General features: G+C 70.8%; 47 protein-coding genes, 5 tRNA genes and 1 CRISPR repeat array. Of the genes, 27 read left to right on the plus strand and 25 right to left on the minus strand.

All coding sequences use genetic code 11. The features are described from left to right. Nucleotides 1-702: 702 nt before the first annotated feature. On the minus strand, nt 703-1,590 hold the full coding sequence (locus ABIA38_RS24980) for an aminoglycoside phosphotransferase family protein (protein WP_424641049.1): 888 nt from the start codon (nt 1,588-1,590) through the stop codon (nt 703-705). On the opposite strand from ABIA38_RS24980, the gene ABIA38_RS24985 reads away from it, so the two are divergent. Next, nucleotides 1,589-1,810 carry a hypothetical protein gene (locus ABIA38_RS24985; RefSeq protein WP_424641050.1) on the plus strand — a complete coding sequence of 74 codons (222 nt, stop codon included), beginning with the start codon at nt 1,589-1,591 and terminating at the stop codon, nt 1,808-1,810. The two genes, ABIA38_RS24980 and ABIA38_RS24985, sit on opposite strands and share 2 nt — an antisense overlap. A gap of 241 nt (nt 1,811-2,051) precedes the next feature. Next, complete coding sequence (locus ABIA38_RS24990; RefSeq protein ID WP_424641051.1) at nt 2,052-3,578, plus strand: hypothetical protein; 1,527 nt, start codon at nt 2,052-2,054, stop codon at nt 3,576-3,578. An 86-nt stretch (nt 3,579-3,664) separates the two neighbouring features. On the opposite strand, the gene ABIA38_RS24995 is transcribed toward ABIA38_RS24990, so the two are convergent. From ABIA38_RS24995 to ABIA38_RS25010, 4 genes are all read right to left on the minus strand, one after another. Beyond that, the gene (locus ABIA38_RS24995; RefSeq protein WP_424641052.1) at nt 3,665-5,431 is read right to left on the minus strand and encodes a PP2C family protein-serine/threonine phosphatase; all 1,767 of its coding nucleotides are present in this window, start codon (nt 5,429-5,431) and stop codon (nt 3,665-3,667) included. A gap of 317 nt (nt 5,432-5,748) precedes the next feature. Continuing rightward, on the minus strand, nt 5,749-6,942 hold the full coding sequence (locus tag ABIA38_RS25000) for an acetyl-CoA acetyltransferase (protein ID WP_424641053.1): 1,194 nt from the start codon (nt 6,940-6,942) through the stop codon (nt 5,749-5,751). 2 nt (nt 6,943-6,944) lie between these two features. Beyond that, a complete protein-coding gene (locus ABIA38_RS25005; protein ID WP_424641054.1) occupies nt 6,945-8,402 on the minus strand; it encodes an OB-fold domain-containing protein in 1,458 nt (485 codons plus the stop codon). A 91-nt stretch (nt 8,403-8,493) separates the two neighbouring features. Then, the gene (locus ABIA38_RS25010; RefSeq protein WP_424641055.1) at nt 8,494-9,750 is read right to left on the minus strand and encodes a CaiB/BaiF CoA transferase family protein; all 1,257 of its coding nucleotides are present in this window, start codon (nt 9,748-9,750) and stop codon (nt 8,494-8,496) included. Nucleotides 9,751-10,224: 474 nt separating this feature from the next. On the opposite strand from ABIA38_RS25010, the gene ABIA38_RS25015 reads away from it, so the two are divergent. Next, on the plus strand, nt 10,225-10,614 hold the full coding sequence (locus tag ABIA38_RS25015) for a MarR family winged helix-turn-helix transcriptional regulator (protein WP_424641056.1): 390 nt from the start codon (nt 10,225-10,227) through the stop codon (nt 10,612-10,614). Then, nucleotides 10,611-12,485 carry an MDR family MFS transporter gene (locus ABIA38_RS25020; protein ID WP_424641057.1) on the plus strand — a complete coding sequence of 625 codons (1,875 nt, stop codon included), beginning with the start codon at nt 10,611-10,613 and terminating at the stop codon, nt 12,483-12,485. The genes ABIA38_RS25015 and ABIA38_RS25020 overlap by 4 nt, the downstream gene beginning before the upstream one ends. Nucleotides 12,486-12,590: 105 nt before the next feature. On the opposite strand, the gene ABIA38_RS25025 is transcribed toward ABIA38_RS25020, so the two are convergent. Next, complete coding sequence (locus tag ABIA38_RS25025) at nt 12,591-14,105, minus strand: MFS transporter (protein WP_424641058.1); 1,515 nt, start codon at nt 14,103-14,105, stop codon at nt 12,591-12,593. A gap of 104 nt (nt 14,106-14,209) precedes the next feature. Here ABIA38_RS25025 and ABIA38_RS25030 point away from each other — a divergent pair, with 104 nt between their 5' ends. Next, nucleotides 14,210-15,238 carry a helix-turn-helix transcriptional regulator gene (locus tag ABIA38_RS25030; protein ID WP_424641059.1) on the plus strand — a complete coding sequence of 343 codons (1,029 nt, stop codon included), beginning with the start codon at nt 14,210-14,212 and terminating at the stop codon, nt 15,236-15,238. A 78-nt stretch (nt 15,239-15,316) separates the two neighbouring features. On the opposite strand, the gene ABIA38_RS25035 is transcribed toward ABIA38_RS25030, so the two are convergent. From ABIA38_RS25035 to ABIA38_RS25055, 5 genes are all read right to left on the minus strand, one after another. Further along, nucleotides 15,317-15,388: transfer RNA gene (locus tag ABIA38_RS25035), tRNA-Val, on the minus strand. Between the two features lie 44 nt (nt 15,389-15,432). After that, nucleotides 15,433-15,504 (minus strand) — tRNA-Val (locus tag ABIA38_RS25040). 37 nt (nt 15,505-15,541) lie between these two features. Further along, a tRNA-Cys gene (locus ABIA38_RS25045) sits at nt 15,542-15,615 on the minus strand. Nucleotides 15,616-15,664: 49 nt separating this feature from the next. Next, nucleotides 15,665-15,737, minus strand: a tRNA-Gly gene (locus ABIA38_RS25050). A gap of 254 nt (nt 15,738-15,991) precedes the next feature. After that, complete coding sequence (locus ABIA38_RS25055; protein WP_424641060.1) at nt 15,992-17,893, minus strand: DUF4328 domain-containing protein; 1,902 nt, start codon at nt 17,891-17,893, stop codon at nt 15,992-15,994. A 318-nt stretch (nt 17,894-18,211) separates the two neighbouring features. On the opposite strand from ABIA38_RS25055, the gene ABIA38_RS25060 reads away from it, so the two are divergent. The 4 genes from ABIA38_RS25060 to ABIA38_RS25075 all read left to right on the plus strand — a co-directional run bounded on the left by ABIA38_RS25060 (nt 18,212) and on the right by ABIA38_RS25075 (nt 21,744). Next, entirely contained in the window at nt 18,212-19,321 is a 1,110-nt protein-coding gene (locus ABIA38_RS25060) for a chorismate-binding protein (protein ID WP_424641061.1), read from the plus strand. 5 nt (nt 19,322-19,326) lie between these two features. After that, complete coding sequence (locus tag ABIA38_RS25065; protein ID WP_424641259.1) at nt 19,327-20,151, plus strand: aminotransferase class IV; 825 nt, start codon at nt 19,327-19,329, stop codon at nt 20,149-20,151. A gap of 97 nt (nt 20,152-20,248) precedes the next feature. Next, entirely contained in the window at nt 20,249-20,977 is a 729-nt protein-coding gene (locus ABIA38_RS25070; RefSeq protein ID WP_424641062.1) for a GNAT family N-acetyltransferase, read from the plus strand. 227 nt (nt 20,978-21,204) lie between these two features. After that, entirely contained in the window at nt 21,205-21,744 is a 540-nt protein-coding gene (locus ABIA38_RS25075) for a hypothetical protein (protein WP_424641063.1), read from the plus strand. 244 nt (nt 21,745-21,988) lie between these two features. Here the strand turns inward: ABIA38_RS25075 and ABIA38_RS25080 are convergent, their stop codons facing one another. Further along, nucleotides 21,989-22,402, minus strand: a complete 414-nt coding sequence (locus ABIA38_RS25080) for an SsgA family sporulation/cell division regulator (protein WP_026218464.1) — start codon at nt 22,400-22,402, stop codon at nt 21,989-21,991. Nucleotides 22,403-22,670: 268 nt separating this feature from the next. Between ABIA38_RS25080 and ABIA38_RS25085 the strand changes: the two genes are divergently transcribed. Next, nucleotides 22,671-22,742 (plus strand) — tRNA-Val (locus ABIA38_RS25085). A gap of 383 nt (nt 22,743-23,125) precedes the next feature. Then, nucleotides 23,126-23,398, plus strand: coding sequence for a hypothetical protein (locus ABIA38_RS25090; RefSeq protein ID WP_424641064.1), 273 nt, complete (start codon nt 23,126-23,128; stop codon nt 23,396-23,398). Between the two features lie 486 nt (nt 23,399-23,884). Here the strand turns inward: ABIA38_RS25090 and ABIA38_RS25095 are convergent, their stop codons facing one another. From ABIA38_RS25095 to ABIA38_RS25130, 8 genes are all read right to left on the minus strand, one after another. Continuing rightward, entirely contained in the window at nt 23,885-24,721 is an 837-nt protein-coding gene (locus tag ABIA38_RS25095; protein WP_424641065.1) for a site-specific integrase, read from the minus strand. Between the two features lie 139 nt (nt 24,722-24,860). Further along, nucleotides 24,861-25,166, minus strand: coding sequence for a CRISPR-associated endonuclease Cas2 (gene cas2, locus ABIA38_RS25100; RefSeq protein WP_424641066.1), 306 nt, complete (start codon nt 25,164-25,166; stop codon nt 24,861-24,863). Beyond that, entirely contained in the window at nt 25,151-26,185 is a 1,035-nt protein-coding gene (gene cas1c, locus ABIA38_RS25105) for a type I-C CRISPR-associated endonuclease Cas1c (protein WP_424641067.1), read from the minus strand. The genes cas2 and cas1c overlap by 16 nt, the downstream gene beginning before the upstream one ends. 15 nt (nt 26,186-26,200) lie before the next feature. Further along, on the minus strand, nt 26,201-26,869 hold the full coding sequence (gene cas4 / locus ABIA38_RS25110) for a CRISPR-associated protein Cas4 (RefSeq protein WP_424641068.1): 669 nt from the start codon (nt 26,867-26,869) through the stop codon (nt 26,201-26,203). Beyond that, nucleotides 26,866-27,720, minus strand: coding sequence for a type I-C CRISPR-associated protein Cas7/Csd2 (cas7c, locus tag ABIA38_RS25115; protein ID WP_424641069.1), 855 nt, complete (start codon nt 27,718-27,720; stop codon nt 26,866-26,868). Before cas7c ends, cas4 begins: the two co-directional genes overlap by 4 nt. Before the next feature lie 26 nt (nt 27,721-27,746). Continuing rightward, nucleotides 27,747-29,546: a type I-C CRISPR-associated protein Cas8c/Csd1 gene (gene cas8c / locus ABIA38_RS25120; protein WP_424641070.1), complete on the minus strand. Its 1,800-nt coding sequence runs from the start codon at nt 29,544-29,546 to the stop codon at nt 27,747-27,749. 3 nt (nt 29,547-29,549) lie between these two features. Then, nucleotides 29,550-30,260, minus strand: coding sequence for a type I-C CRISPR-associated protein Cas5c (gene cas5c / locus ABIA38_RS25125; protein ID WP_424641071.1), 711 nt, complete (start codon nt 30,258-30,260; stop codon nt 29,550-29,552). Then, the gene (locus ABIA38_RS25130; RefSeq protein ID WP_424641072.1) at nt 30,254-32,503 is read right to left on the minus strand and encodes a CRISPR-associated endonuclease Cas3''; all 2,250 of its coding nucleotides are present in this window, start codon (nt 32,501-32,503) and stop codon (nt 30,254-30,256) included. The genes cas5c and ABIA38_RS25130 overlap by 7 nt, the downstream gene beginning before the upstream one ends. A gap of 236 nt (nt 32,504-32,739) precedes the next feature. Then, nucleotides 32,740-33,718: a CRISPR direct-repeat array (repeat unit 37 nt; unit sequence GTGGCGGTCGCCCTTCGGGGCGACCGAGGATCGCAAC). A gap of 1,121 nt (nt 33,719-34,839) precedes the next feature. Between ABIA38_RS25130 and ABIA38_RS25135 the strand changes: the two genes are divergently transcribed. Then, complete coding sequence (locus ABIA38_RS25135; protein ID WP_424641073.1) at nt 34,840-35,466, plus strand: DedA family protein; 627 nt, start codon at nt 34,840-34,842, stop codon at nt 35,464-35,466. A gap of 60 nt (nt 35,467-35,526) precedes the next feature. Here ABIA38_RS25135 and ABIA38_RS25140 read toward each other — a convergent pair whose 3' ends face one another. The 3 genes from ABIA38_RS25140 to ABIA38_RS25150 form a co-directional block, all read right to left on the minus strand. Then, entirely contained in the window at nt 35,527-36,234 is a 708-nt protein-coding gene (locus ABIA38_RS25140) for a DUF305 domain-containing protein (RefSeq protein WP_424641074.1), read from the minus strand. Further along, nucleotides 36,231-36,950: a DUF3105 domain-containing protein gene (locus ABIA38_RS25145; RefSeq protein ID WP_424641075.1), complete on the minus strand. Its 720-nt coding sequence runs from the start codon at nt 36,948-36,950 to the stop codon at nt 36,231-36,233. The genes ABIA38_RS25140 and ABIA38_RS25145 overlap by 4 nt, the downstream gene beginning before the upstream one ends. A gap of 63 nt (nt 36,951-37,013) precedes the next feature. Then, nucleotides 37,014-37,424: a hypothetical protein gene (locus ABIA38_RS25150; RefSeq protein ID WP_424641076.1), complete on the minus strand. Its 411-nt coding sequence runs from the start codon at nt 37,422-37,424 to the stop codon at nt 37,014-37,016. A gap of 283 nt (nt 37,425-37,707) precedes the next feature. Here ABIA38_RS25150 and thrS point away from each other — a divergent pair, with 283 nt between their 5' ends. The 5 genes from thrS to ABIA38_RS25175 all read left to right on the plus strand — a co-directional run bounded on the left by thrS (nt 37,708) and on the right by ABIA38_RS25175 (nt 43,767). Then, nucleotides 37,708-39,687 (plus strand): threonine--tRNA ligase, encoded by a 1,980-nt coding sequence (gene thrS / locus ABIA38_RS25155; protein WP_424641077.1) that lies wholly within the window; start codon nt 37,708-37,710, stop codon nt 39,685-39,687. A gap of 80 nt (nt 39,688-39,767) precedes the next feature. Next, nucleotides 39,768-40,328, plus strand: a complete 561-nt coding sequence (locus ABIA38_RS25160) for an HIT family protein (protein WP_424641078.1) — start codon at nt 39,768-39,770, stop codon at nt 40,326-40,328. A 73-nt stretch (nt 40,329-40,401) separates the two neighbouring features. Further along, nucleotides 40,402-40,806 (plus strand): thiol-disulfide oxidoreductase DCC family protein, encoded by a 405-nt coding sequence (locus ABIA38_RS25165; protein WP_424641079.1) that lies wholly within the window; start codon nt 40,402-40,404, stop codon nt 40,804-40,806. Next, nucleotides 40,803-42,038, plus strand: a complete 1,236-nt coding sequence (locus tag ABIA38_RS25170; protein ID WP_424641080.1) for a glycosyltransferase 87 family protein — start codon at nt 40,803-40,805, stop codon at nt 42,036-42,038. Before ABIA38_RS25165 ends, ABIA38_RS25170 begins: the two co-directional genes overlap by 4 nt. A 355-nt stretch (nt 42,039-42,393) precedes the next feature. Next, a complete protein-coding gene (locus ABIA38_RS25175) occupies nt 42,394-43,767 on the plus strand; it encodes a hypothetical protein (protein ID WP_424641081.1) in 1,374 nt (457 codons plus the stop codon). Nucleotides 43,768-43,909: 142 nt separating this feature from the next. On the opposite strand, the gene ABIA38_RS25180 is transcribed toward ABIA38_RS25175, so the two are convergent. Next, nucleotides 43,910-46,069 (minus strand): elongation factor G-like protein EF-G2, encoded by a 2,160-nt coding sequence (locus ABIA38_RS25180; RefSeq protein WP_424641082.1) that lies wholly within the window; start codon nt 46,067-46,069, stop codon nt 43,910-43,912. Nucleotides 46,070-46,302: 233 nt separating this feature from the next. Here ABIA38_RS25180 and pgsA point away from each other — a divergent pair, with 233 nt between their 5' ends. The 7 genes from pgsA to ABIA38_RS25215 all read left to right on the plus strand — a co-directional run bounded on the left by pgsA (nt 46,303) and on the right by ABIA38_RS25215 (nt 52,609). Continuing rightward, on the plus strand, nt 46,303-47,007 hold the full coding sequence (gene pgsA / locus ABIA38_RS25185; protein ID WP_424641083.1) for a phosphatidylinositol phosphate synthase: 705 nt from the start codon (nt 46,303-46,305) through the stop codon (nt 47,005-47,007). Beyond that, a complete protein-coding gene (locus ABIA38_RS25190; RefSeq protein WP_424641084.1) occupies nt 47,004-47,930 on the plus strand; it encodes a phosphatidylinositol mannoside acyltransferase in 927 nt (308 codons plus the stop codon). Before pgsA ends, ABIA38_RS25190 begins: the two co-directional genes overlap by 4 nt. Then, complete coding sequence (locus ABIA38_RS25195; RefSeq protein ID WP_424641085.1) at nt 47,927-49,048, plus strand: glycosyltransferase family 4 protein; 1,122 nt, start codon at nt 47,927-47,929, stop codon at nt 49,046-49,048. Before ABIA38_RS25190 ends, ABIA38_RS25195 begins: the two co-directional genes overlap by 4 nt. Before the next feature lie 433 nt (nt 49,049-49,481). Further along, nucleotides 49,482-50,018 carry a hypothetical protein gene (locus ABIA38_RS25200; protein WP_406300365.1) on the plus strand — a complete coding sequence of 179 codons (537 nt, stop codon included), beginning with the start codon at nt 49,482-49,484 and terminating at the stop codon, nt 50,016-50,018. A gap of 87 nt (nt 50,019-50,105) precedes the next feature. Next, nucleotides 50,106-51,050 carry a pyridoxal 5'-phosphate synthase lyase subunit PdxS gene (gene pdxS, locus ABIA38_RS25205; RefSeq protein ID WP_424641086.1) on the plus strand — a complete coding sequence of 315 codons (945 nt, stop codon included), beginning with the start codon at nt 50,106-50,108 and terminating at the stop codon, nt 51,048-51,050. A gap of 122 nt (nt 51,051-51,172) precedes the next feature. Then, nucleotides 51,173-51,781: a pyridoxal 5'-phosphate synthase glutaminase subunit PdxT gene (pdxT, locus tag ABIA38_RS25210; RefSeq protein WP_424641087.1), complete on the plus strand. Its 609-nt coding sequence runs from the start codon at nt 51,173-51,175 to the stop codon at nt 51,779-51,781. Nucleotides 51,782-51,856: 75 nt separating this feature from the next. After that, nucleotides 51,857-52,609, plus strand: coding sequence for a YebC/PmpR family DNA-binding transcriptional regulator (locus ABIA38_RS25215; RefSeq protein ID WP_424641088.1), 753 nt, complete (start codon nt 51,857-51,859; stop codon nt 52,607-52,609). Nucleotides 52,610-52,684: 75 nt separating this feature from the next. Here ABIA38_RS25215 and ABIA38_RS25220 read toward each other — a convergent pair whose 3' ends face one another. After that, on the minus strand, nt 52,685-53,986 hold the full coding sequence (locus ABIA38_RS25220; protein ID WP_424641089.1) for a mannosyltransferase family protein: 1,302 nt from the start codon (nt 53,984-53,986) through the stop codon (nt 52,685-52,687). A 324-nt stretch (nt 53,987-54,310) separates the two neighbouring features. Between ABIA38_RS25220 and ruvC the strand changes: the two genes are divergently transcribed. The 3 genes from ruvC to ruvB all read left to right on the plus strand — a co-directional run bounded on the left by ruvC (nt 54,311) and on the right by ruvB (nt 56,725). Further along, the gene (ruvC, locus tag ABIA38_RS25225; protein WP_424641090.1) at nt 54,311-54,859 is read left to right on the plus strand and encodes a crossover junction endodeoxyribonuclease RuvC; all 549 of its coding nucleotides are present in this window, start codon (nt 54,311-54,313) and stop codon (nt 54,857-54,859) included. Between the two features lie 68 nt (nt 54,860-54,927). Then, the gene (gene ruvA / locus ABIA38_RS25230) at nt 54,928-55,536 is read left to right on the plus strand and encodes a Holliday junction branch migration protein RuvA (protein WP_424641091.1); all 609 of its coding nucleotides are present in this window, start codon (nt 54,928-54,930) and stop codon (nt 55,534-55,536) included. Nucleotides 55,537-55,636: 100 nt separating this feature from the next. Then, nucleotides 55,637-56,725, plus strand: a complete 1,089-nt coding sequence (gene ruvB / locus ABIA38_RS25235) for a Holliday junction branch migration DNA helicase RuvB (RefSeq protein ID WP_424641092.1) — start codon at nt 55,637-55,639, stop codon at nt 56,723-56,725. The last annotated feature ends 95 nt before the right edge of the window (nt 56,726-56,820 follow it).

Raw genomic sequence — 56,820 nt, forward strand, 5'->3', positions numbered from 1 at the left:
CCGAGGCGCGCGCAGCAAGTCGGCGGGGCCGGCGCCGGGATCGCGGCCGTGCCGAGGGACGCAGGTCGCGGGCGCAGCGAGCGCGGTGGGCCGAGGTCGGGACGGCAGCCGGGCCACGGGGCCGAGGCGCGCGCAGCAAGTCGGCGGGGCCGGCGCCGGGATCGCGGCCGTGCCGAGGGACGCAGGTCGCGGGCGCAGCGAGCGCGGTGGGCCGAGATCGGGATGGCAGCCGGGCCACGGGGCCGAGGCGCGCAGCAAGTCGGCGGGGCCGGCGCCGAGATCGCGGCCGTGCCGAGAGATGCAGGTCGCGGGCGCAGCGAGCGGGGCGAGCCGAGGCCGAGACAGCAGCCAGCCAACGAGGCCGGGGTCGCGAGCGCAGCCGGCGCGATAGGCCGAGGCCGAGACGGCAACCGGCTCACGGCGCCCAGGTCGCAAGCACAGCGAGCGGCAAGACCGGAGCCGGGACCGCAGCCGTCCCGCCGAGCGCGAGTCGCGAGCGGAGCGAGCCGGCGGGCAACCCGCCACCGGATCCGCCACCGGATCCGCAGCCGACCCACCAATTCCCGTACGGCCACCCCGAGAATGGCTGCGAGGCCGGACCAGCCCGCCCGGAAGCCTCTAAAACCCCAGCCACCGAGCCAAACGCAACGGGTGGGCGGGTGGGCGCACACCCCCATCAGGGCCATGTGGCCACGAGCAAAGCTACCGCGTCCCGATCGCCGCCCGAACCGCCCGCCGCACCATGCTGCAATCATCGTGAAGCCGCCGCAACAGCCGCCGCTGCTCCTCCCCGACCGGCCCCACGTCGTTGAGCCGAATCTCCCGCACCAGCACCAGCATCAGGTTCACCAGGAACGCGTCCCGCGACAACGAGCCCGACTGCTGGGCGGTCTGGATGATCTGACGGCGGGTCATCGGGTCGCGAGCCAGCAGCGTCCACAACACCGCCAGGTCGTAGCCCGGCAGGTGATACCCGGACGACTCCCAGTCGACCAGCGCCGCGCCCTGGGCGGTCAACAGCACGTTGGACAGGATCGCGTCGCCGTGACAGAACTGGGCCGGCACCCGGCTGAGCCCGCGCAGGAGTTGGGCCAGGTCACCGGCGTCCCGATCGGTGAGCAGGCCGAGCTTGTGGTAGCGGTCCACCCGGGCCGGATAGTCGAACGCCAGCGGGAACGACCCGGCCGGCGGCTTCCACCGGTTGAGCGTGGTGAACGTGTGCAGCACCGCCCGGACATCGGCCCGCGCCAGCGCCGTACCGGGGTGGCGCTCGTTCGCGGCGGGCCGACCGGCCACGTGTTCCATCACCAGGATGCGGCGTTCGGGGTCGGCGGCGATCAGCCGAGGCGCCCGGACCGGTGGGCGCTGCCGGGTGAACGTGCGATACGCGTTGACCTCGTGCCGAAATCGCTGCAACCAGTGCGGCGACGGGTCGGTCAGGTACTTCACCACGACCGGACCGCGCCCGACCGAGCCGGACAGGAGCAGCGAGCGCGGCGTCCTGCGCAGCACCGCGCCGGCGGTGAAGCCGGGGCAGACCCGCGCCGCGAGCGCGGCCACCGCCTCCGGACCCGGAACCTGCTGCACCATGCGCGACACTCCCGGGCCCGCTCCGCCGGCGGCCACGGCCGTGCCGGTCGCGACCGCGGCGTTCGCCGAGACCACGGTGTTCGTCGACGCCATCGAGCCGGCGGGCGCCGAACCACCGGAGGGCGTACGCCTGTTCGGCCCGGGGCTGCCGGGCCGGGAGGTCGCGGAACCGGGGGAGGACGAGCGGCCCGGGGTGGTGGACGTCGTGGATGACATGTAAACCTTCCTGCGCTGCCGAGGGGCGGATCCGGCCGCGCGACGGGTGGGGGCCCACGTGCCGGATCCACCATCCACAACACTCCGGGAACCGGGTGGTGATCCACGTGGCGCACCATGGCGAAAGGTGGCGATTCGGAGCCGGCCACTCCGGACCCGGCTAGCTTGGGTGCCGCAGGCGGTCGTACGGGACCCGTACCAGACCGCTTTCGAGCCACGGTCCCCACATCAACGGGCGGTTTGCAATGCGCCGGGAACCCAACACCAAACTGGTGGACCTCTTCGCCCTGACCGGCTGGTCCAAGGGCGAACTCGCCCGACTGGTCAATCGTCGGGCCGCTGCGATGGGCCATCCCCAGCTTGCCACGGACACCTCCAGGGTTCGCCGCTGGCTGGAGGACGGCGAGCGGCCGAGGGACCCGGTGCCCCGGGTTCTGGCCGCGCTGTTCACCGAACGGCTCGGGCGTGTCGTCACTTCGGAGGACCTCGGGCTGACCGGTCGTCCCCGGCACAACGCGCAGGTGGTGCAGGAGGATCTGCCGTGGAGCACCGAGCGTACGGTGACCGCGCTCACCGAGTTCACCGGCATGGACCTGATGCTCAATCGGCACGGCTTCGCGGGCAGCGGCTTCGCATTGGTCGCCGGACCGGCCCTGGTGGCCAATTTCGACCGCTGGCTCAGCCCGGGACCGGGGGTGCCCAACCCCCGTGACCCCCATGACCCGTACGACCCCCATGCCGCCTACGACCCCCATAACCCGCGCGACCCCCAGGGCCCGTACGACCCCCACGACCCCCGCGACCGCCATAACCCCCTTGGCCCGTCCGCCGACCCGGTGTCCTACGGCCTCGCCGACGCGGGGCCGATCGGCGCCGAGGAGGTGACCGCGCTGGAGAACGCGGTCACCGTCTTCCGGGCCTGGGACGCGGATCGCGGCGGCGGTCTGCAACGCAAGGCGGTGATCGGCCAGTTGAACGAGGTCGGCAACCTGCTGACCTATCCCAACCCGCTACCGGTCACCCGCCGACTGTGGAACGTGGCGGCCGATCTCGCCGCGCTCGCCGGCTGGATGTCGCACGACGTGGGCCTGGACCCCACCGCGCAGAACTACTTCGTGATCGCGGCGCACGCGGCCCGCGAGGCGGGCGACCTGCCGCGCGCGGCCGAGGCGCTCTCGCGCGCGGCCCGGCAGCTGGTCCACCTCGAACGCCCGGCGGACGCACTCGCGTTGATCGAATTGGCGCAGCGTACGGCGGGCGAACGGGCGGGCGCGACCACGCTGGCGATGTTCCACACGGTGCAGGCGTGGGCACAGGCCGCGCTCGGCCGGGCCGCGGACTGCCGGCGCGCCCTCGGCCGCGCCGAGGCCGAGTTCGGCCGCTCGCGCCCGGAGGAGGATCCCGACTGGGTGAGCTTCTTCGACTCGGCCGACCTGCACGGCATGCAGGCGCTGGTGTACCGCACGCTTGCCGAGGTGGACCCGACGGCGGCCGGTCGTGCGCAGGAACACGCCCAGCGCGCACTGGAGTTGCGCGCCCTCGGGCACGAGCGGGCGAAGACCTTCGACCTGATCTCGCTGGCCTCGGCCTGCCTCCTGGACGGCCGCCCCGATCGCGGCGCCCACCACGCCCGCCAGGCGGTACGCGCGGCCGGCGAGGTCAGCTCCACCCGCACCTGGGACCGCCTGGAGGCGCTCCGCAAACTCACCGACCGCTACCGCGACGTCCCGGAGGTACGCGACCTGCGCCAGGAACTCGCCGACGGCCCTTGACCGACGCGGGCGTCTGCGGGCGTCTGCGGGCGTCTCTCGATCGCAACGGCGGACCGGACCAAGGGCCGACCCACCTGCACCCCGTACTACCGCACGCACACCGCCATCACACACGCGTCGTCCTCGTATCGGGTATGCCCCAACCGGCTCAACACCACATCCACGCACGTCCGCGCATCCGCTCCGGCCAACCGCGGCCCGAGCGTCAGCAGCGCCTCGACCGCCTCCTCCGTGCCCCGCCCGCGGCGCTCCACCAGACCGTCCGTGAAGATCAACAGCACGTCGCCGGGCCGGAGTTCGACCCGATCCTCGACGAACTCCGGCTCGTCCACCGCGCCGAGCAACATGCCGTACGGCGCCCGCAGCGCCCGCCCCAGCCCGTCCCGGTACAGCAGCGGCGGCGGATGACCGCCCTGCGCCCAGGTCAACACCCGGGCCACCGGCTCGAATCGGGCACATACCGCGGTGGCCACCTTGTCCGCCGGCAACGTATGCACCACGATCCGGTTCAGCGCCGCCAACATCGCCGCCGGGCCCGCCCCGGTCATCGCCACGCCCTGCAACGCGCCGCGCAGTGTGCTCATCCCGGAGGCCGCGGCGATCCCGTGGCCGGACATGTCGCCGACCGCGAGCAGCACGTCGCCGCCGGGCAGTGCGAGTGCGTCGTACCAGTCGCCGCCCACCTTCGAGTCCTGCTCCGCCGGGAAGTAGCGGGTGGCCACCTCGATGCCGGGCAGCGCGATCGGCCGGGTCCACCACGGCATCACCACCCGCTGGAGCTCGGCGGCGATCCGGTGCTCGGAGCGCAGCAGCCGCCGCTGGGCCAGGAGTTGGCCGCGCGTCTCGGTCAACGCCTGCTGGGTACGCCGTAGTTCGGTGATGTTGCGGAGCAAGGCCCAGACGGCGTATGGCCGGTCGTCCGGGCCGAGTACCGGTTCACCGACGAATTGCACGGACATCCGGGTGCCGTCGCGGCGGACGATGCGGAACTCGCCCTCGACGCCGTTCGCGTGTTCGAGCAGCTCGTACACCAGGTCGGTGACGAACTCCCGGTCCTCGGGCGCCGCGTGCGCGGGCAGTTCGGTCAGCGACAGCGGTCCGAGGCCCGGGTCCCGGTCGAAGAGTGTGTACATCTCCTCGGACCACCGCACGTCGTCGCGGTCCAGGTGCCATTCGGCGCTGGCCACCGGACCCGTGCCCGACGCCGGCGCGGGGAGTCGGGGTGTTCGGCGCTGCTCGGGCAACAGGCCGCCCGGGTCCGGCTCGACGAACAGGCGGCGCAGGTGTCGCCACGGCAGTAAACCCTCCTCGGCGTCCCCGAGCGTGAACGGCGTGGCGGGCCCGACGTGCGGCGGCCGGGCCGCGCTGCGCGCGGGTGTACTGGTCGCCGGCCCCGGATCGTGCGCCTGTCGGTGCTCGGGATCGTCGGTGTCCAGACTCAGTCTGGCCAGGTACTCCGCCGCCTGACCGAGGCTGCCCGCGAGCAGATCGCACAGCAGGCCACGCCGCCGGGCATCCTCGACGGCCGCCGGATGCTCCGTCGAACCCACGATCGAACCGACGGTCGAACCAACGACCGGGCCGGTCACCGATCCGGTCACCGACCCCGGGATCGATCCGGGGATCGAGCCGACCACGGCCCCGGCGCCCGAGCCGGTCACCGAACCGACGACGGAACCGGCACCGAATCCGCCGCCCGGACCCCCACCCGGAGCCCCTCCCGACCCGCCACCCGCGCCGAAGCCCGCGCGCAGCCGGTCGAGTTCGCCGCGCATCCGGTCGAGGCACGCGAGCCATTGCGCCGGATCCACCACGAGGGGTCCGTCCACGGGGTGTTCGGGCCGTTCGCGCATCCGCTCGCGCTCCTCCGGACATGAACCTGGCAGGGGTGCAATGAACTGTCGCACATCAAAGGCCCGGACGCGGATGAAACCACGGGAACCATGATGCTTGCGGCAGATTGCCCATTTTGCTTGTCCGGGAAATGCCGAAAGGGGCCCGATCACGATCGTGATCGAACCCCTCACCCGGCCCGCCGAGCAAAACCGGACGCTCACTCGTTCGGCATCGCACGCACCCGCGTACACCCGAACGGGTGGCTCGGCTCAACTCGGCCCAGCTTGGACCAAGTCGGTCCAACCCGGACCGACTTGGCCCGACCCGCCCCGCCTCAGCCCAACTCGTTGCCCAGGATGGAGATGAACGAGACCATCTCGCCCGGGTAGCCGCCCAGGTTGTGGGTCAGCGCGAGGTTGCGACCGTCGGCCGGGATCCGCCGCTCCGCCGGCGCCTCGCCGCGCAACTGCAGCCACGCCTCGAACATCATCCGCAGCCCGGACGCGCCGACCGGATGGCCGAAGCTCTTCAGCCCGCCGTCCGGGTTGACCGGCAACCGGCCCGCCAGGTCGAAGGCGCCCGCCAGTACGTCCTTCCACGCGGTGCCACGATCGGCGAACCGCAGGTCTTCCATCAGGACCAGTTCGGTCGGCGTGAAGCAGTCGTGCACCTCGGCCATCGCGAGTTGCTCGCGCGGATTGTCCACTCCGGCCTGGCGATAGGCGTCCTCGGCGCACGCGGCGATCTCGCGGAACGTGGTGTAGTCGTACTCCGGGTCGATCACCCCCGAACCGTTGCCCGCCACCAGGGACAGCGCCTTGATGTAGAGCGGCTTGTCGGTGTACAGGTGCGCGTCCTCGGCCCGGACCACGATCGCCGCCGCCGCGCCGTCCGCGACGCCCGCGCAGTCGAACACGCCCAGTTGGCCCGCCAGTTTGGGCATCGCGGAGATCTTCTCGGCGGCGATCTCCTTGCGGAACTGGGCACGCGGGTTCCGCGCGCCGTTGTAGTGGTTCTTCGCCGCGATGTGCGACAACACGTCGCGCATCTCCGCCTCGGACACCCCGTACTTGTCGCCGTACGCGGGCACCACCATGGAGAACATCGCCGCCGCGGTGAGCGTGCGGGCGGTGCCGTCGCCGGGGATCGGGAACGCGTTCAGCCCCTGGAAGCCGCCGTCCTTGACCTTCTCGACGCCGACCGCCATCGCGATGTCATACGCGCCGGAGGCGACCGCGTAGGCGGCCTGGCGCAGCGCGTCCGAGCCGGTCGCGCACATGTTCTCCACGCGCGTGACCGGCTTGCCCTGCAGTTGCAGCGGCTTGGCCAGGGTCAGCCCGGACATCCCGGACTGCGCGGTGCCCAGCCAGTAGGCGTCGACCTGCTCCTTGGTCACGCCCGCGTTGTCGAACGCCTCGGTGGTCGCCTCGATCAGCAGGTCGTCGGTGCCCTTGTCCCAGTGCTCGACGAAGGGGGTGCAGCCCATCCCGACGATGGCGACCCGGTCCTTGATGCCGTGCGATCCCATGCCTATGCCTCCTCGGCGGCTCGGGCGGTCCGCACGGGGCGGGCCTTCCAGAAGTAGTTGTGGATCCCGTCCGCGCTGCCCAGCCGGCGAAACGTCGGCTCGACTCGGTCGCCGATGGCCACCTCGCTCGCGTCCATGTCGGTCAACTCGATCGGCAGCCGGCCGCCGTTGTCGAAGTCCACGACGGCGAAGACCACCGGCGGACTGGGGGAGTAGGCCATCCGGTCCACGGTGAACGTCTTGACGGTGCCGAGTACATCGGCGGTGGGCACCGGTTCCATGTCGTCCACGTTGCCCCCGGTCATCGACACCCGCTGGGGCGGCAGATGCACCGCGCCGGTCTCCCGGTCCCGGGCGCCGACGAAGCCGTACTTCCAGTCCACCGAGCGCACCGCGGCCGAGGACGAGGTACGCGCGGGCTCGGGTCGGCGCGGCGGCTCGACCGGGAGCAGTCCGCGCCAGGCCAGATACTTCCCGTACGGCAGCGGCGCACCACCCGCGACCTGCTCGGCCACCGTGCGGGTGGGCCGGTGGCCGGCGAGCGCGTCCGTGGCGCGGAAGAGGAACACGTCGGCCCCGTCGGACAACACGACAAGCGCGAGCACCTCGCCGGGCGCGGCGCTCTCCAGCGTCGCGCTCAACAACAACCCCGGGTGCGCCGCGCCGGTGTTGCCGACGCTGCCCGCGAGGTCGTCGCCCAACGCACCGTCGCGCAGCCCGAGTCTGCGCCCCAGGCCCGCCACCGCGCGGCCGTGCAGACCGGCCACCACCGCGCGATCGACCCGGTCGGCGGTCAGCCCGCCGGCCTTGAGCGCGTCCGTCCAGGCCCGCAGGCCGGCGGCGAGGTAGTTGTTCTCGCCGAACTTCTCCTCCCACACCTTCGAGCGCACCTCGCCGGGGGTGCGCCAGCGGTCGACGAACTCGGCCGTGGCGGACGCGCCGCCGAGGTACTCGGCCAGGACCGGCCCCTCGGCCGGTCCGCCGACCAGCAGCGCGGAGGCACCGTCGCCGCCGGCCGCCTCGTCGCCACTGCCGGGCAGGCCGACCCGGATGTCCGCGGCGACCACGAGCGAGCTGCCCGTGCCGGTCAGCGCGAGCCGGAGCAGGCCGGCCGCCGAGCGGACCGAGCCGGTGGCGTCCATCGCGGGCACCGAGCCGTCCAGGCGCAGCGCCGCGTGGATCGCGCCGGCATTGGTGCGGTCCGCGTACGCCGCCGCCACGGTGGCGAACAGCAGTGCGCCCGGGGCGATTTCGGGCGTGGCACGCAGCGCGTTGCGGGCCGCCTCGACGCCGAGCGTGGTGGTGTCCTCGTCGAAGGACGCGACCGTGCGGGTGCCCTTGCCGCCGCCGGTGCCGGCCACGGCGGCGATGCTCTTGCGGTCCAGGCGCCGGTAGGGCAGGTATGCCCCGTGTCCGAGGATGCCGCGTCCCGTCGAAACTGCGGTTCCGTCAGTCGTCATTTCTCCGCTCTCGCCTCGTTCCACTCGGATTTCGTCGCGTTCGTCGCGCGGGTGCGGCGGATACCGCGTCGCGGGACAAGGGTGTGCGGCGCTACGGCGTCTCCAGGCCGATCGCGCCCGCGTCCGCGAGTCGGTCGATCTCCTGGGCGGACAGGCCCAGTTCGGCCCGCAACACCTCGGCGGTGTGCTCGCCGACCCACGGCACCCGGTGTTCCGGGCCCTCGGCGACCCGGGAGAGCTTGACCGGGTTGCCCGGGGACAGGATCGGCGCGGGTTCGCCGTCGGTGCGGTCCATCTCGACGATCATGTGCCGGTTGCGCACGTGTTCGTCCTCGATCACGTCGCCCGGGTTGTAGACCGGGCCGGACGCGACGCCGACCCCGCTCAGCGCCGCGCACGCCTGCAATCGGGACTTGTCCGCCGCCCACGCCTCGATGCCGGGGCGCAGGATGTCCTCGATGTGGTCGAACCACTCCTGCGGGCCGCTCAGTCGGGGGTCGGCCGTCCACTCCGGTCTGCCGACCAGCTCGGCGAGTGCCGCGAACATGTGCGGGCGGGCGCACTGGATCAGGAAGTAGCCGTCGAAGGCCCGGAACGAGTGGTTGATCAGCGGCGCCAGGCCCGGGTCCTTGAGGCCCATCGACCAGTAGCTGATCCCCGCGTCGTTGAGCGCGACCATGGCGTCGAACATGGAGATGTCGACGTACTGGCCGACCCCGGTGGCATCGCGGTGGCGCAGCGCGGCCAGTACGCCGATCACCGCGAACAGCGCCGAGCCGGAGTCGCCGAGCGCGCCGAGCGGGGAGACCACAGGTGCGGTGTTCGGGTCGCGTTTGAAGTCGTAGAGGCCGGCCATGCCCTCGGCGACCGGGGCGTACGCCGGCCAACCGGCGTACGGCGACTCGGTGGTGTTGCCGAAGCCGGACACGGACAGGTAGATCGCGCGCGGGTTGACCGCGGCGATGTCGGTGAAGCCCAGGCCGAGCCGGTCGGCCGTACCGGGCTTGAAGTTCTCGCAGACCAGGTCCGCCCGCTCGGCCAGGCGCAGCACCAGCTCGCGGCCCTCGGGGTGCTTGAGGTCGATGGTGACGCTGCGCTTGCCGAGGTTGTTGCGCAGGAAGGTGACGCCGACGCGGCGACCCTGGGGGTCGGTCATCATCGGCAGCGAGGCGCGGCCGGACTCGCCGACGCCGGGCGATTCGATCTTGATCACCTCGGCGCCGAGCCGGGCCAGCAGTTGGGTGGCGTAGGGGAGCGCCTGCATCTGTTCGATGGCCAGGACGCGGATCCCGTCGAGCGGCTTCCCGAAGCGTTGCAGGTCGGCGCCTGCCACCTCTCCCACGCGCATGGTCACTCACTCCCTGTTGTGCGGTCGTACGTGTGCCGCGCGCTCGACCGACCGGCCGAACCTGCTGCAGCCGTGGTGCCCCGGGCCCGGCGGAGCGCCCCTCGGACACCCCACACGAGTGCCCGACAGTCGCGAGACAGGCACCTCGTCACCATAGCTGACGGATAGTCAGATGAGCATGGGCCGCGTTTCGTGCCGCTCGTCACGCGCCTGTGCGTGCCGAGAATCGGGCGGCCGACCCGGGGGTGCGCCGGCGGACAAACGGGTCGGCCGCAGGTCCGAATCGCGGTATTGTTGTTTGAGCCATGCAGTTAAGTATGGCGAGCGACAAGGGGGGCGGTCATCGATACCGCGACGACAGCGTGCGACGAGCCGACAGCCGGCCGCGCACCCGACGAACTGGGCCGCGAACTCGCGCGGCTGATGCGGCTCTCGGCCGCGGCCAAGGCACGCAGCCGGGCCGAGAGCGGCCCCGTGCCCGACGGGGGAGACCGGCTGCTGCTGGCCTACCTCGCCATGGACGGTCCGCGCCGGGTCACCGACCTGGCCGCGATGACCTATCTGGACGTGTCCACCGTCAGCCGGCAGATCGCCTCCCTGGTGCAACGCGGCCTGGTCGAGCGGCGCCCGGACCCCAACGACGGCCGGGGCACGCTGCTCGCGGTGACCGACGAGGGCAACCAGGCGTTCGAGATCTACCGCCGCCGCCGGCAGGCCGAGCTCGACCGGGTCACCCGGGACTGGTCCACCGACGAGCGCGAAACGCTCATCACGCTCCTCGGCCGCTTCAACGACGACCTCGAACGAGAACAGGCACCCTCGCGCGACACCGCGCCCGGTGCACCGGAAGGCCGCAGCGCATGACCGACACCAAGCCGATCGCCCGATCCGAGGCCACCGCCGAGGGCGCCCTGAGCCACCGGCAGATCATGACGATCATGTACGGCCTGATGGCCGGCATGTTCCTCGCCGCGCTCGACCAGACGATCGTCTCGACCGCGATCCGCACCATCTCCGACGATCTGCACGGCCTCAGCCAACAGGCCTGGGCGACCACCGCCTACCTGATCACCTCGACCATCGCGACGCCGCTCTACGGCAAACTCTCCGACCTCTACGGCCGGCGTCCGTTCTACCTCGCGGCCATCACGATCTTCACGATCGGCTCCGCCGCCTGCACGTTGTCCACCTCGATGTACGAGCTGGCCGGCTTCCGGGCACTCCAGGGCCTGGGCGCGGGCGGTCTGATGTCGCTCGCCTTCGCGATCATCGGCGACATCGTGCCGCCTCGCGAACGAGCCCGCTACCAGGGCTACTTCCTCGCCGTGTTCGGTACCTCCAGCGTGCTCGGCCCGCTCGTCGGCGGGTTCTTCGCGGGCCAGGACACGATCCTGGGCATCGCCGGCTGGCGGTGGGTCTTCCTGGTCAACGTCCCCGTCGCCGCGGTCGCGCTGATCGTGGTCGCCCGGGTGCTGCGCATCCCGCACACTCGCCGGCCGCACCGGATCGACTGGTTCGGCGCGATCACCCTGGCCGTCGGCGTGGTCCCGCTGCTGATCGTCGCCGAACAGGGTCGCGAATGGGGATGGGGCTCCGCGACCTCGCTCGCCTGCTACCTCATCGGCACCATCGGGGTGATCACCTGGATCCTGGTCGAGCGCCGGATGGGCGAGGACGCGCTGATCCCGATGCGGCTGTTCACCGACCGCATCTTCAGCCTCGCGTCGCTGATCGGCGTCATCTTCGGGATGGCGATGTTCGGCGGATTCATGCTGATCCCGCAGTACTTCCAGATCGTCAAGGGCGCCAGCCCGACCAAGGCCGGCCTGCTGATGATCCCGGTCATGGTCGGCATGATGGGCTCGTCGATCCTGTCCGGGCAGATCACCTCGAAGACCGGCCGGTACAAGATCTTCCCGATCCTGGGCACCGGCATAGCCGCCATCGCGATGGGCCTGTTCGCGCTGTTCGTCGACGCCGGCACCTCGCTGGTGACCACGAGCCTGTTCATGGTCCTGCTCGGCATCGGCCTGGGCCAGTGCATGCAGACGCTGATCCTGGTGGTGCAAAACGCGGTGCCGGCCCGGGACATGGGCGTGGCCACCTCGGCGGCGACCTTCTTCCGGCAGATGGGCGCCACCGCCGGCACCGCGGTGTTCCTGTCCGTGCTCTTCAGCAACGTCTCCGGGGAGATCGCCAAGGCGTTCATGCGCGACACCGGCAAACCCGCCTTCCAGGCCGCGATGGCCGATCCCGCCGTGCTCGCCGATCCGGCCAACGCGCCGGTGATCGACCTGGTCCGACACCCGCAGCCGGGCGGCGCCCAGGGCTCCGGCGTGCTCAGCGACTCCTCGTTCATCCAGCACCTGGACCCGCGCCTGGCCGCGCCGTTCAAGGAGGGCTTCTCCTCGGCGATGCAGCTGGTCTTCCTGATCGCCGCGGGTGTGATGGCGGTGGCCTTCGTACTGGTCTTCTTCATCAAGGAGGTTCCGCTGCGCACCATGTCGGGGCTACAGGCCAAGGCCGCGGCCGAGGCGGCGGAACTGGCCGAGGCGGGCGGGACACCGGTGTCCCCGAGCGAGGATACGGCCCGGGAGCCGGCCGCGACCGGGTCGGGCGGCGGCTCGGCGAGTTCGGCCGGCTCGACGAGTTCGGGTGGCTTGGGCGGCTCCGGGAGTTCGGCGGAGCAGGACGCCCGTCGGGCAGCCGGCCGACGCTGGCCGGAGCGGGACTGACCCCGAGGTCCGCACCGCGCCGCCCGGACCGGTACGCACAACCGGTCCGGGCGGCGCGGGTGGACGCCGGCGAGGCCGCGCGCGGGTCGTCGGGCTCTCGGACCCTCAGGCCACCCGTACCGCCCGCTGCCGGACCACCACCCGCCAGGCCCACAGCGCCGCGACCAGGTTCACCGCGGCCAGCGCCACGAACGTGACCACCGCCGCGTGCGCCGAGGCATGCGCGCCCACGCCCGTCGCGGACAGGAACGTGGTGCCGTACGTGGCCACCCCCAGCACCCCGCCGAACTGCATCAGCGTGACCAGCACCCCGCTCGCGTCGCCCGCGTGCTCGGCCCGGACCCGCCCCAGCGCACTCGCCATCAGCGGCCCGATCACCGCGCCCTGGCCCAGACCCATCCCGGCCAGCCCGGCCGCCAGCGCGAAACCGCCCTCCCGGCCGCCGTCCACCGCCGCCGCCATGCCGACGTAGGACACCGACACCAGGGCGAAGCCCACATACCCCACGTGCGCCCGGATCCGCTCGGGCAACCGCCCCCACCACAGTCCCGAGATCGCGAACCCGATCGCGCACGGCACATAGGTCAACCCGGCGCGCAGCGGACTGTCGCCGAGCCCGGACTGCAGATGCAGCGCGAGGGTGAACAAGAACCCGTTGTAGCTGCCGACCGCGATCAGCAACGCGACCCCACCGGAGAGCAGCCCGGGGGAGCGCAACACCGCCGCCGGTACCAGCGGCGACCGACCGCGCGCCGCCACCGCCCGCTCCACCAGCGCGAAGCAGACCATCCCGGCCACCCCGGCCGCGAGCAACACCCAACCCCACACCGGCCAGCCCTGCTCGTGCCCCATCACCAGCGGCACCACCAAGGCGAGCATCGTCGGCGCGAGCACCAGCACCCCCGGGATGTCCAACCGACTCCACCCGGTGCGCTCACCCGGCTCCGGCCGATCCCCGCCCAGCGCCCGCCATCCGGCCACGATCAGCAGCACGCCGAGCGGCACATTCACCAGGAACACCGGCCGCCAGCCGGTACCGAACACATCGGCACTGACCAACACCCCGCCCAGGATCTGCCCGACCACCGCGCCTCCGGCGATCGCCGTCTGGTACAGCCCCATCGCCGCCGTCCGCCGCCGCCCCTCGAAGCGCCGCTGGATCAACGTCAACACCTGCGGGACCAACAACGCGGCGCCCGCCCCCTGCAGACACCGAAACGCCACCAACTCCCCGGTGGACCCGGCCAGTCCGCAGGCGAGCGAGGCCAGCGTGAACAACCCGAGGCCGCCCAGATAGGCCCGGCCGAACCCGAAGATCGCGCCCAACCGCGACCCGGTGATCAACAACATCGCGTACGCGATCGTGTAACCCGCGATGATCCACTGCAGCCCGGCGCCCGACGTGTGCAGATCCGAACGCATCACCGGCGCCGCGACGTTCACGATCGAGGCATCGAGTACCGCCATGAACTGCCCGGCCACCAACACCACCAGCAGCGCCGTCCCGCTGCCCCGCCCTGCTTTCCCCCGCTCCCGGTTCCCATCCCCGGAAACGATCGTCCCCCGCTCCCCGTCCCCGCGCCGGGCGTCGCTGCCCGGCATCACATCCGTATCGCTCATGGGTACGACTCTCGCGGATCGCGGATACCCGGACCAGTAGCCTGGTTATCCAGGTATAACCAGGCACCTGGCAATCGACCCGACCATCGACCCAGGATGGGGCAATGACCGGCAACGCGTACACCCAGGCCCTACCCGAACACAGCCCCCCGGGCCGGCCGGACTCCGGACGAAGCACCGCCGAACGCACCGATCCGACACCCGCGCGAACGCCCGCGCAGGCCCTGGGCCGGGGCGGCGCCGAGGAGGCTCCGCTCCGGTATGTCCGCCCCACCCGCGCCGCCAGCCGCGCCGAACTCGGCGCCTTCCTGCGCAGCCGCCGCGAACGGATCACTCCCGAGCAGGTCGGCCTGCCGGTCGGCCGCCGACGCCGCACCCCGGGCCTGCGTCGCGAGGAGGTCGCCCAGCTCTCCGGCGTGGGCGTCACCTGGTACACCTGGCTCGAACAGGGCCGCCCGATCAACGTCAGCGCGCAGGTCGTCAACGGCATCGCGCGCACGCTGCAGCTGTCCTGCGTCGAGCTGGAACACGTCAAGCAGTTGGCCTGCCTCCCGACCACCGCGACGCTGCGTACCGAGGACGAGGTGGACGCGGACACCCAGGCGGTCCTGGACGACTTCGCCACCCTGCCCGCGGTGGTGATGAACGGTCGATACGACGTGCTCGCGTTCAACGACCTCTACGCGAAGGTGTTCCCGGCCCTGGCGGCGGCGCCCCGAGGCCGGCGCAATCTGATCTGGGAGTTGTTCACCCGGCCTGCGTGTTGCAATCCGTTCCACGAGTGGTCGAGCGAGTGCCAGGGTGTGGTCGGTGTCCTGCGCGGTACCTACGCGCGCAACATCGGCGACCCGGTCTGGACCACGTTCATCGACGAACTGGTGGCGGCCAGCCCCCAGTTCGCGAAGGCGTGGGCGGCCCACCCGATCTCGCCGGCGCGCACCCGGATCAAGCTCTTCCGCCACCTCGACGTCGGCGTGCTGCGGGTCCGGGGCATCCCCACGGACTTGGTCGCGTCGCCCGGACAACGACTGAACGTCTACGTACCGCAGGACGAGGAGACCCGGACGGCCATGGCCCGGCTGACCGCGCCGGACTTCGTGCCCAGCGCGCTGCACGAGCACCCGCAGCCGTGAGGTGCGGGGCGGTACGTACGCCGAAGGGCCGGAGGATCGAATCCTCCGGCCCTTCTCGTCACTGCGGGTGACTCCCGGTGCGCGATACTGGGATTGAACCAGTGACCTCTTCCGTGTCAGGGAAGCGCTCTCCCGCTGAGCTAATCGCGCGGGTGTGTTGCGGTGTAGCGGTGGGGCGATGCTGCTGTGACGCGTGCGCGATACTGGGATTGAACCAGTGACCTCTTCCGTGTCAGGGAAGCGCTCTCCCGCTGAGCTAATCGCGCGGGAAGTTCACCCCGGGCACCAGGCCAAGGGATCTTCTGGAGGTGGAGACGGGATTTGAACCCGTGTAGACGGCTTTGCAGGCCGTTGCCTCGCCTCTCGGCCACTCCACCAAGTGAAGGAACCATAGTGGTTACCCACCACATTCCTCTACTTCTTCCGAGCGGACGACGAGATTCGAACTCGCGACCCTCACCTTGGCAAGGTGATGCTCTACCAACTGAGCCACGTCCGCCTGCCGATCCGGGCTGCGTTCCCGCGTCCCGGCGACGTTGAGAACTTTAGCGGATCCGAGGGCCATCACAAAAACCGATTCCCCGCGAAGCCTGCGGCGCGACCCGCGCAACCTGCGAAAACGACCGAGGCCGGGGCGAACCAACGTGGTTCGCCCCGGCCTTCGGCGCGGGTCGGCGGCGATCTCCGTACGCCTTCCGTACCGCCTCCGTACGGCTGTGCGTGGTCCTGCCGTGACCGCGGTGTGACTTCGAGTCAGGCACGCTGCTCGCCGGTCGACGCGGGCTTGGCACCCGCGTCCACCGCGGCGTCGGCCTGCGCGGGCACCTGCGGGAGATCGGTCGCAACCTCGCCCGACTTGCCGACTTCGCGGGATGCGGCGACATCCGCCGCTCCAGGCGCGGGTGCGGCCGGTCCGGCGGCGTCGGTGGCGGGGATGCCGGTAACGGCCTCGGCGGCCTTGTCGGGCTGGTCGCCCTCGAAGGGCTCGGCGGGCCCGGCGGGTTCGGCGGCATCGGCGCCGGGGAGACCGGCCGCAACGTCGGCCGGCTTCGCCGCTTCGGCGGGCTCGGTGGATTCGGCGGCAGCCTCGACCGGCTTCGGCGCTTCCGCAGGCTTGCCGAGCTCGGTGTGCCCGCCGGGTTCGGGAGATTCAGCCGACTCGGCGGTATCGACCACCTCCGGCGCGGCCTCGACTCGCTTGCCAAGCTCGACGGACGCGGCGGATTCGGGAGACTCGGCAGCATGGCCGACCGCCGGAGCGGGCTCGACCGGCCCGGCCGGTTCGGCGGAACCGCCCACGCCCGTCGGCACGACCGCCGCAGCGGGTGCAGCGGGTGCAGCGGGTGCAGCCGCGTCGGTCGACGCCGCCGGCTCGGCCGGCTTGGCCAGGGAGACGGGCTCGGCCGGCTCGGCGGCGGCCGCCGCCATCCCGGCCGTCGGCGCCGCGACGGGACGCGGCGGAGGAGCCGTCGTCGCCCCCTGCCCGAACTGCGCGACCGCAGCCGCAGCAACGGGCTCCGCAGGCGCGACCTGTCCCCCCATCGGCGCCTGCGGCGCAAGAGGCATGGGCGGCGCGAAGTACTGCCCGGTCGGTGCCGCCGCCGGATAGGCCGCCCACGGCGCGGGCGGACCGGCCGGCACACCGCCCGTGGCGACCCCCGACGCGAACGCCAGCGCCTCGCGCTCGTGCTGGAACGTGGTGATCCGCCGGACCACCAGCACCGCCGCCACCGCCGCCAGGATCAGCACGATGTCCGCCGCGCCGGACAGGATGTCGATGGTCTGCAGCCGGTCGGCGTCGGACAGTTCGATGTCGTCGCTCAGCGGATACGACAGCCGGCTCGCGAAGAACAGCACCGTCGAGCCGATCAACAGCACCCACCAGGCCCACAGCAGCGGTAGCCGCCCGGGAGTCCGGCCGCCACGTTCCGCGGTCCGGGGGTCGCTCGCGCGCCACACGTCGTGCAGGATCAGCTTCGGGAACCACAGGTTCACCACCGGCACCAGCCAGCCACCGATCGCCCACCCGGTGGACAGGTGCTGCTTCGAGGGGCCGAACAGATCCACGTTGGCGCGGGCCCGATACATCCAGATCACGAACAGCACGGCCGTCGCGATCATCGCCAACACCAGGAAGGTGATCGCCGCCGCGACCAGCGCGTCCGAGTCCTCGGCCCGGGTGCGCAGCGAGTCGGTCATCCCGAACTCCCCGGCGTCGACGATCTGCCGCAGCACGTCCGCCCGGTGGAAGAACGCCGCCGCGCACAGCCCGGCGAACACCGCCGACAGCGGCAGCAGGATGTACAGCGTCACCGCGAGCCCGCGCAGCGCGCGAAACGGCTGCGGCAACCAACCGGGGTAGGGCGAGCCCGGATACGGCCCCGGCATGCCGTACGGCGGCTGCGGCGCGAACTGCCCCGGCGCGTGCGGATACGCGCCCGGGTATCCGCCGGTGGGCGCGGGCGCGGGCGCGGCGTACGGATCCGGCGGCATGGCCGCTGCGGGAACCGCGACCGGCGGAGCCGCGGGGGACCCGGTGAGCACGGGGGCCGGCCCCGCGCCGGGCTGCTGCGGCGCGGCGGCGGCCGGGACGGCGCCGCAGTACGAACAGCGGTCGGCCCGCGTAGACCAGGTGTCGCAGGCGGAACAGTGCACGGATGAACGTCCTTCGATCGCGTGGTGCTGTGGAGACTTCGGCGGGTCGGGGCGAACCGACCGGGGAGGTGCGGTCACCGGAGTCGGGGCTGCCGGGTTCAACCCACCCGTGCCGCATCATGCCGTGCCCGACGCCCGGGCGGGAACGGGGAACCGATTCGGGCGAGTTCCGGGCGCGCCGCGGCGACCGCAGCCGGGCCGTTGCCGGGCGGTTCGGCGCCGCGACCCGCCTGCCGCGGCCCGCCTTCTACAATGGGCGTTCTGACCCGCGCGCCGATCCGCCACAGGTGCCGCGGTCGCGACCCCGGAACGAAACCAGTGAGTCAGCCACCTCCCCTCGCCCACTTCGGCGGGCGCTTGGCCACCGGCCTGCGTGATGTCACGCGTGATCCGGCGGCGCTGGACTCGCACGGGTTCTGGGCCGTCGTCGCCGACTTCGAGGGCGACCTGATCTGCGCGCGCTTCGACGAGGTCCGCCCGGCCCCGCTGCCCGCCGCGCCGTGGCTCGGACCGCCCGCGCACGCGTGGACCGATTCGCTCGGCGCCGAGGCGTACCGCGCGGGCGTGCGCCGGATCCGCGAGTACATCGCCGCGGGCGACGTGTACCAGGTCAACCTGTGCCGCCTGCTCAGCGCGCCGCTGCCCGCCGACGCCGACCTCGTCGGCCTGGCCGGCCGCCTGGCGTACGGCAATCCGGCGCCGTACGCGGGCGTGCTGCGCCTGCCCGACCACGACGTCCAGGTCGTGTGCGCGTCCCCCGAGCTCTACCTTGATCGGGCCGGCGACCGGATCCGCTCCGGCCCGATCAAGGGCACCGGCCGCACCGAGGCCGACCTGCTGCCCAAGGACCACGCCGAGAACGTGATGATCGTCGACCTGGTCCGCAACGACCTGGGCCGGGCGAGTGCGATCGGCTCGGTCACCGTGCCGGATCTGTGCGTGGTGGAGAAGCACCCGGGCCTGGTCCACCTGGTCTCCACGGTGGCGGGGGAGTTGGCCCCGGGTGTCGGCTGGCCCGAGCTGTTCGCCGCGACCTTCCCGCCCGGCTCGGTCAGCGGCGCGCCCAAGAGCAGCGCGCTGCGGATCATCGACGAACTCGAACCGGTCCCGCGCGGGCCGTACTGCGGCGCGATCGGCTGGGTCGACGCGGATCGCCGCGAGGGTTCGCTCGCGGTGGGCATACGCAGCTTCTTCGTCCGCGACGGCCGGCTGTGCTTCGGCACGGGGGCGGGCATCACCTACGACTCGGACCCGCAGCGCGAGTGGGAGGAGACCGAGCTCAAGGCGCGGAACCTGCTCGCGGTGGCGGGACGGGAGTACGCGGGGGACGTCGGCCCACCGCGTGCCGCGTGGGATCGTGCCGGTTCGGAACGGGTCGGGCCGGACGGTGTCGGGCCGGCCCCATCGCACGCCTCGGAGGGCGCATGAGCAGGATGGGCAGGATCTGGCTGAACGATCGCCTCGTCGACGACGAGCAGGCGATGGTTCGGGTGGACGACCACGGACTGACCGTGGGCGACGGCGTGTTCGAGACGATGAAGGCGACCGGCGGCACGGCCTTCGCGCTGACCCGGCATCTGGACCGGTTGACCCGCTCCGCGCGCGGGCTCGGGCTGGCCGACCCGGATCTCGACCTGGTGCGGCGCGCGTGCGCCGAGGTGCTGGCGGCCAACCCGCTGCCGGGCACGGGGCGACTGCGGGTCACCTACACGGGCGGCCGGTCGCCGCTGGGCTCCGAACGCGGCGACGCGACACCGACCCTGGTGGTGGCCCTGGGCGCGGCCAAGCCCCGGGCCGAGAGCACGGCCGTGGTCACCGTCCCGTGGACGCGCAACGAGAACGCGCCGACCACCGGCCTCAAGACCACCAGCTACGCGGACAACGTGGTGATGCTCGGCTACGCGGCGGCGCGCGGCGCGACCGAGGCGCTGTTCGCGAACACCGCCGGCAACCTGTGCGAGGGCACCGGGTCCAATGTGTTCGTGGTTCTGGACGGCCGCCTGGTCACCCCGCCCCTGTCCGCCGGCTGCCTGGCCGGCATCTCGCGCGCACTGGTGCTCGAGTGGGTCGGCGCCGAGGAGGTCGACGTACCGTTGTCCATCCTGGCCGACGCCGAAGAGGTGTTCCTGACCTCGTCGTTGCGCGACATCCAGGCCGTGCACCGAATCGACGAGCACACCCGGAGCGCGCCCGGCCCGCTGACCGCCAAGGCGAGGGACATCTTCGCCGCGCGCGCCGCCGCCGACATCGACCCGTGATCGCGGCGGGAGCAGCCGGTTCCCGATTGGCCGAGGCCACGCGCGGGCAGCACTGCCGGTAACGGGGCGTTGTGCCCGGGAAGGCGGGGGCCACGCGATGACCACCACTTTGCGACCGGCCGGACCCGGCCGTGACGGCGTGTACACGATCTGCGCCAACGGCCGGTCCGTCGGCGGCGTGCACCTGACCCCGCTGGGCCCGTGGGGCGCCGGCACCGGCTGGATCCTGCACATCCAGGTGCTGCCCTCGCGCCGGCGCCGCGGCCACGGGTGCGTGGCGATGCTCGCGGCCGAGGAGATCATGCGCGGCCGGCGCTGTACCCGGATGGCGGCGGCCGTACCCGAGGGCAACCGCGCCACGACCGGCCTGGTCCAGGCGCTGGGCTACACCTCGGACAGCCGCCGCCTGGTCGCCCCGGTGCGCGCCGGTGGACTGCCGCACGGCGTACGGATGATGGACACCGACGAACGCGACGCGTGGTGCGCCGCGGAGTTGCACCGGTTCGCGGCGAGCCTGCGCGCGGCGGGTTGGGCCGAAGCCGCCGCCCAGGCCCGCGCCCACGCCCGGCTCGACCACCCCACGGCGCCCGCCCCGTACACCCTCGGCGACGGCTCGGCCGTGTGGGTCGCGCACGGCGTCATCCTGGCCCTGACCGCGCCCAACCCGGAGGCGACCGCACTCCTGCTGCGCGCGGCCGGCCACGTGACGGCGACGGGGGGACTGCCCGAGGTGGCCATCGAGGTGTCCGACGACACGTACGCGAAGTCCCTCGCGGCGGCGGGCTTCGCACCGCGTACGCGTTATTGGGGGAAACCCATCCTGTGAGAAATGGGGAACATCCCTGATCCTGGGTGTACTCCACGGGGAGGAGATGGCTCGGTCGGTGTCCTCCCCGAGTACCGAACCCACCGCCGATCGTGGCGTCCGCAGACCGAGGAGGGCCACGATGGTAGGAGGACGGTAGCCAACGGCCGTCGACCGATCCCCATCCCGATCCGATCGCCGACCGACCCCAAGCCGCACAGCAATTTTCGAACGAGGAGGCCGAGCGCATGTCCGGCGCAGATGTGGTGACCGGCGCGTTGTGCATGGCGCTGACGGGTCTCGGCCTGGTCATCGCGGTACAGAAGGCTCGCCAACGACGTTTCCTGATCGCGACGCGGTGGACCGCCGCGGCGCTGTTCCCGATCGGCCTGTACCTGACCGGCCTGGCCACCCTGGCCCGCCGGGTGGGCAGCGCCGCCGCCGACTGGGCGACCGGCCTCGCCTTCGGGATCAAGGCGTGGGGCGGCGTCGCGATCCTCGCGTTCGCCGTGATCCTGCTGATGATCACCCGGATGATCGGCGGCAAGAAGACCCCGGACGAGACCGGGAAGGGTACCGGCACCGGCGCCCGCACCGGTATCACAGGCGCTTCGGACCTGGACCTGTCCGCGCTGCTCGGCGGCGACACCTCCGGGGGCGCCCCGCCGCGAAGCGCGCAACCCAAGCCGGCCGCCGCCGCGCCGCGCTCGCGCCGCTCGGGCCGCGGTGGAGGGGGCGACGACGAGTTCGCGGAGATCGAGGAATTGCTGCGCAAGCGCGGGATCTGAACTCGGGGAATCCCGATATGCGGATTACCACGGGAAACCCCAGAGAAGGTAAACCCACCCACCGAATACGCCCGACCAAGTTCTTTCTTTGCCTCGACAGGTCGAATCGTGCACGTATTCGGATCACCTCATCGCACGGCGTGAAAACGCTCCGCCGCCCCCACCTTGTGGACGGTGGGTGCGGCGGAGCGCTGACGTGTGAACCCGGCGCCGCGGACAGGGGCGTGTCCGCCGTGCCAGGAGCTCAGTTCTCGGCGAGGATCTGCGACAGCTCCCGGTCGAGATCGAAGAAGCGATGCTCGTTGCCGGGGGCGACGGCAGCGTTCGTGCGCTTCAGGAACGACTCCAAGGCCCGTGCGGGCGCTTCGAGCAGGGCCTCGCCCTCGGGCGAGCTGAGTGCGATGCAGACGATGCTCTGTCCATGGCTCCTGGAGGGCCACACACGAACGTCGCCGGTCCCGGAGGGCTGACGCAGCCCATCCGCGAGAAGGTCGCGGGCGAAGACCCAATCGACCGTCTCATCGGCACCCGTGTGGAAGGTCGCATGCACGGCGTACGGGTCCGACGAGTCGTAGCGCAGCCCCGCGGGGACTGGCAACGACGACTCGCTGGAGACGACGAGGCGCAGGTGCAGCTCACAGCTGACCGTGGTGTTCATAAGCGCCATGGCCTTTCGCTCAGTGTGCGCTCGGGGATTCGCACGTCGGCGTTCGCAACATCCCACCTGCGGACCTCTTGTAAACGTCGCTGCCCGATATACGGGCGTCTGGGTACTCCTTAAGAGCGATGCGGAAGGTGTACCGTTCGCCCCCAAGATTTCGCACGGGAACACACGTCCACTCCCCACCCATCCCACCCACCACACACACCCCCGGGAGGGTGGCCACAACCGCCCCCGAGCATGCGGTAATGTTCTCCCTGCACCCGGGCGATTAGCTCAGCGGGAGAGCGCTTCGTTCACACCGAAGAGGTCACTGGTTCGATCCCAGTATCGCCCACCCAGGTCAGGGGCCTGGATCACGAAAGTGATCCAGGCCCCTGACGCGTTTACAGCAGTTTCGTACAGCAGTGGGTGTGTACAACCATCTCCCGACGGGCCGAGATCACATGATCCACAAGCCCTCGGACTCCGCATTCCTACACTGCGCTTGGCGCACATCCGCTGGGACGGGGTAGCGCACCGCGGCAACGCAACGCCGGTTGCCGGGAACACCTGCTCCATGTCCCGGGGTGATTCGTAGATGTCGTCTTCGGGCCGGCCCTGCCGCCGGCGGTGAGCTTGCGTGCAACGGCTGCCGGCCTCCGAGAAGTCGCGGACCGTGGAATTGGCGGGCCGGCGCCAGGTAGCGTGGCGAAGCAGGACACCTGAGGGAGGACCACCGTGAGCGTCCAACCCATCCACTCCGGCGAGCCATTGCCGCGCACAATCCGGGCCGTACGCGGAGCCCTGGACGCCGACCAGCGAGCGCGCTTCGAGGCTGAACTATCAGACACGCCGATCGGCGAGGTCGACGACCTGGTCCTGCTGTGGTGGGGCATCGCGGTGATGGGCAACGACCCGGACGTCCTCGCGGACCTGCGCGCCGCGGCTTCAGGCGCCCTGCACACCCACACGTCCGAGGACGTCTTCGGCGACGGGTCCACCGGCCAGTGAGCTGGTACACGGTGCTGTATCCATCATCGAACCGTGCTCTTGGCGGTAGTCTCGCGCTGCCGCCTACAGACCCTGCGGGCTGAAGCAAGCGGCGACTTCGGAACCCCAAGCACCCGCGCGACACGCGGCCCCTACCGAAGTCGAAGGTCTGATTTGCCCACAGAAGAGTGTCCCGTCTTCCGTGCTGGCGGATGTGGCGGCGGCACATTTCCCTGATGGGGCAGGGTGGCGGTCGCCCTTCGGGGCGACCGAGGATCGCAACTTCGCCACGGTTCGGCGGTGGGCCGGGCCGGGCCCGTGGCGGTCGCCCTTCGGGGCGGCCGGGGATCGCAACGTCCCACGCGGGGTCCCGGTGGGCGGAGAGGTTGGTGGCGGTCGCCCTTCGGGGCGGCCGAGGATCGCAACCGAATCAGAGTCCCTTGCGGAACTTCTCGGCTCACGTGGCGGTCGCCCCGCAGGGCGACCGCCACCCGTTTTGTCACGCGGTCAGCGCAGCGACTTGCCCAGCTTGCGGAGGGCTTTGCGGGTTTTCTTGTCGGGGGCCTTGGCGTAGACCTCCATCGTGACCGCGATCTTGGTGTGGCGGAGGATCTGCATGATCACGCGCGGGTGTACTCCGAGGTCGACCAGGAGTGTGCCGCAGGTGTCGCGGGTGTTGTGGACGGTGATGCGGCGGACGCCGGCCTTGCGGCAGCGAGTGTCGAAGCTGCGGTTGAAGTTGCGGGGCTCGTAGGGGGTTCCGTGGCGGGTGGTGATGACGAAGCCGTATTCGTCCCACAGTTCGCCCGCCTTCTCGCGGTCCGCATCCTGTTGCAGGCGGCGGATTTTGAGGGCGGTGGCGCAGATCTTGGGCAACGGGAGTGGGACCTCGGAGGCGTCGGTTTTGGCGGTGTCGGTGTGGATGAGGCGTCCGCCGACGCGTTGGAGTTGGCGGTGGATGTCGAGTTCGGCGTTCTCGGTGTCGACGACGTCCCAGGTGAGGCCGAGGACTTCGCCCTTGCGTAGGCCCAGGACGAGGATGAGGACGTACGCGGCGTAGAGGGGGTCGTCGTCGGCGCGGGCGGATTCCAGGAAGGCTTTCGCTTCGGTGCTGGTCCAGGGTTCGGCCTTGCGCTTGCTGCGCTTGGCGGAGCTGACGCGGACCATGCTCGCGACGTTCTTGGTGAGTTCCTCTTCGCGGATCGCGTTGCCCAGAGCCGATCGCAGGACATCGCGGATGTCGCGGATCGAGCGACCGGACAGTGCCTGGCCACAGCAGCGGCGAGGGCGACCCTCGGTCGCCCCGGAGGGCGACCGCCACAACCCCAAGCACCCATGCGACACGCGGCCGACGCTGTTGCGACCCTCGGTCGCCCCGAAGGGCGACCGCTACCCCGCCAGGGCAGGGGGAAGTTCTCACAGTACCTTCGGATGAGGCGGGGTACTGGTGGTGTGGCGCGGCTGCTTCGGGTTCCGAAGCAGCCTAGAAGACGAAGTCGTCACGGTGTGCGAGTACACGGGCGGTGCCCAGTGTGCGGACGGCCTCGAAGCCGCTCTTGGGTAGTCGGTAGACGCGGATGCTGTCCTTTTCCGCGTTGATCAGATGGGTTGCTGCGGCGAGGAGTTTCAGGAGGCCGATGTCGTCGGTGGCGATTTCGAAGACCGACTGTTGGACTCGGGTTCCGTAGCCTTCGCACAGTTTGGCGACCTTGCGCAGGCGTCGGCGACCCTCCGGCGTGGTCGCGTCGACGTCGTAGGTGAGCAGCAGGTCCATCAGGCCGGGGTCCACGGGAGGTAGCCGGGGAGTTCGCCGCGCAGATGGCGGGCCAGGATCCGGGCCTGCATGACCGGGAGTAGGCCGCCTGCGACCGGACGGGCGGCAATGGGGTGGTCCCATTCTTGGCGCCGGATATCTTGCCAGCCTTCGAAGACGATCTTTCGGCCGGCCTCGGTCAGTTGCCAGGCGCCGCCGGGGAGTTCGTCGAAGTGTTCGATGCGGAGCGTGCGGCGGTTGATGAGGGTCAAGGCCAGGCGGTCGGCGAGGGCGGGGCGGAACTCTTCCATGAGGTCGAGCGCGAGTGCTGGTTTTGCCGGGCGGAGGCCGTGGAGGAATCCGAGGTAGGGGTCGAGTCCTACTTGTTCTGCGGCGCCCTGGGTGAGGTTGCGTAGTAGTCCGTAGAGGAACGAGAAGAGGGCGTTCGTGGGATCGGTGGGTGGGCGTTTCGAGCGGCCGGTGAAGGACGGGAAGTCGGTTGTCGCTCGCATTGCGAGGGGTAGTGCGGCGAAGTAGGTGCGGGCCGATTGGCCTTCCATGCCCATGAGTTCGTTGAGGTCCTTGGCGTCCGGGAGCCATGTCACGGTTTCGGCGATCTCGTCCGCTGCGGTGCGCAGGCCGATCTGGGCCGAGCCGGTCGCGTCTCGGCCCGCTCTGAGCAGCACGCGGCGGCTGTTGCGCAGCTTTCCGGCGACGAATGCCCGCGCGATGTCCATGCGTGCCGCCGCGTCGTCGTGGATCTGGTGTTGTGCGTGGCGGAGGAGGACGTTGCCTCGGGTGGGTCCTTGTAGGCGCGCGGTGAAGCGTCCGCTTCTGGACATCCACACGATCGGTCTGCCGTCGTCGGCGCAGCGGCCGATCAGTTCGGTGGAGAGGCTGATGTGGCCGTAGACGACGATCGATTCGATGCGGCGCAGGGGCAGGGTCTTGCGTCCGGGAGTGTCGGGGAGGACGACGCGGATGCTGTCCTCGTCCAGGTGCAGGCTGGCGCCCTGGGTTTGTACGTACAGCGTGTTCAGGATTTCACTCGGCATTCCGCGCCCCTCGGGTCATGTCGGCGTGGGTGGTTCGTCGGTGGGGATGCGGTACAGGTCGGCCAGGGCCTGGCGGTAGCGGCGGTCGCCGGCGAGGACTTTGGGCATGCAGGATTCGGCCATCGAGCAGCGTCGGCAGCGTTTGTCAGCCGGTGCCGCCGGGAGCGACGCCTCGGCGAGCATCGTTCGAACGGCGGCCGTCGTGGTCTCGACGGTGGTGCGCAGGGTGGCGTCGACGGCTACCTCGTGTCGGCGGCGGTCGGCGGCCGACCAGATGACGGCTTTGTCGATGTCCACGCCGAACATGGCTTCCAGGCACATGGCTTGGGCCGCGACCTGCACGTCGGCGGGTCCGCCCGGCTGGTATCGGCCCGACTTGTGTTCGACGGGTGTGACGGCTTTGCGGCGGATCTCGACTACGTCGCACACGCCGGTCAGGCCGAGGTCGTCGTGCCATACGGGCAGCGCGCGCAGGGTTTTGGTGCCGGGGCGGGTTTCGTGTCCGGGGGTGTGGACGCGTTCGTGGAGGATGGTGCCCCGGACGGTCGCGGCGTCGTCCGCGAACGCGTCTTCCAAGAGGATCAGGCCGGCTTGGCGGCCGCAGTACGTGTAGTGCTCGAGGGCCGAGATCGGTACCTGGGTCGGCTCGGGGGCCGGCGATGCGGGGAGGTTGGGCGCCGTCATCCCACGATGCGCGTCAGGGTGACGCCTTCGGGCAGGTCGCCGTCGAGGATCTCGATCTTGTAGTCGCCGAAGCCGCGGGCGGGGCCGGTGCCGATGGGCTGTACCTGGACGCGGTCCAGGAGTTGGCGGGCCGGGGCTCGGCCGAAGGCGTCGTCGTGGCTGAAGACGTACAGGCCGCGCAGGCTCATCGAGCCGCGGGTGGACGCGCGGTCGTGGTCGAGCATGAGGGTGAAGGCGCGCCAGAAGGCTTCCAGGTCGTCGCCGGTGACGCCGGTACGGGCGGCGAGTGGGGCGCTGAAGTGGCCTTCGCCGACGTACAGGCCGTAGGGGACGATGTGCTTGGAGCCCATCTCGGTGCTTTCGCCCTTGTCGATGTCGGCCTGGCGGGTCTGGGTGACCCGGGTGATGCCGATGTCGAGGGGGAGGACCTCGTCGACGGAGCGGGCGAAGGTGAGTTGCATGGGGCCCTGGACTCGTCCGGCGTGTTTGGTGCCGGTGGTCATGACGGCGCCGAACATGCGGATGTCGTAGAAGGTCTTGCACATCCAGTCGCGGGCGTCGGGTTGGGTGATGTCGTCGCCGAGGGCGGTGTAGGCGCGTTCGTGTTGGGCGTTGAGGGCGACGCCGGCCTCGACGTAGATGTCGAAGCCTTCGCGGCCCTCGTTGAGGAGGGAGATGACGTTGCGGAGCTTGCGCTTGATCGCGACGTCGGTGATCAGGCCCTGGCTGGTGACGGGGTCGAGGCGGGGCATGCCGCCGGCGTCGGGGTCGCCGTTGGGGTTGCCGTCGCGGACGTCGACCATGAAGACGTAGTCGTGCTTGCGGGTGGGGTCGAGGTGCGGTGCGGTCATGGGGGGCTCCGTAAGTGGGTTGTGGGTCAGTCCTGTTGGGCCGCTGCTGCGGCGACGGCCTTGGCTTCGGCGTGTTCGGCGGCGGCTTGGAAGCCGGACTGTCGTTGTTGGTGGTAGCCGAGGGCGAAGCGGGCCTGTTGCTGCGGGGCGAGCGTGGTGGGGAGTACACCCTCGTTGGTGGCGTCGAATCGTGTCCAGATCTCGCCGATCTGCTTGTCGAGGGCGACGGCGGTGGCGGGCCGGTCTCGGCGCAAGCGCTTGAGGTGGGCTTTGGAGCCTCGTTCGAGGTTGAGCAGGACGTGGCGTGGGGCGGTCATGGCCGAGCCGTAGAACTTGTCGGCGACCGTGGCGTTGACGCCCTGGCGACGGCCGTTCTCGTCGATGGTGGAGAGTGCGGCGTGCTGGGTGCTCTCGAAGACGGCGAACAGACGACCGCACAGATACCCGGCGTCGGTTGCTGCCGGGTCGAGTCCGGGCATGGTGATTCCTCCGAAGGAAGAGCGGTTGAGGATCAGCCGCAGTAGGGCGGCCCGCGGACCGTCGACGCGGCGGTCGGAGCGGATGCGTCCGAGCAGATGTGGGAGCAGGTGCGCGGGTGGTGGCAGGCGGTTGAGGGCGCTGCGCAGGAGGGCGTTGTCGAGGCCGTCGGGGACGAGCTTGCCGGTGTAGCGCTTGGCGGTCTTGTCCCAGCGGCCGGCTGCTTGGGTCAGGCGCCACAGCGGGTACCAGGTTGCGGTGCGGTTCCAGCCGCCCCAGGTTTCGTGATCGGCGAACCAGGCGCCCTGGTTGCGGTGCAGTTCGTCGATCGGGATGTCGATCCAGTCGTGGACGACGACGCGGGAGCTGTTGGTGCCCAGGGTCAGGCCGTAGAAACGGTTCGGGTCGACCCGGGCGTTTGCCGCGCGGTTGCGGGCGGGCTCGTTGAGGGTTTCGATGAGGTGGCGGACGTCCTCGGGATCTGGGGCGTCGAAGGCCGCGATCGGGTCCTGTTCGACGGGTTCGCGGGTCCACCAGACCAGGCTCGACGTGCTGCCGCGTCGGCGGTGGCGGTCGTCGGCGAGCAAGGCGTTGAGGGCGGCAACGCCGGTGGATCCGCAGCCGTCGCAGATGGGTGTGTTGGCGAGCTGGAGGAGTCCTTCGCGGGCCTGGGCTGCGGAGTTCACGCTGACGAGTTGGGTCTTTCGGGCCTGGCCGGAGGTGGGGATGGCGCCGGCTTTGATGCTCTCCGGGAGAGTGGAGAGCAGGTTGCCGTTTTCGCCGCAGACCAGGCACAGGCCGTGTCGTCCACCGCCTTTGCGTTCGGCGACGATGTCACGCCACAGGGACTGCGCGGTGGGGCGCAGGTGTGCCCATTCGGCGCCGACCATGATGCCGATCCAGTCGCCGGCGACGAGGTCGTCGGGGATAGGGACGCGGGCCGGGCCGTCGGTGTCGAGGAAGCGGGCGACTGCGCGGGCGACGGGGTCGTGCCTGGCGGCGCTGTCGGTCCAGCGGCGAGCCAGGTCGATGAACGCGCCGCAACGACGGTCGGCCTGGGCATCGGCCTTGGCACTGTCGTTGCGCGCGACGGCGAGGACGTACTCGGCGGTGTCGCACAGGAGCAGGGGCGGCGGGTGGATGCCCGCCCGGTAGGCGTCGGGCGCGGGTACCAGCTTTCCCTTGGGGCCCTTCTCGCCCTTGGCCGGGCGCAGGTCGACCAGGCCGCCGGGGGTGAGTTCGCCGTCCTCCGTGAGCGCGATGAACCAGCGCAAGGCCTTGGGGACGTAGTAGAGCGGGGGCATGTCGGCGCGGGTGCGCGCGTGGTCGCTGAGCTCACGCAGGAGCATCGGTCAGCCCTCGGCGGCGCGTTGGGCCCGGGCGGAGCCCGTGGGCATGTCGACCTCCGCCTCGGACAGCGGGTGTTCAGGGACGAGCAGGACGCCGCGTTCGAGCCGGGCCCTGAACCAGCGGTACTGCTCGCTGCGGTCGCCGTAGATGATCGAGTGCAGCATCACGCCGAGTTCGTCGTCGCGGTCGACGGCGGCGCGGTCCGTCGCGGGGCCGAAGTCGGCGGCGAACTCCCGGCAGCCGAGGAAGGGTTGCGAGAAGCAGGCTCCGCGTTCGACGCGGCGGCGGAGCTGTTCGCGGTACTTGGCCTCGGGCGCGGTGGCGTGCGGCATCAGGTCGATGTGGGCGTGGATGCGGTAGGCGACGTCGCGTAGGGCGACGGTGTTGCGCTGGTCGCGGTCTTCCTCGACGTCGTAGCGGCGGCTCGGGTCGCGGCGGAGCTCACGGATCCGCGGCGGGCTGATGACCGACTTCACCTCGTTGCGGCGCACGCTGAACCAGCGCACCGGCTGGAGAACGTCGATGCGAGTGACGTCGTACTGGAACTCCTTCTTCCAGAAGATCGCTTCCAGAAGGCCACGTGCGGCGGAGGGGGTCATGACGGGGTAGCTGACGCGTTCGACCTTGAGTTCCGGGCGGGTGAAGCAGGCGAGTGGGCCGGATACCTCGACGACGACCGGGGGCGCTGGATGACGGTTGCGTTTGTTCAGCAAGATGTGAAGTCCTCGGGGTTTTCGGGGTGTTCGAGATCGATGCCGCGTTCGGGGTGGTAATGGCTGACCCAGAGCAGGAGGTCGCCGATCACCGGCTCGGCGTGACCTGCTTGGACCGCTTGGCGGGCGGCCGAGCGGGGGAGTGACGCGGTGTAGGGCTGGAGGTCGCGTAGGGGTTGCGGGCCGCACGGGTAGGGCGCGCGCAGAGCCCGGATCGCGGCGAGTACGACGTCCTCTGCTTCTGCGTCGTCCATCAGTACGACGACAGGGCTGGTCGTCTCGTCGTCTATCATGCGGAACTCTTTGGCCACCGTGGGGAAGTCGTGGCGCGCACGGAGGTCTTGGATGCGTTGGCCCAGGCCGTCGTCGCCGAGGCGGCCGTAGCGCAGCCGGTAGTAGCGGGCGAGGGCGGGCAAGTCGTCGGGGTCGGCGAGGTCGGGGCCGAAGTTCTCGAGAGTTGCCTGGATGGCTTGCTTGTACGGCTCGCCGTTCGGACGGCCTCCGTCGGACGGGTCGAATACGACCACGCGTCCTCGGGCGGGCCGCAGCTTGCCTTCGCGGTTGCATCGGCCGGCCGCCTGCTGCAGGGATTCAGCCGGGGCGAACGCGCGGTAGACGGCGGGGAAGTCGAGGTCTACGCCGGCCTCGATGAGGGGCGTGGCGACGACGGCCACCGGCTTGCCTTGCTTCAGCAATTCCTCGACCTTGGCCAGGTTTTCGCGGCGATGCCTGGGCGCCATGCGGGTCGACAGATGCAAGGCCGGTCCGAAGTCGGCTGGGCGGGAATCGGTCAGCGTGCGGTGCACGGTGGCCGCGTTCGCGGTGGTGTTCACGACGACCAAGACCTGCGGCTGCTCTGCCGCTTCGACGGCGATGTCGTCGAGGGTCGGCTGCGGGGTGAGCCGCCATTCGTAGTCGACGCGGCGCAACTTTGCGTAGAGCGGGGCCGGCTCGTGGATCAGGTCGACCGCGCGCACTTCTTCGAAGCCGGATACGGCCATGAACTCGGGCTGGGTGGCCGAGGTGAGCAGCACCGTCGTCCCGTAGTGATCGCATAGCTCGCGCAAGACGGACAGGATCGGGATCAACAACGGGTCGGGCAGTGCCTGGACCTCGTCCAGGACGATGACCGCGCTGGCCAGGCGGTGCAGGCGCCGCATAGCCGCGGGCTTGCGGGAGAACAGCGACTCGAACAGGCGCACCGTCGTGGTGACGATGAAGGGCGAGTCCCAGTTTTCGGCGGCGAGCTTGGCACCGTGTGGGGCCGAGTCGAGGTCGACCGAGCTGTGGTGCTCCAACAGGGACGGTGCCGTGTCGCCGTCGCGCTCCAGGAGGTCGCGGTAGATGGCCGAGTTCTGCTCGGTGATCGAGATGTACGGGACGGCCACGACAACGCGACGCAGTCCCCACTTCGCTGCGTGGTGAAGTCCGAAGCCTCCGGCCGCGAAGGTCTTTCCGGCGCCGGTGGGGACCCCGAGTCGGTGGATGCCGGGTGGCAGGGCGGCTGCGGCGACGGTCTGGGCGTAGACGTCGTCGCGGAGCCGGGTGATATCGGTCTTCGGCCGGTCTTTGAGCTTCTCGGTGCGGCGTTGCTCGAACCGCTGTAGCAGTTCCGGGATGGGAAGGCTCGCCGGGTGCACTGCGGCCGAACCGCTGAAGTGCGCCGAGGTGTCGAGGTAGTCCGCATCGACGACGCAGCTGAAGAGCATTCGGATCAACAGGTCGTAGGCCAGGCCGAGTTCACTCTTCGGGACCGACGCCAGCCACTGTGGGAGCGCGGGTGAAATCTCGGGGCTGATCTCGGGCACGAGCTCGGCGACTGTGGCGATGGTCGCTTCGAGGGCATCGACGGCTTGGGCCGCCTCGTAGAGTTCGTCCTTGAGAGTCTGGGTATCGGGGAGACCGCCGTGATGGCCGAGTACGATCCGCGCGAGGGTGGGCGACAGCGCGCGCTGGGCCAGGAGGGTCCCGGCACGTTTGTGATCGATTCCGACCCGGCCACCGCCGGCTGCTTCGACGGCGAGCAACTTGGACTGCCATGGACACGCGGCCTTGCCTACGTCGTGGACGACCCCGAGATAAGTCGCAGCGGAGTCACCATCGAAAGGTGCTCCAAACTCGCCGGACCGTGCGGCTGTTCCACGCAGATGATCGTCAAGTCGGTGCCGAACACCGGCATCGTTGACGCTGTGCGCCAGTAACTGCATCCATGGCCCCCAGGCACAGAGATACGCGATATGCATATAAGCCGACCAAAGAGTGCCAATGCACTCGCGGTCGGTGGTTGTGAATCTAGGCTGAGTCGAGCACATCAGGGTGCCGATTCGGAAAACTGCTGTTGGGAGCTCTGCTTCGGAACCCCAAGCACACATGCGACACGCGGGTTGCTCCGAGGTCGAAGGTCCGATTCACCCGATGATGGGCTCGTGGAACCGCTGCTTGAAAAGCAAATCCGGCACAGAATCCCTGCTGGCGCAGGGTGGCGGTCGCCCTTCGGGGCGACCGAGGATCGCAACGTCGACCCCGGTGCCAGCGACCCGCTCACCCCCTGGTGGCGGTCGCCCTTCGGGGCGACCGAGGATCGCAACCCGACACAGGGGGCACAGCCCGTCGTCCAGGGCACGGGTGGCGGTCGCCCTTCGGGGCGACCGAGGATCGCAACGCCGCCCAGGTCGGCACCTGCTACCTCGACCTCAACGTGGCGGTCGCCCTTCGGGGCGACCGAGGATCGCAACGGGTACCTGCACGGCGACCCGCCGGTGGGGGCCAGTGGCGGTCGCCCTTCGGGGCGACCGAGGATCGCAACCCGAGGGCGATTTGCCGCGCCCGGATCACCCGGAAGTGGCGGTCGCCCTTCGGGGCGACCGAGGATCGCAACGTGACTCGATCTGTGCTCGGCTGTCCGTCGCCCAGGGGTGGCGGTCGCCCTTCGGGGCGACCGAGGATCGCAACGCCGACCACTTGGTCCTCCGGGAGCCGAGCCATCAGTGGCGGTCGCCCTTCGGGGCGACCGAGGATCGCAACCGCGAAGAGGTGTCGTCGTGAGCAGCAAGAAGACCGTGGCGGTCGCCCTTCGGGGCGACCGAGGATCGCAACACAACACGGTGCGCCGTACTCCCATCCGTCGCGCGTGGCGGTCGCCCTTCGGGGCGACCGAGGATCGCAACTCGCGAGCGCGGCGGGGTCGGACACCAGACCCTCGAGTGGCGGTCGCCCTTCGGGGCGACCGAGGATCGCAACTCGCAGTGGTTGGAGTGCGTGAAGCGCACACCGGTGTGGCGGTCGCCCTTCGGGGCGACCGAGGATCGCAACCGCAGGCGATGGACGTGTTGTCGTCGAGTGGGGAGTGGCGGTCGCCCTTCGGGGCGACCGAGGATCGCAACACCCGTCGGATCGAACTCCTCGTCCTCCCGGGCGGTCGTGGCGGTCGCCCTTCGGGGCGACCGAGGATCGCAACCCGCGGCTACCCGGATGAACTCGGCACCTGCCACAGTGGCGGTCGCCCTTCGGGGCGGTCACCCGAGGATCGCAACGGCCGTGACGCGGACGACAAAGCCCTGAAGTCCACGGTGGCGGTCGCCCTTCGGGGCGACCGAGGATCACAACTCCGGGATGTCTCCCCGGGGAGACAGTGCTGCGGCGTGGCGGTCGCCCTTCGGGGCGGCCGAGGATCGCAACCCGGCCACGACCCCCACCTGACCGTCGAGCAGGCGAGTGGCGGTCGCCCTTCGGGACGACCGAGGATCGCAACTTTGGGCTCACCGATCAGGTGATCGTTGATCCACGTGGCGGTTGCCCTTCGGGGCGACCGAGGATCGCAACGTCATGTCCGGCCTCAGCCGGTCGCCGACTTCAGGAGTGGCGGTCGCCCTCCGGGGTGACCGAGGATCGCAACTGCCAGGGCATGGTGCTGTCGGCCTCGGCCAGTTGGTGGCGGTCGCCCTTCGGGGCGGCTGGGGATCGCAACATGGGCGCGGCCAACGAGCAGTGCCCCCTGACAGATGGCGGTCGCCCTGCTGGGCGACCAAGGATCCCAACTCTGCCGAGCAGACGGCGGTGCTGGACCGGCTGCTGGTGGCGGTCGCCCTTCGGGGGGCCGAGGATCGCAACATGTCTTGGGTCTTTACGACACCCATCGTTATGACGCCGCCGTTACCTTCAGGCGGCCGAGCGTCGCGCCCCAACTGTTGCAGCAGCGGGTATAGCAGTCAGGGCGAATGGATGCTGGTTTCAGAAGCACGGGAGTGGGTCTGACCTGCAGGTTAGCCATTAAAGACCACGCTGCGGGTAGTTCACACCGAAGAGGTCACTGGTTCGATCCCAGTATCGCCCACCCCGGGTCGGAGCCCCGGATTACGAGAGTGGTCCGGGGCTTTGTCGCGTTTGCAGTGGGTGCTCCCGCGATGCCTCTGCGAATCGGGCCGAACGGGCGTTTGGATCGGTGGTGTTCGGGCTGTATCACGTCGGGTGAGGGTTGGTGACGTGGGCCCGGCGTGCCGGTGCACTTCGGGTCGCGCGATGATCCTTTGGTGAGTGATGTCTGTCTGCCGAGCCGTTGTGTGTGGTCGGGGGTTTGTCGGTGACCGGGGCCGGGACCGGGTTGTTGGTTTCGCCCTGGCTCTGGTTGGTGATGCCGCTGGTGGTTTCCGTCGACGCGGTGTTGCCGATCGTGCCCGGTGACGAGCTGGTGATGGCCGCGGCGGCTGTCGCGGACGGGGATCTGCGGTATTTGGCCCTGGTGCTGTTGACCGCCGGAATCGGGGCCTTTGTCGGGGACCAGTGCGCGTACGGGGTCGGGCGGGCGCGGCTGCGTCGCGGGGGTGATGCGGTGCTCGGGCCGCGGCGGCAGAAGGCGATGGACCTGGCCCGGAACGCGCTGGCCAAGGGTGGGATGGCCGCCCTGATCGCCGCCCGGTTTCTGCCCGGTGGGCGTACCGCGGTCAACATGCTGGCGGGCCGGCTGGGCTATCCGCGCCCGCGGTTTCGGGCTGCGACTCTTGTCGGTGCGTTGATCTCGGTGTCGTACGCGATGACGATCGGTACGCTCGCCGGCCACGTCGTCGAGGACAGCCCGCTGCTCGTGGCGCTCGGCGGGATGGCGTTGGGCGCCTCGGTGCCGCTGATCGTCGGGATACCGGCCCGGGTGGTCCGCGCGGCCCGGCGCCGACGCGATGCCGGCGAGGCGACGACGACGGCGGAGGCCTGAGACGCCGGGTGGGGCACGGGATCACCGATCCCGTGCCCCACCCGCGCCTGTTGCGGAAACCTACGACGCCCCGCGCTCGGTCAGCATCGAGCGCATCAGGTCGATCTCCGAACTCTGGCCCACCACCATCGTGTTGGCCAGGTCCTTGACCTGCTGGACCTGGGCGTGCGTCTGGCCCTCACGGGCCATCGCCACGCCCGCCTCGTGGTGCGCGATCATCAGCTGGAGGAACATCACCTCGGCGTCCTTGCCGTGCAACGTCGCCAGCTTGTCCAACTGCGCCTGCGTGGCCATGCCCGGCATCAGCTGGGTGTCCGCGCCCGCCGCCGGCGTGCCGTGCCCGGCGTGGCCCGGCATCGAACCCGGCGTCATCCACTGCATCACCGGCCGGGTCGAACCGAGCGTCAGCCCCCACAGCTGGAGCCAGGACGCCATCCGGCCGATCTGCTCCTGCTGGGTCAACGCGATGTCGTAGGCCAGCTTGCGGGTCGCCTCGTCCTGGGTCAGATCGCGGACCATCATCGCCATCTGCACCGCCTGCGCGTGGTGCGTGCGCATGTCGCGCGCGAACCCCGCGTCGACCGAGTCGTCCGCGGGCGGATTCGGCACCGCGGCCGGCGCCGGGCCGAGCGCGCGCGTCGGCGTCGACGCGGCGGCCGGCTTGGCCGAGTCGCCCGAGTCGGACGAGCAGGCCGCCAGCGCCGGGACCGCGAGCAGCCCCGTGGCGACGATCACCGCGACGCGGGCGCGCGCCCTCGGCGTGCTCATGAGGTCGGCTTCCCGACGCCGCCCGTGCACGGCGAACCGGGCTCCGGAGTCTGCTTGCCTTCCTTGTACTCCTTGATGAACTGGTCCAGGCGCGGGTCGCTCGCGTTGTCCAGCTTGAGCTGCAGGCCCCACGCGGTGGCCACGATCGGCTTGTCGATGCCCTCGTAGGGGCTGAGCATCATGTACGTCTTGCCCTTGACCTTGGCCTTCAGGGCGTCCAACTGGTCGGCGGCCAGGCCCGGTTGGTAGGTGATCCACACCGTGCCGTGCTCCAGCGAGTGCACGCCGTTGCGGTTGGGTATCGCCGAGTCGTAGATCCCGCAGTTCTGCCAGACCGGGTCGTGCTCGCCGCCGACCGGCGGGGTCTGCTTGTAGGTGACGTCCTTGGGCTTGGAGATGTGCCCCTGCGCCGCCGTGAACGTGCTCACCCCGGCGATGTCGCTCTTGGTGTTGGGGTCCGGCTTGACGTCGGCGATGACGTTGTTCGCGCTCGACTTGTTGTCGCCGTCGCTCGACGACATCACCACGGCGGTCAATCCCGCCACCAGGGCGAGGACCGCGACGCCGGAGGCGCCGAAGATGATCGCCGAGCGGCGCTTGGCGGCCTTGCGCTCCGCCTCGCGCTGTGCGGCCACCCGCTCACGGGTCGCCGCCATCTTGGCGGATCGCTGCGCCTTGCCCTGCTTCTTCGAGGTGTTGGGGGACTGTTGCCCCATGGCTCCGCCTTATTCCGATTCCGGGATTCGTCTGTGGACCGTGCGAGGGGTGTGCCGCGCGGATCACGTACGACTGACGCAGAGCACCGTCAGATCGGGAGCGTCCTGGGCGGGCATCGGTGCGAGCGCGATGCCGACGGTGTCCGGTTCGGCCAACCACGGCGGAAGCATCGAGTCCGGCGCGGGCGCGACCACGGGCGGCAGCGGCGGAACGGTGGCGGGCACACACGCGTGCGGGCGATCACCGCACCGGCCCGAACCGTCCCCCTTGTCGTCCGGAGCGCGGGTTTCCCGCTGCTCGTGCGCGGTGTGGTGGATCGGACACACCGTCGGGATCGTCGCGCTCGACGGCAGTGCGTCGGCGTGGATCGGAAAGGCGCTGCCCAGCAGCGCGGCGCACGCCAGGACAGCCCCGGCCAACAGCCGGATCACCGGCCGCAGCGGGACTGCCAGCGAGGCCATCCGTTGCGTCACGGGCCCTATTCTCACCCGAAGGAGTGACCCTGTGGGAAGGCGGGGCGCGATCTTTCGTCGTCGGGAATCGTTCGGGAGTCATCGGGACCCGGCAGCGAGGGGGCAGGTGCCTCCGCCGGCGGGCGCTCGGCCCGGGCCCGGCCCGCCCCCGGCCCACGACCGGTGCGGCGAAACCGGGGCGAGACGCACCCCTGCGGCTCGATAGCATCGGTGTACGAGCGATCCTCGCTCCGCAGCACCCGAAACACGCAGCACGCCACAACCACACGTCAGGAGACGAACGGTGTCCCAAGCCCGAGTGATCATCAGCCGCGACCCGGACCGGGACGAGCGGGTGGTGACCACGGGCACGACGGCTGCCGACCTCTTCGAAGGCGACCGCTCGGTGGTCGCCGCGCGCGTGGCCGGCCGGTTGGTGGACCTGGCCTACGAAGTCGCCGACGGCGACGAGATCGAGCCGGTCGAGATGGGCTCCCAGGACGGCCTGAACATCCTGCGCCACTCCGCCGCGCACGTGCTGGCGCAGGCCGTACAGGAACTGTTCCCCGAGGCCAAGCTCGGCATCGGCCCGCCGATCAAGGACGGCTTCTACTACGACTTCGACGTCGAGACCCCGTTCCACCCCGACGATCTCAAGCGCATCGAGAAGAAGATGCAGGAGATCATCAAGCAGGGCCAGCGCTTCGCCCGCCGGGTCACCACCGACGAGGACGCCCGCGCCGAGTTGGCCGACGAGCCGTACAAGCTGGAGCTGATCGGCCTCAAGGGCTCCGCCGCCGAGGCCGCCGAGGGCGCGTCCGCCGAGGTCGGCGCCGGTGAGCTGACCATCTACGACAACCTGAACGCGAAGACCGGCGAGCTGTGCTGGAAGGACCTGTGCCGCGGCCCGCACCTGCCCACCACGCGCAACATCCCCGCGTTCAAGCTGATGCGCTCGGCCGCCGCCTACTGGCGCGGCAGCGAGAAGAACAAGCAGCTCCAGCGCATCTACGGCACCGCGTGGCCGAGCAAGGACGAGCTGAAGGCCTACACGACCTTCCTGGAGGAGGCCGAGAAGCGCGACCACCGCAAGCTCGGCGCCGAGCTCGACCTGTTCTCCATCCCCGAGGAGATCGGCTCCGGCCTGGCCGTCTTCCACCCCAAGGGCGGCATCATCCGCCGCACCATGGAGGACTACTCGCGGCGCCGGCACGAGGAGGCGGGCTACGAGTTCGTCTACACGCCGCACGCCACCAAGGGCAAGCTCTTCGAGGTGTCCGGCCACCTGGACTGGTACGCCGACGGCATGTACCCGCCCATGGAGTTGGACGAGGGGCAGAGCTACTACCTCAAGCCGATGAACTGCCCGATGCACAACCTGATCTACCGGGCCCGGGGGCGCTCCTACCGGGAGTTCCCGCTGCGCCTGTTCGAGTTCGGCACGGTCTACCGCTACGAGAAGTCGGGTGTGGTGCACGGGCTGACCCGCGCGCGCGGCTTCACCCAGGACGACGCGCACATCTACTGCACGCGCGACCAGATGGCCGGCGAGCTGGACTCGCTGCTGACCTTCGTGCTCAACCTGCTGCGCGACTACGGGCTCGACGACTTCTACCTGGAGCTGTCCACCAGGGACCCGGAGAAGTCGATCGGCACCGAGGAGAACTGGACCGAGGCCACCGAGACGCTGCGCCAGGCCGCGCAGAAGCAGGGCCTGGAACTCGTCGACGACCCGGGCGGCGCCGCGTTCTACGGCCCGAAGATCTCGGTCCAGGCCAAGGACGCGATCGGGCGGACCTGGCAGATGTCGACCATCCAGGTCGACTTCAACCTGCCGGAGCGCTTCGACCTCGAATACACCGCCTCGGACGGCACCCGGCAGCAGCCGGTGATGATCCACCGCGCGCTGTTCGGCTCGATCGAGCGGTTCTTCGCGGTCCTGCTCGAGCACTACGCGGGCAAGATGCCGCCGTGGCTCGCGCCGGTCCAGGTGGTCGGCATCCCGATCACCGAGGAGCACGTGCCCTACCTCGAAGAGGTCGCGGCCAAGCTCAAGGCACACGGCATCCGGGTCGAGATCGACGACTCGGCGGACCGCATGCAGAAGAAGATCCGCAACGCCAACAAGTACAAGATCCCGTACATGCTCCTCGCCGGCGACGAGGACGTGCAGGCGGGCGCGGTGAGCTTCCGCTACCGCAGCGGCGAGCAGAACAACGGTGTCCCGGTCGACGACGCGGTGGCCGAGATCGTCAAGGCCGTGCAGGACCGCATCCAGATCTGACGAGGTGCCGGCAACCGTGGCCCGGTGCCCGCGCGACAGTGCGCGGTCACCGGGTCGCGGCCCATCGCGGACCACGGCATATGCTTCCTGGCATGACGAGCGAGCCCGAGATCCAGGATGGGGTCGGGGGACCGGATGCCTTCGGGCGGCTGTGGACTCCCCATCGGATGGCGTACATCAAGGGTGAGAACAAGCCGTCGGGGCCGACCCCCGACGACGGGTGCCCGTTCTGCCGGATTCCCTCGCTGAGCGACGCCGACGGGCTCGTGGTCGCGCGCGGCGAGCAGGTCTACGCGGTGCTGAATCTGTATCCGTACAACGGCGGCCACCTCATGGTGGTCCCGTATCGGCATGTCGCGGACTACACCGACCTCGACGACGCCGAGACGATCGAGCTGGCCCGGTTCACCAAGTCGGCGATGACCACACTGCGCAAGGTGTCCGGCGCGCAGGGGTTCAACATCGGGATGAACCAGGGCCACGTCGCCGGGGCGGGGATCGCCGCGCATCTGCACCAGCATCTGGTGCCGCGCTGGGGCGGCGACACCAACTTCATGCCCGTGGTCGGGCACACCAAGGTGCTGCCGCAACTGCTCGCGGACACGCGCGAGATGTTGGCCGCCGCCTGGCCGGTCGACTGACCCGGTCGGTCGGGACCCGGTGGGCGCGGGCGGTCCGGTGGCAGGATCCAAGCGGTTGTTGAGGAGAAGAGCTTTGAGCGCACGACCGGTTCTGGTGTACGACGGCGACTGCGGATTCTGTACGCGGTCGGTGGAGTTCGCGCAGAAGTACATCCCGTTCGACGCCGACGTGGTGGCCTGGCAGTTCGCCGAGTTGGAGGAACTGGGCGTCGAGCAGCACCGCGCCGAGCACGAGGTGCTGTGGGTGACCCCGGTGGGCACCGTGTACGGCGGGCATCACGCGGTGGCCAAGCTGCTGATGAACGCGCGCGGCCCGTGGTCGCTGGCCGGCGCCGCACTGCGGGTGCAACCGGTGAGCATCGCCGCGCACGGCGTCTACCGCCTGGTCGCGGACAACCGGGATCGCATGCCCGGCGGAACCCCTGCCTGCGCGATGCCCGCCCATCTGCGGCCGGACACCGTCAGCGTCGCGGGGTGACCCGCCGCACGGCCCTCGCGGTGGCCGCGTGCTCGGTCGCCGCGTACCTGCTCCTGGGCACCTTCGGGTCCGCCGACATGTGGTGGCTGGGCGATCTGAAGGTGTATCGCCAGGGTGGGCTGGACGTGCTCGCCGGGCACGGTGAGCTGTACACGATCCGGCCGCGGCGACTGCCGTTCACCTACACACCGTGGGCCGGGTTGACCTTCACGCCGCTGGCGTGGTTGCCGTGGGGCGCGGTCCGGGTGCTCGGAGTGCTGGGCAATCTCGCGCTGCTCGGTACGGCGGTGTGGCTCGCGTGGGGGATCCTCGGGCTGCGCGGCGACGCCCGGGTGCGCGCGAGCGCGTTGAGCGCGGCGGCGTTGTTGTGGACCGAGCCGGTCCAGGAGAACCTGCGGTTCGGGCAGATCAATCTGCTGCTGCTGGTCCTGGTGCTGACCGATGTCGCGCGTCCGCGCGGTGCGCGGTTCGCGGGGGTCGGCGTCGGGCTGGCCGCCGGGCTCAAGCTGACGCCGGCGATCTTCATCCCATATCTCCTGCTGACCGGGCGCGTGCGCGAGGGGCTGACCGCGCTTGGGGTGTTCGTCGGGACGTTCGCGGCGGCGTTCGCGGTGTTGCCGCGCGAGTGTGCGCGCTACTGGGGCGGGTTGTTCCTGGACGACACCCGGATCGGGCTGGCCCAGTTCCCCGGCAATCAGTCCGTCAACGGCGCGGTGACCCGGCAGTTCGGCGCGCAGTCGCCGCCGGGGTGGTTGTGGCCGCTGCTCGCGGTGCTGGTCGCGGCGGTCGGCATGACGCTCGCGGTCGCGGCGGCACGGCGCGGGGCGGCGCTGGCCGGCATGGGGTTCTGCGCGCTGACCGCGCTGTTGGTGTCGCCGATCTCCTGGACGCATCACTGGGTGTGGGCGTTGCCACTGGTGATCGTGCTGGTCGACCGGGTGCGGCGGATGCGTTCGTGGCCGGCCTGGGGTGCATTGGCCGCGGTGTTCGCGGTCGCCGCGGCCTATCCGATGCAGCGGGCCAGGGTGTCCGGGGTGCTGCCGAGCGGGATCGTGTGGACGGTGCCGTTCGGGGACGGCGCGGAGTTGGACCTGCACGGGTGGCAGTTGGTCGTGGGCAACGCGTATGTGCTCGTCGGCCTGGCCGCGTTGCTCGTCGGTGCCTGCTCGCTGCTCGCGAACGAGCGCGCCATTCACCTGTTCGACCGGTTTGGCGCCGGTCGTCGAGCCTGACCGCGAACCCCCTTCGTAGACTCGTCGTACTTTCAGGTGATCCGTCCCGCCGTCGACGGCACGCGGTCACCGAGCGGACGACGAGGCGGGCACGATGCGGGCGAAGGCGCGACGCGCGGGCGGTTCGATCGTCACGGCCCACCGCACCGCCCACGTCCCGGGCCGTGTGCCGGGCCCGGTCTCGGGCCCCGTCTCGGGCCTTGCTTCGAGGCTTGCCTCAAGGCTGCGGATCGGCCGCCGGCGGGGGGCGGACAGTGATTCGAACGATGATCGGATCATGCCTACACTGGGCCGAACGAGGATCGGCCCAGTCGCCACAAGGGCGGCGAAGGGCACGGGGGCGGAGACGACGGACGTGCGGCACGAGGCTCCCTCGATCGACGACGCCGGGACTTCGGACCCCGCCGAGTCGCCCGCCGCACCGGCCGGCCCCACCGCGCGAACCCGCCGTGCCGCCTGGTCTACCCGCAAGGCCCGGTCGATCGGCATCGCCGTGGTCGGGGTGCTGCTCACGATCGGGATCATCATCACCGTGGGTGGCGCCGCACCGCCCCCGCCGACGACTCGGCCGCTGCTGCTCGGCGGCGTGATACCCGGCCCCGACGGGCCGATCGTGCTGCCCACCGACACGCCGGCGGCGCCGCCCACCGAGGCCGAACGGGCCTGGCTGGCCGAGGGCACCGTGCCGGGCGGAACCGGGCGATACCGGGAGATGGCCGAGCGCGCACTCCTGGACATGCGGGTGCTGAGCCGGCCGGACGGGTCGGTGGCCGCCGCGTGGTACGGGATCTGGAAGTACGTCTGGCCGCGCGACGCCGCCTGGGTCGCGGCGGCCTTCACCGCCACCGGACACGACCGGGAGGCGCTCGCGGTACTGCGCCGATTGGCCACGCTGCAACGGCCGGACGGCACCTGGGAGGCGCGCTACCGGCTGGACGGCGGACCGGTCGGGGACCGGCGGGCGGCGCAATTGGACGGCAACGGATGGGTGCCGTGGGCGATTTGGTTCTGGTACGTACACCAGGACCCGAAGGCGCCGGAAACGGTGGCCGCGCTCGGCGAGTTGTGGCCGACGGTACGCGGCGCCAGTGACGCGGCGGCCGGCCGGTTGGGCGCGGACGGGCTGCCGCCGCGCGGGTCGGACTACTGGGAGACGCGTACCGACCAGGTCACCCTGGGCACCGCCGCGCCGCTGTCGGCCGGCCTGCGGGCGTCCGCCGACCTGGCCCGGCGAACCGGCGACGCGGCCGGCGCGCAACGTTGGGCGGGCGCCTCGGCTCGCCTCGACCACGGCATCGAGGCCGCGTTCGGCCCGCACGACTACCCGCGCACGGCGTCGGCCAAGGGCGGCGCGGACACCGCGGTGACCTGGCTGGGCCCGCCCTTCGCGGCGCCGAACGCCAAGGTCGCCGGCGCGGTCCGCAAGTCGGCCGAACTGCTCACGCTGCCCAACGGCGGCATCCTCCCCGGCGAGCACTGGGCCGGCGACCCCACCGCGGCCTGGACCCCCGAGACTGCCTCGTTCGCCCTGTTCGGCGCGGCGAGCGGAGACCGGGCGGGCGCGGAGAGCCGGCTGAGCTGGCTCGCCGACCACCGAACGGCCTACGGCTCACTACCGGAAAAGGTCGACGCACACGGCAAACCGGCCTCGGTCGCCCCGTTGGCGTGGACCTCGGCGACGGTGGTGTTGGCGTTGGCGGCATTGGACGGGCCACTGCCGATCCCTTGACCGCAGGCGGCTCCCTCGCGCACTCCATCGCGCCGGCACGGTCGCGGAGCGGGCCGGCAACCGGCTCGGCCGGGGACGAGTCCGCTCCGCGTCGCCGTGCGCGCTCGTGCCGCTCCGCGCCCGGGTGGCTACCCTGCGGCGGTCAGGACTCGGTCTCCGCCGTCACCTTCGCCGCCAACTGGCTGGGCATCGGTTCGTGCCGGCAGTAGGCGCGGGCGAACTGGCCGGTGCCGTGGCTGATCGAGCGCAGGTCGATGGCGTAGCGGCTGATCTCGATCTCCGGGACCTCGGCGCGGATCAGGGTGCGGCCGGAGCCGATCGGCTCGGTGCCCACGACCCGGCCGCGACGTGAGCTCAGGTCGCTGAGCACACCGCCCACGTACTCGTCGGAGACCGTCACCTGCACCTCGGACACCGGCTCCAGGAGGTGGATCCGGGTGCTCGCGGCGGCCTCGCGCAGCGCCAGCGAGCCGGCCATCTGGAAGGCCATGTCGGACGAGTCGACCGAGTGCGCCTTGCCGTCGGTCAGCGTCACCCGCAGGTCCACCATCGGGTAGCCGGCCGCGACGCCCTTGTCCATCTGCGCCCGCACGCCCTTCTCCACCGAAGGGATGAAGTTGCGCGGCACCGAGCCGCCGAACACCTTGTCCACGAACTCGAAGCCGGAGCCGCCGGGCAGCGGTTCGACGTCGATCTCGCAGATCGCGAACTGGCCGTGGCCGCCGGACTGTTTCACGTGGCGCCCACGCCCGCTCGCCTTCTCCGCGAACGTCTCGCGCAGCGACACCTTGTGCGCGACCGCGTCCACCGCGACCCCGTACCGGGTGCGCAGCCGGTCCAGCAGCACCTCCACGTGTGCCTCGCCCATGCACCACAGCACCAGCTGGTGGGTGTCGGTGTTGTGCTCCAGGCGCAGCGTGGGGTCCTCGGCGACCAGGCGCGCCAGCGACTGGGAGAGCTTGTCCTCGTCCGCCTTGCTGTGCGCCCGGATCGCCACCGGGAGCAGCGGGTCGGGCATCATCCACGGCTCCATCAGCAGCGGATCGTCCTTGTCCGAGATGGTGTCGCCGGTCTCGGCCCGGGTCAGCTTGGCGATCGCCACGATGTCGCCGGCGATGCCGCGGTTGAGCGAGCGCTGCTGCTTGCCCAGCGGGATCGACATCGCGCCGATCCGCTCGTCCAGGTCGTGGTCCTCGTGCCCACGATCGGCCATCCCGTGTCCGGAGACGTGCACCGTCATGTCCGGGCGCAGGGTGCCGGAGAAGATCCGCACCAGCGAGATCCGGCCCACGTACGGGTCGGAGGTGGTCTTGATCACCTCGGCGGCCAGCGGCCCCTCGGGGTCGCAGGTCAGCGGGTCGCGCGGCTTGCCGTCGGGGGTGGTCACCGGCAACACCTCGTGCTCCGGGGGCGCGGGACAGGCCCGGACGATGCCCTCGAGCAGCTCGATGGTGCCCAGTCCGTCGGGGGCGACCGCGAGCACCGGGTAGAACGAGCCGCGCGCCACCGCCGTCTCCAGGTCGGCGATCAGCGTGTCCACGTCGATCTGCTCGCCGGAGAGGTAACGGTCCATCAGGGACTCGTCCTCGCTCTCCGCGATGATGCCCTCGATCAGCCGGTTGCGGGCGTCCTCGATCAGCGGCAGGTGCTCCGGATCGGGGGCGACCGTTACGCGCGTGCCCGAGGAGTAGTCGTGCACCCGCTGGGTGAGCAGGCCCATCAGGCCCGCGACGCTCTCGTCCTCGCCGTGCAGCGGCAGGTAGAGCGGCAACACGGTGTCCGAGTCGGGGTCGCCGAACACCCGCTGACAGATCAGCACCATCTCGTCGAAGTCGGCCCGTGCCTGGTCGAGCTTGGTGATCACGATCGCGCGCGGCATGTTGATCGACGCGCACTCGTCCCAGATCATCCGGGTCGAGCCGTCCACTCCGTCGGCGGCCGAGACCACGAACAGCGCGGCGTCCGCGGCGCGCAGGCCCGCCCGCAGGTCGCCGACGAAGTCCGCGTAGCCGGGGGTGTCGAGCAGGTTGATCTTGACCCCGTCGAACTCGACGGGGGACAGCGACAGCGCCACCGAGCGGTGTTGGCGGTGTTCGATGTCCTCGAAGTCGGACACGGTCGTCCCGTCCTCGACGCGACCGGCCCGCGGAATCGTCCCGGTCGCCACGAGCAGGGACTCCACCAATGTCGTCTTGCCCGACCCCGTGTGGCCCACCAGCACCACGTTGCGCACCGAGTCCGGGCTCGCCGGCGCGGTTACCCTGCCGACGGTTCCGGCGCTTGCTCCGGATTTATCCGCCATGTGCCACCTCCTGGTTGTCCATCTGTGCGGTCGTCGTCGACGTCCCGGACGCGCAGGTGCAAGTCGGTCGTCGGTACGCCAACGTCCGCAAATCGATTCCTGAACGGCAGCATTGCCCCGACGTCCGACCGAGTACAAGTGTCCTCGCCGTACGCGCCGGCTCCAACGCGGCACGCCCGGGTGCGGCACGCCCGGCCGACGGGGGGCTCGGGAGGTGCGACCGCGTCAGTACGATGGGCGCACCAGGCGGGTCGAGTCCCTCGGATCCCCCGCCGCCCCGGCAATCCTTCGGGAAGGCGATGCTCAACAAATACGCTCGTGCCTTCTTCACGCGTGTGCTCACCCCGTTCGCGAGCTTTCTGCTGCGCCACAACGTGAGTCCGGACACGGTGACGCTGATCGGCACCCTCGGGGTGGTCGTCGCGGCGCTGGTGTTCTTTCCCATCGGCTGGTTCCTCGTCGGCACGCTCGTGATCACCGCGTTCATCTTCTCCGACCTGGTCGACGGCAACATGGCCCGCCAGTTGGGCCGCTCGACCAAGTGGGGGGCCTTCCTCGACTCCACGCTCGACCGGGTCGCGGACGCCGCGATCTTCGGCGCGCTCGCCATCTGGTTCGCCGGCGACGGCGACAACCTGCGCATGTGCGTACTGGCGATCGTCTGCCTGGGCTCCGGCCAGGTGGTGTCCTACTGCAAGGCCCGGGCCGAGAGCCTGGGTCTGGCCTGTGACGTCTCCGGGCTGATCGAGCGCGCCGAGCGACTGGTCATCTCGCTGGTGGCGACCGGTCTCGACGGACTGGGCGTGCCGTACATCCAGGAGGCCGCACTGTGGTTCATCGCGGTGGGCAGCCTGATCACCGTCTTCCAGCGGATGATCGCGGTCTACCGTTCGGCGTCGCGGATCGACAACGCGCTGCCCGGAGGTGACAAGGCATGAGCGATCTCGGGCAGCGGCTGGCGGACACCGGGTACGCCCTGGGCTGGTCCGTGGTCAAGCGCCTGCCCGAACCGGTCGCCACGGGGCTCTTCCGGCGGATCGCCGACGTGGCCTGGCGACGACGCGGCGACGGCGTGCGCCGACTGGAGGCCAATCTGCGGCGCGTGCTGGGCCCGGACGCCACGCCCGAACAGGTCCGCGCGGTCTCGCGCGAGGGGATGCGGTCCTACCTGCGCTACTACCAGGAGGCGTTTCGGCTGCCGGTCTGGGACGAGGCGACCGTGTTGTCCCGGATGGAGTGCGACCTGACGCTGCTCGACGAGTGCAGCGCCCGCGGCAAGGGTGTCGTCTTCGCCCTCCCGCACATGGGCAACTGGGACCACGCCGGCGCCTGGATCACCCTCAAGGGTTATCCGTTCACCACCGTCGCCGAGCGGCTGAAGCCGGAATCGCTCTACCGGCGGTTCGTCGACTACCGCGAGTCGCTGGGGATGGAGGTGCTGCCGCTCACCGGCGGCGAGGGCAACACGTTCGGCACGCTGGCCCGCCGGTTGCGCGAGGGCCGGTTGTTGTGCCTGCTCTCCGACCGGGACCTGACCGCCGCCGGGGTGCCGGTCGACTTCTTCGGCGAGCCGACCCGGATGGCCGCAGGCCCCGCCGCGCTCGCGGTGCAGACCGGCGCGGCGCTGATCCCGGTCACCCTCCCGTGGGACGGCAAGGTCATCCGGGCCACGCTGCACCCCGAGATCGAGGTACCGGCCGAGGGCACGCGCCGGGAGAAGATCGCGCTGATGACGCAGCAGGTCGCCGACGCCTACGCGCGGGCGATCGCCCGCGACCCGCAGGACTGGCACATGCTCCAGCCGCTGTGGCTCGCCGATCTGGACGAACGCCGGCTCGCGCGGATCGGGGAGGCCAAGTGAGGATCGGCGTCGTCTGCCCCTACTCGTGGGACGTGCCCGGCGGGGTGCAGTACCACGTGCGTGATCTGGCGGCGAACCTGATCGCGCGCGGACACGAGGTTTCGGTGCTGGCGCCGGCCGACGACGACACGCCGCTGCCGGACTACGTGGTGCCGGCCGGGCGGGCCGTGCCGGTGCGCTACAACGGCTCGGTGGCTCGGCTCAACTTCGGCTTCCTGTCCGCGGCGCGGGTGCGGCGGTGGATCCACGACGGCCACTTCGACGTACTGCACATCCACGAACCGGCCACGCCCAGCCTGTCGTTGCTCGCCTGCTGGGCCGCGTCCGGGCCGGTGGTGGCCACGTTCCACACGTCCAACACCCGCTCGCGCGCGATGATCGCGGCCTATCCGATCCTGCAGCCGGCCCTGGAGAAGATCAGCGCCCGGATCGCGGTCAGCGAGTACGCGCGCCGCACCCTGGTCGAACACCTCGGCGGCGACGCGGTGGTCATCCCCAATGGCGTGGATGTCGGCTTCTTCGCCGACGCGCCCTTCGAGCCGCACTGGCAGGGCACCCCCGAGGCGCCCACCATCGGCTTCATCGGCCGGATCGACGAATCGCGCAAGGGACTGCCCACGCTGATCGAGGCGTTCCCGCGGATCGTCGAGGCGTTCCCGGGGGTACGGCTCCTGGTCGCCGGGCGCGGCGACGCGGAGGAGGCGGTCGAGGACCTGCCGGCGGCGCTGCGCGCACAGGTCACCTTCCTGGGCATGGTCAGCGACCTGGACAAGGCCCGGTTGTTGCGCAGCGTGGATGTGTACGTGGCGCCCAACACCGGCGGCGAGAGCTTCGGGATCATCCTGGTCGAGGCGATGTCGGCGTCCGCGCCGGTGCTGGCCAGCGACCTGGACGCGTTCCGGCAGGTGCTCGACGGTGGGCGGGCGGGGGAGTTGTTCGCGGTCGAGGACGCCGACGCGCTGGCCGCTGCGGCGGTGGGGCTGTTGCGCGATCCGGTGCGGCGGGCGGAGTTGCGGGACGTCGGGCGCAAGCATGTGCGGCGCTACGACTGGGAGACGGTCGGTACGGACATCCTGGGCGTGTACGAGACGGTCACCGCCGGGGCGCCTGCGGCTTAGGCGGTTTTGGCCTCAAACGCCGGCCGGGCTGTTGGGTGCTTGCCCGGGTTGTCGGGTGGCCTCGCCTGGGTTGTCGGGTGGCCTCGGCCGGGGTGAAGGGTGGCCTCAAGCGCCGGCCGGGCTGTTGGGTGCTTGCCCGGGTTGTCGGTGGCCTCGCCCGGGCTGTCGGTGGGCCTCAGGCGGGGTGGAGGGTGGCCCCGACCCGAGTGGAGGTGGCCTTGCCGAAGTGGAGGGTGGTCCCAAACCCCGGCCGGGCTGATGGATTGCCTGCCCGGGCTGTCGGGTTGCTTGCTCGGGGTGCCGCGTTGTTTGCCCGGGTCGGCGGGTGGCCTTGCCCCGAGCGGATCGTGGCCTTGCGGCGGCTGTGGTGGAGGGTGGGTTTGGGCGAGGGTTGGGTGGTTGGTCGGGGCGGCGGTATTAGGGTCGCCGGGTGATGACTGTCATCTGGATTCTGCTTGCCGTGCTCGCGGTGGGCGTTTATCTGAGCTGGACCGCCGGGCGGCTCGATCGGTTGCATGCGCGGGTGGATTCCAGTCGGGCCGCGTTGGACGCGCAGTTGTTGCGGCGTTCGGCGGTCGCGCAGGAGATCGCCACCTCCGGGCTGCTCGATCCCGCGTCCTCGCTGGTGCTGGCCGGCGCCGCGCACGAGGCGCGCAACGCGGCCGAGGAGGAGCGCGAGGTGGCGGAGAGCGATCTCACCCGCGCGCTGCGGATCCTGTTCGAGGACCCGGCCCAGGCGGACGACCTGCGGGCCCGCCCCGGCGGCGCGGAACTGGTCGCCGAACTGCAGACCGCCGTACGCCGCGTGCCGATGGCCCGGCGCTTCCACAACGACGCGGTCCGCGGCGCCCGCGCGGTACGCCGACACCGCCTGGTGCGCTATCTGCGGCTCGCGGGCCACGCCCCGTACCCGGTCACCTTCGAGATGGACGACGAGGAGCCGCGCACATTGCAACCGGGTGGGTCCTGACAGGAGCCACGCAAAGGCCACCGTGGACAGATTGGCCCGGGTAATTCGCCGGGGTGGCATGACATTAGGATCCACATCACCCGTACGATGGAGCCAACCGTCGTCGTTCGTACCCGTGTGAGGTCTTCCGTGTCCACCACCCCCGCAAGCCCCCAGACCGGCACCGACCTGGTCAAGCGCGGCATGGCCGAGCAGCTCAAGGGCGGCGTGATCATGGACGTCGTCAACGCCGAGCAGGCCAAGATCGCCGAGGACGCGGGCGCGGTCGCCGTCATGGCGCTCGAGCGTGTGCCGGCCGACATCCGCAAGGACGGCGGCGTGGCGCGCATGTCCGACCCGGACATGATCGACGGCATCATCGGCGCCGTGTCCATCCCGGTGATGGCCAAGGCCCGGATCGGCCACTTCGCCGAGGCCCAGGTGCTCCAGTCGCTCGGTGTGGACTACATCGACGAGTCCGAGGTGCTGACCCCGGCCGACGAGTCGAACCACATCAACAAGTGGAAGTTCACCACCCCCTTCGTGTGCGGTGCCACCAACCTCGGCGAGGCGCTGCGCCGGATCACCGAGGGCGCGGCGATGATCCGCTCCAAGGGCGAGGCCGGCACGGGCAACGTGGTCGAGGCCACCCGGCACATGCGCACCATCCTCAAGGACATCCGCCAGCTCTCGGTCCTGGACGAGGACGAGCTGTTCGTCGCCGCCAAAATCCTCCAGGCGCCGTACGCGCTGGTCAAGGAGGTCGCCGAGGCCGGCAAGCTGCCGGTGGTGCTGTTCACCGCGGGCGGCATCGCCACCCCGGCCGACGCGTCGATGATGATGCAGCTCGGCGCCGAGGGTGTGTTCGTCGGCTCCGGCATCTTCAAGTCCGGCGACCCGGCCAAGCGGGCCAAGGCGATCGTGGACGCGACCCTGCACTTCGACGACCCGGACGTGATCGCCAAGGTCTCGCGCGGTCTCGGCGAGGCGATGGTCGGCATCAACATCGACACCCTTCCGGCGGAGCAGCGCTACGCCGGTCGCGGCTGGTAGTCGCAACGCCTGTGCCGGCGCCCGCGAGCGGCACCGGCGCGCGGTTCGAACCTGCTGTGGGCCGGGCCCGAACGCGATCGCGTTCGGGCCCGGCTCGGTACCTACGACCGGACGAGGTTGACGTGTCCACTCCCATCATCGGTGTCCTCGCACTCCAGGGCGACGTCCGCGAACACGCCATCGCGCTCGCCGAACTCGACGCCATCGCCCGCCCGGTGCGCAAGGTCGAGGAGTTCGCCGACCTCGACGCGCTCGTCATACCCGGTGGCGAGTCGACCACGATGTCCAAGCTCGCGGTGTCCTTCGGGCTGTTCCCCGCGCTGCGCGAGCGGGTCGCGGGCGGCATGCCGGTCTACGGCTCGTGTGCGGGCATGATCATGCTCGCCGACAAGATCCTGGACGGCCGCGAGGACCAGGAGACGGTCGGCGGGATCGACATGATCGTGCGGCGCAACGCGTTCGGGCGGCAGAACGACTCGTTCGAGGCCGACGTACCGTTCGCCGGCCTGGCCGGCGAGGACCCCATCCACGGCGTGTTCATCCGGGCCCCGTGGGTCGAGTCGGTCGGCGCCGAGGTCGAGGTGCTGGCCCGGTTGAGCGCCGAACCGTACGGGGATCGCATCGTCGCGGTGCGCCAGGGCAACCTGCTCGCCACGTCCTTCCACCCCGAGCTCACCCCCGACCGGCGCGTGCACGCGTACTTCGTGGACATGGTCCGTGCCACGCTCTGACTCCGCGCGCCGGTAGGATCTTCCAGCCTGTACAGGCCCGTGCAGCGCACCCGCGACCCGAAGGAGTAGAGGCGGATGTCCGGCCACTCGAAGTGGGCGACCACCAAGCACAAAAAGGCCGTCATCGACGCCAGGCGCGGAAAGCTCTTCGCCAAGCTGATCAAGAACGTCGAGGTGGCGGCGCGCACCGGCGGCGGTGACATCGCCGGCAACCCGACGCTCTACGACGCCATTCAGAAGGCCAAGAAGTCCTCGGTCCCGAACGACAACATCGACCGCGCGGTCAAGCGCGGCTCCGGTGCGGAGGCCGGCGGCGCCGACTACCAGTCGATCACGTACGAGGGGTACGGACCGAACGGTGTCGCGGTGCTGATCGAGTGCCTCACCGACAACCGCAATCGCGCGGCGTCGGACGTGCGGGTCGCGATGACGCGCAACGGCGGCTCGATGGCCGACCCGGGCTCGGTGTCGTACATGTTCACCCGCAAGGGTGTCGTGATCGTGCCGAAGAACGACCTGAGCGAGGACGACGTACTCGGCGCGGTGCTCGACGCCGGGGCCGAGGAGGTCAACGACCTCGGCGAGACCTACGAGGTGGTCAGCGAGGCGACCGACATGGTCGCCGTGCGGACCGCGCTCGTGGACGCCGGGATCGACTACGACTCGGCGGACGCCAACTTCATCCCCAGCGTCTCGGTCGAGCTGGACGAGGATGGCGCGCGTAAGATCTTCCGGCTGATCGAGGCGCTGGAGGACAGCGACGACGTTCAGGACGTATGGGCGAACTTCGATGTCGCCGACGACGTCATGGCGAAGATCGACGAATAGTTCGATGTGGCAATGCGCGAGGGGCCGGCGGCAACTGCCGCCGGCCCCTCGCGCGTTCGGGTCCTCGGGTCCGCGCTACGGGTTGGTGTTTATCACGTAGAGCAGGAAGCCGACATACCACCCGGAGAAGGCCGCCCCGGCCACCAGTACGGAAATCACCACGCCGCGCGGCCACTTGACCATCAGCCGGGCCAGCGGCAGCACGATCGTGAAGGCCGGCAGCATGAAGCGCGGCTTGGAGTGGAAGAACCAGCCGTTGCTCGTGGTCAGCGCGAGGAACATGACCACGCCGCCGTACACGTGTACCGGCAGCGGGATCCGGCGGTCGCGGAAGGACCAGATCATCAGCGCCACGGACAGGATGATCACGAACGTGCAGACCACGTAGATCGGCCGACCCACGTGGGTGAGGTACTTGTTCATCCACTGGACCGTGCTTATGCCCCAGTCGAAGCGCAGGTTGAAGGCCTTGTCCTGGATCCAGACCCACCCGTCGGGGCGGCCGGCCAGCCAGCCCACCCATGCGATGAAGCCCACGCAGGCCAGCGGCGAGAGCAGCGTGGCGAGCACCGGGCGCCGTGCCTCGGGGGCCAGCAGGCCCAGTCGGGTGCCGTCCTCGCGGCGGCGCAGCGCGATCGCGAGTGCCGCCACGCCCAGGGCCGCGACCAGGCCGAACGCGGTGTTCCGGGTCAGCCCCGCGAACAGGCACAACACGCAGGCCAGGGTCCACTGGCGGCGGACCACCGCGAGCAGCCCCCAGGACGCGAACGCCACGAACAGCGCCTCGGAGTAGACCATGGTCAGCACCATCGAGCCCGGCGCGACCGCCCACAGCAGCGCGAACAGGGTGGCCACCCGATGGCTGCCGGTGAGTTCGCGGCCGAGCGCGTACAGTCCCCACGCCGCGACCACGCCGGCCAGTACGGTGACGACCATGCCAGCGTTGAGCGCGGACAGCCCGGTCGGGTTCGCGACCAGGCGGATTGCCCAGGGGTAGCCGGGGAAGAACTCGACGTTGGTCCAGTACGGCTTGCCGGCCGGCGACACCGGGATCTTGTCCACGTAGCCGAAGTCGGCGATGTCGCGGAACCAGACGCCGTCCCAGGAGCCGACCATCGACCAGAACGGCTTCCCGGTCGCGAACGCCATCAGGCCGAGCACCACGAGGTTGATCGCGCGCGCGATCAGGTAGCCGAACACCGCGGTGCGGGCCGGCCGGAACGAGGCTCGCGCGCGCCGCGCGAAGTCGCCGGCGCCGAGCCGTACGCGGCCTGCGAACGTGTCCGCGAAGGTGGTGTCGGGAACCGCCGGCATCCTGGTCGCACCCTTCTGGGCGGCCGGTGGGGTCTCGGCGACCGGCATGGACGGCGACGGCATGAAAACCTTCCGGGCGGCGAGCGGGGGCAGTCTCCAACCGACCCTAGCGTTGCCTGTGTGGGCCTTTCGGCGGTGACCGGACCGCTTGGCGAACGATCGTCACAGGGCTGTCATCGGGGCGTTATCGACGGGGACAAGCGTACGTGTCGCTCGAACGAGTGATCACGGAGTGGCGCTGCCGGGAGGATCGCCGCGGCTGCACTAGGGTTTGCCCGAGCGAACAGGTGTTCGTATCGGGTGGTGTTCGGCGCACCGGGGCCGACCGCCGGGCGGGCGGCGACCCGACGCGGCCGAGCGGGACGGACGGGACGAGAGGGGCGCGGCATGCGGGTCTTGGGGGTCGACCCCGGTCTGACCCGATGCGGCGTGGGCGTCGTGGACGGCGCGGTGGGCAAGCCGCTGCGGATGATCGAGGCGGGCGTGGTGCGCACCCCGGCCGATGCTCCGATCGACGCCCGGCTGCTGGCCGTCGAGCAGGGCATCGAGGAGTGGCTGGACCGGCATCGCCCCGACTGCGTCGCGGTCGAGCGGGTGTTCAGTCAGCACAACGTGAGCACCGTGATGGGCACCGCGCAGGCGTCCGCCGTGGCGATCGTGTGCGCCGCGCGGCGCGGCCTGCCGGTCACGCTGCACACGCCCAGTGAGGTCAAGGCGGCGGTGACCGGCAGCGGGCGGGCGGACAAGGCCCAGATCGGCGCGATGGTGACCCGTATCCTGCGCCTGGACGGTCCGCCGAAACCGGCCGACGCGGCCGACGCGGTCGCGCTGGCGATCTGCCACATCTGGCGCGGCGGCGCCACCGACCGGCTTGCCGCGGCGGTCGCGGCGGCGCGCACCCCGGCCGGCCGGCTGCCGCGCGGCACCCGCCGCTGACCGGTACCGGCCGCCGGATCGATGTCGGCCGACCAGCTTCGTACGACCAGCAGAGCAGGAGCACACAGGTGATCGCGTTCGTCTCCGGAACGGTGGCCGGCCTCGGCCCGGACACCGCCGTCGTCGAGGTCGGCGGGGTCGGCCTGGCCGTGCAGTGCACGCCCGCCACGCTCGCGACGCTGCGGGTCGGCGAGCCGGCCCGGCTGGCCACCTCGCTGGTGGTGCGGGAGGACTCGCTGACCCTGTTCGGCTTCGCCGCCGACGACGAGAAGCGCACGTTCGAGGTATTGCAGACGGCCAACGGGGTGGGCCCGAAGCTGGCCCTGGCGATGCTCGCGGTGTACCACCCCGACGCACTGCGGGCCGCGGTCGCGGGCAAGGACGCCAAGGCGCTGACCGCGGTGCCGGGGATCGGCCCCAAGGGCGCGCAGAAATTGCTCCTGGACCTGAAGGACAAGCTCGGCGCGCCGACCGGTGCGGCCGGTGCGGTCGGCGTCGGCAGCCCGGTGCGCGCCGGTTGGTCCGATCAGTTGCACGCGGCTTTGGTCGGCCTGGGCTACGCGGCCCGCGAGGCGGACGACGCGGTGGCCGCGGTCGCCCCCGAGGCGGACGGCATGGCCACCCCGGATGTCGGCGCCCTGCTCAAGTCGGCCCTGCGCGGCCTGAACCGCCGATGAACCCGGTGCGTCGCCCCGGCGCGAGCCGCGACACCGCCGTGTCGTCCGAGTCGGGCAGGATGAACGTCGGCCGCACGAACACGACCATGGGCGGAACACGATGACGCAGGACGGCGAACGCCTGGTGACCGCCGAGGCGGACGGCGAGGAGCAGGCCGTCGAGGCCGCGCTGCGACCGAAGAACCTGGACGAGTTCATCGGCCAGGAGCGGGTGCGCGAGCAGTTGTCCCTGGTGCTCACCGCGGCCCTCGGGCGTGGCGGCACCGCCGACCACGTGCTCCTGTCCGGCCCGCCGGGACTCGGCAAGACCACGCTGTCGATGATCATCGCGGCGGAGATGGGCGTACCGATCCGGATCACCTCGGGCCCGGCCATCCAGCACGCGGGCGACCTGGCCGCGATCCTGTCCTCGCTGTCCGAGGGCGAGGTGCTCTTCCTCGACGAGATCCACCGGATGTCGCGGCCCGCCGAGGAGATGCTCTACATGGCGATGGAGGACTTCCGGGTCGACATCATCGTCGGCAAGGGCCCGGGCGCCACCGCGATCCCGCTGGAGTTGCCGCCGTTCACCCTGGTCGGCGCGACCACCCGGGCCGGACTGCTGCCGCCGCCACTGCGCGACCGGTTCGGGTTCACCGGCCACATGGACTTCTACGCGCCCGCCGAACTCGAACGGGTGTTGAATCGTTCGGCAAGATTGCTCGACGTGGAGTTGTCGATCGAGGGCGGCGCCGAGATCGCCGGCCGCTCGCGGGGCACCCCGCGGATCGCCAACCGGCTGCTGCGCCGAGTCCGCGACTATGCGCAGGTGCGGGCGAACGGCAAGGTCGATCGCGACATCGCGGCCCGGGCCCTGGACGTCTACGAGGTGGACGAACTGGGCCTGGACCGGCTCGACCGAGCGGTGCTCCAGGCCTTGATCACGCTGTTCGGCGGCGGCCCGGTGGGCCTGTCCACGCTGGCCGTGGCGGTCGGCGAGGAGACCGAGACGGTCGAGGAGGTCGCGGAACCGTTCCTGGTCCGCAGCGGTTTCCTGGCCCGTACACCGCGCGGTCGGGTGGCCACCGCCAGGGCCTGGGCGCATCTGGGACTGAACCCGCCGCAGGGGGCGCTGCCGGTGCAGCAGGGTGCGCAACAGAGCGTGTTGTTCGACAACGGGGCCGTGACCGGTAAGGATGCAACCGAGTGAGGCCGGTGCGGGTCGGGAACGCACGCGGCCGGTAGTCGTTGTTCCTGTAGTAAGTACCCGTCTAGACTCCGCCGAGGCCGCCGCACCGTGGCCGG

The organism is Embleya sp. AB8, assembly GCF_049739465.1.
In the GTDB taxonomy this organism is placed as follows: domain Bacteria; phylum Actinomycetota; class Actinomycetes; order Streptomycetales; family Streptomycetaceae; genus Embleya.

What these genes read in the sequence shown, in the direction of transcription:
- ABIA38_RS25190 (WP_424641084.1), top strand. Translation starts at nt 47,004, where the DNA reads ATGAGCGATCTCGGGCAGCGGCTGGCGGACACCGGGTACGCCCTGGGC.
- cas4 (WP_424641068.1), bottom strand. Translation starts at nt 26,869, where the DNA reads ATGACGGCGCCCAACCTCCCCGCATCGCCGGCCCCCGAGCCGACCCAG.
- ABIA38_RS25020 (WP_424641057.1), top strand. Translation starts at nt 10,611, where the DNA reads ATGACCGACACCAAGCCGATCGCCCGATCCGAGGCCACCGCCGAGGGC.
- ABIA38_RS25000 (WP_424641053.1), bottom strand. Translation starts at nt 6,942, where the DNA reads ATGGGATCGCACGGCATCAAGGACCGGGTCGCCATCGTCGGGATGGGC.
- ABIA38_RS25005 (WP_424641054.1), bottom strand. Translation starts at nt 8,402, where the DNA reads ATGACGACTGACGGAACCGCAGTTTCGACGGGACGCGGCATCCTCGGA.
- ABIA38_RS25200 (WP_406300365.1), top strand. Translation starts at nt 49,482, where the DNA reads ATGACTGTCATCTGGATTCTGCTTGCCGTGCTCGCGGTGGGCGTTTAT.
- pdxS (WP_424641086.1), top strand. Translation starts at nt 50,106, where the DNA reads ATGGAGCCAACCGTCGTCGTTCGTACCCGTGTGAGGTCTTCCGTGTCC.
- ruvC (WP_424641090.1), top strand. Translation starts at nt 54,311, where the DNA reads ATGCGGGTCTTGGGGGTCGACCCCGGTCTGACCCGATGCGGCGTGGGC.
- pgsA (WP_424641083.1), top strand. Translation starts at nt 46,303, where the DNA reads ATGGGCGCACCAGGCGGGTCGAGTCCCTCGGATCCCCCGCCGCCCCGG.
- ABIA38_RS25215 (WP_424641088.1), top strand. Translation starts at nt 51,857, where the DNA reads ATGTCCGGCCACTCGAAGTGGGCGACCACCAAGCACAAAAAGGCCGTC.
- ABIA38_RS25075 (WP_424641063.1), top strand. Translation starts at nt 21,205, where the DNA reads ATGTCCGGCGCAGATGTGGTGACCGGCGCGTTGTGCATGGCGCTGACG.
- ABIA38_RS25080 (WP_026218464.1), bottom strand. Translation starts at nt 22,402, where the DNA reads ATGAACACCACGGTCAGCTGTGAGCTGCACCTGCGCCTCGTCGTCTCC.
- ABIA38_RS25140 (WP_424641074.1), bottom strand. Translation starts at nt 36,234, where the DNA reads ATGAGCACGCCGAGGGCGCGCGCCCGCGTCGCGGTGATCGTCGCCACG.
- ABIA38_RS25160 (WP_424641078.1), top strand. Translation starts at nt 39,768, where the DNA reads ATGCTTCCTGGCATGACGAGCGAGCCCGAGATCCAGGATGGGGTCGGG.
- ruvB (WP_424641092.1), top strand. Translation starts at nt 55,637, where the DNA reads ATGACGCAGGACGGCGAACGCCTGGTGACCGCCGAGGCGGACGGCGAG.
- ABIA38_RS25025 (WP_424641058.1), bottom strand. Translation starts at nt 14,105, where the DNA reads ATGAGCGATACGGATGTGATGCCGGGCAGCGACGCCCGGCGCGGGGAC.
- ABIA38_RS25070 (WP_424641062.1), top strand. Translation starts at nt 20,249, where the DNA reads ATGACCACCACTTTGCGACCGGCCGGACCCGGCCGTGACGGCGTGTAC.
- ABIA38_RS24980 (WP_424641049.1), bottom strand. Translation starts at nt 1,590, where the DNA reads ATGGTGCAGCAGGTTCCGGGTCCGGAGGCGGTGGCCGCGCTCGCGGCG.
- ABIA38_RS25010 (WP_424641055.1), bottom strand. Translation starts at nt 9,750, where the DNA reads ATGCGCGTGGGAGAGGTGGCAGGCGCCGACCTGCAACGCTTCGGGAAG.
- ABIA38_RS25130 (WP_424641072.1), bottom strand. Translation starts at nt 32,503, where the DNA reads ATGCATATCGCGTATCTCTGTGCCTGGGGGCCATGGATGCAGTTACTG.
- ABIA38_RS25220 (WP_424641089.1), bottom strand. Translation starts at nt 53,986, where the DNA reads ATGCCGTCGCCGTCCATGCCGGTCGCCGAGACCCCACCGGCCGCCCAG.
- ABIA38_RS25065 (WP_424641259.1), top strand. Translation starts at nt 19,327, where the DNA reads ATGGGCAGGATCTGGCTGAACGATCGCCTCGTCGACGACGAGCAGGCG.
- ABIA38_RS25145 (WP_424641075.1), bottom strand. Translation starts at nt 36,950, where the DNA reads ATGGGGCAACAGTCCCCCAACACCTCGAAGAAGCAGGGCAAGGCGCAG.
- cas7c (WP_424641069.1), bottom strand. Translation starts at nt 27,720, where the DNA reads ATGACCGCACCGCACCTCGACCCCACCCGCAAGCACGACTACGTCTTC.
- ABIA38_RS24990 (WP_424641051.1), top strand. Translation starts at nt 2,052, where the DNA reads ATGCGCCGGGAACCCAACACCAAACTGGTGGACCTCTTCGCCCTGACC.
- cas1c (WP_424641067.1), bottom strand. Translation starts at nt 26,185, where the DNA reads ATGCCGAGTGAAATCCTGAACACGCTGTACGTACAAACCCAGGGCGCC.
- ABIA38_RS24985 (WP_424641050.1), top strand. Translation starts at nt 1,589, where the DNA reads ATGCGCGACACTCCCGGGCCCGCTCCGCCGGCGGCCACGGCCGTGCCG.
- ABIA38_RS25030 (WP_424641059.1), top strand. Translation starts at nt 14,210, where the DNA reads ATGACCGGCAACGCGTACACCCAGGCCCTACCCGAACACAGCCCCCCG.
- ABIA38_RS25180 (WP_424641082.1), bottom strand. Translation starts at nt 46,069, where the DNA reads ATGGCGGATAAATCCGGAGCAAGCGCCGGAACCGTCGGCAGGGTAACC.
- ABIA38_RS24995 (WP_424641052.1), bottom strand. Translation starts at nt 5,431, where the DNA reads ATGCGCGAACGGCCCGAACACCCCGTGGACGGACCCCTCGTGGTGGAT.
- cas8c (WP_424641070.1), bottom strand. Translation starts at nt 29,546, where the DNA reads ATGCTCCTGCGTGAGCTCAGCGACCACGCGCGCACCCGCGCCGACATG.